Source organism: Roseburia sp. AF20-18LB, from assembly GCF_003461185.1.
Taxonomy (GTDB): domain Bacteria; phylum Bacillota; class Clostridia; order Lachnospirales; family Lachnospiraceae; genus Roseburia_C; species Roseburia_C amylophila.
Genome location: NZ_QTWP01000002.1, coordinates 173,015 through 230,685 on the forward strand (window position 1 = coordinate 173,015; position 57,671 = coordinate 230,685).

Genomic DNA, 57,671 nt, shown 5'->3' on the forward strand with positions numbered 1-57,671 from the left:
GTTTCCATAGATTTCAATAAATTCAGCCCTATGTAATACAATGATATAATAACGAGTATTGCAAAAATCACTGATAACATTCTACCACTAACCACTGATAATCCTGTTATTTTATACACAATTGCTAAGCATAAATTATATAACATAGCCCCATGATATTTTTCCATTGTTGTGTTGTGTACAAAATCCCACAAAGCAAACTGATGTTCATTAATCAAACCATATGCCGTTTTTATCATATAATGTTCATCATTGTAAAATTCTGGGTTTACAGCTATTTTATATGAATAAATCAACCAGGCAGAAACTATAAGTATTGCCACATTCACTAAATGAATATAATTTGATGTATTAAGTCGTACAGTGTCACCTTGTTTTGATGCATGAACAGCAATTACAGTTAATGCCAATACTATAATTGTTACTCCTACAGAAATAATAATGCTCAAAACATTTCTGTAGACCAAATTTCTAAATCTTAAGAAAAGAATCATATATGAACACAATAATAGAAAGCCTTGCAACAAAAACAGCAAACCAGCCGATTGTTCATTCTTTTCAAATACATTTTCTGTTTTACTTCTTTTCCAATATAAATCAAAAATTAATAAAATTAATGTAATAAATCCTATCAATTCCAGTATATGATTGGTTGATATAAATGAAAACACTGATGTCATTTTTTGACCCATTAAGCACTTATCTCCTATGTATCTAATTATCTGTTCCAAGTAATTTTATCTAAATATCTATTCTTTTTCCTTAAATACCTTCTGGCTTAAAAAAATCAGCCCCACCAAATATGGCAACAGACTAAAATCGGTTGCGATTGCAGCTCCAATAGCCCCATAACGAGGAATAAATAACATGTTTAATATAAAATTCAACAATATCATAGCAAAATAAATTGGTACTCTTTGCTTTGCTTTTTCTTGGTAATCCAATAAAGCAGACATAAATATTGTAATAGCATAACCACAATAGTAAGGTATCAGATAAATTATCACAATTCCAGATTTGCTATATTCTACCCCATATAATATTCTAATCACATAAGGGCCAAATAAGAGTACTGCTACGCAAATTAGCAACATAACCGCAACATTTCCAAGCATAATTTTATGAAATGTTTTCCTCATCCTATTTACATTTTCTTTGGTTAAAACAGCAAAGACAGTCATTGTACTTGTACATATTGCCAGATTAACATGTGTGAGTTTTCCCATTAAGCTTTTTGCAATAGAATATGCCCCTATTTCTCCGGTTTCACTCATCACTCCCAACATCAATGAGTCCATTTCTGTCAAAAGAAGTGAGCCAATACTAACAACAAAAATTGGCATAGCATATTTAAAAATACTCCACCTTATAGTTTTCTCATATTCACTATCCGCGTATTGGCATTTCGATTCTCTTAAATATTTTTTTAACAAAATGCTTCCTATTAAAGCAGCATTCCAAATAGCAATTATATATCCGATTCCTAATCCAATGATATTTTTTGATATAACCAGACATCCTACACCGAAGATAAAATAACCACCAAATTCCGCCAATGTCAATATGAAAATATTCTTGAATTTAACAAGACCTATAAAAACAGCCTTAAAATACTCTAACAAAGAATTAGCAAAGCACAAAAGGCTTCCGCATACAAACAGTTCTTTTAAATGCGGATATCTTAAATTTTTACTAGGCCCTACAAAGATAAATACTATGCTTGCAATAGTAAATAATAATAAAAATAATCCACTGATTAGTAAACGTAATTTCATTCCTATACGAATATTGCTATTCTGTCTTTTGATATTTTTTCTTTCTTTGGCGACAAAAACTCTGACTGACTCATTTATTCCAAACCAGACTAACCAATAACACATAGTAATAATCGCATAAAAGAAACTCCATTCATCATAAGATTCAGTCGAAAGAAACCTCGCAATCATTATATCCGTTGCCATAAAGAGAATCATTCCTACCGCTTTTGATCCTAAACTCAATATGGTGTCATTCAATATATTGATTTGTTTTTTCATATATTCCTCCACTACTACAATATATTTATGGTTTGTTGTTTAAACTGTATAATATATTTGAAAATTACGTAATCAGTTTAAGGACATAAATCATCAGTTTAATTCTTTCAAGTTAGCCCTAGCTTTCTATTTACAGACTTTTATCCATCATATTTGACAAATGGTATAAATTCGTTTTCCCGATTTCGATACTGGAATGTCATCAACAATCTTGAAGTCTACTTTTGTTCCTTCTCCCATGGCTTTTTTTATTTCATTTTCTTTTTCAAAATAAAAACCTTTATTATCAACATCTTTATCGAAAAAAACCAATTTTACCAAAATATGATCTATTGCATCCTGAATAACTTGAAACTGTTTTACATTAGTGCAGGGATAAAAAAGGTGTGTAAAATAATCTCCATATACTATACGCCCATCCATAGTTTTAAAAAAGTCAATTATTCTTCCAGTAACACATTTCAGCATAGGCAATCCCCTACCACATGTACAAGTCTTTGAGCTTAATGCTCCTCTGTCTCCTATTGCATAACGAATTATAGGCATTGAATAATCACTCAACAATGATACTATCAGTTGTCCTTCCTCATCTAAATTACATGATTCATAATTACCATCCAGCACCTCTATATAAGAAACAAACGTATTTATATGCAGACCTTCATTCTTATTACAACTACATGCCATGTCTCCCATTTCCCTTGAGCCATAACGATTGAAGACAGGACACTTAAATACTTTTTGAATTTCCTCTAGCATCTGTTCGTCCAATGTTCCAGCAGATGTCATAATTCCTCGAGGTGAATACATTTCAATATGGTTTAAGTTTGCATATTTCACAATTTCCATAATGGACTGTACATACGCTAAAATCATTTTGGGCTTTGTCTCATTTATCACATTTATGTATTTTTTTATTACATCTTCAGACATTACAAAAGTATTTAAAAAGACTTCATTTCTCATCCAACGGTAAATTTTGTTCATCCAGTCTTTTTTCCCTGATACAATATCTCTTTCACTTCCCCATAAGCGAATTTGATAATCACCTATTTTTCGTCCAGACCATTCATCAAACAACAATTTTGCTCCTTGATCGGTTTCAAAAAATTTCCCACTATGCCTAAATTTAACCGGCTCTCCTGTTGTTCCTCCTGAAACATTTTCGAATGTCCAATCCCTTATTGGTATATCAGGATACATTTTTTTTCCTTCGCGTCGAATTATATCTTTTGTCAGTATAGGAAATTTCTTTATATCGTCAAATATTGTCGCCTTCGAAAAATCTTCTTTTTTGAATCCTAGTTCTCTATAATACGGAACATGTTCTATGGAAAATATCACAATATCATATAATTTTCTTTTCTGTATATTGATATTCTCCTCCATTACATTCCATTGCATTTTTTTTAAGTAATTATATGTTTTTAATTGACCCGAATATCTAAGTCCTTTCGCTCCTCTATTTCCTGTAAAATGTAAAACAAACCAACTTAATACCTTATGCAACATTTAATTAATCTCGCTTTCCTTGATAAGTATTATGTTTTAAAAATTATCTTTCCAACCACAAGACAGCATAAAATTCTCTGCCATATGCCCTATTTTTATCTCAAATAAACATTTCCGTCCAGCCTTTAGTCGGAACAAATTTCCATTTCAACTCATTTGATACACTTTTTATATCCTTGTTGTTCAGTTTTTCATCATTTGAAACATATATCAACTCATCATCTTGATAATTACACAATGGAAGACTTTCATTTGCATTTTTGCAATCCTCTGCAAATGGAAAATTTGTTGCATCTGCCCCCATCATAATGCCCACACCCATATCAAAAATATAGGCATTCAATGCAATTATAATTGCTCCAATCTGCTTTGGACTAGGTGCTACAGGGCCTTCCTTCTCGCCACTAATAATCATATCTCCAATATTCAATGTTTTTCTTTGAATCTCATCATGTATATGTCCATTTTTGTCTGCATAAAAGAGTATTTTATTCAAATCAACTATTGTTTTGCTTATAGTTTTGTTTCCATACCAATTTCCCTCTGCCTCGTCATGATGTACCTTGTTTCCGAGAACCTTTAAACCACCCGCAATATACCAGACAACTTTAGCTGCTTTATAACGTTCTTTTCCTTCTAATGTATTCTTTATGTCATATAACTTATCATCTATATTTCGTAATAGACTCTTCTTTTTATATTCATCTCCTCCTTCTGCCACACTTCCAATCGTATGATGTGGTAAATACTCTTTTCTAACATTCATCCCTACCATATTCTTCATCGCCGCCGTATAGCCAGCTTTTCTATGAGTCTTCGGCTTTGGCATATTAATCACAACATCCGCATTCAAAATATAATTGGACACAAAATATTCATGTCTGCCAGGACAATGATGTTCTTTCAAACGGTCTGGAGAATAGTTTGTGATTCGCATCTTTTCTAAATGTTCTTTATCATATTTGGCAAACTGGCTCATGTCTGCTAAATCAATAACTGTTCCATCCTGATTGTCGCTAATTGTCTGTTTGCGAACGCCTATTCTTTTTTTACTATCAATCTGTGTTGTCAAGCCACGAAAATCTACAATCTTTATTTCTACGCCAACGTTTCTATACCACTCCATCATTTCATTATATCCGCTTTCTTCAAGCAGTTTTTCTAAGTTGCATTCCTGCATAGGTGCATCCCCAATTATGATTCCGCCTTTTCCCTTTAAAGCAATTAAAATATAATCAATAATTGGTGCAACAACTTCTGGCTGTGTAAAAAGACACTCTGTTCCTTCATTTGACTGATTATAATCCATAACTAAATTAGGCTTAATAATAACATTATCTCCTGGTTTAATTAATTCGCCTAACGGATTCCATCTATCGGTTCCATAATTGTCATTATCCATCTGATATATATGTAGAGCCTCCCTAACTGCTTCATACACTTGATTGTGTTCTGAGCAAGCATCAAACATCATTTCAGGATATTGTGTATCTGGACGAAACCAATTTTTTTTCTTTCTATCTGTATATTTTTTTTCAGTACTATATGCAATTCCAACATAATTACTATTTAACATTAATCCAATCTCCCATTATCTTTTCAAATTCTTGTGGTGTAAACTTTTCACATCCATCTCCGTGATAAAATGTCATTTCTCCAAAATAAAGTTTATTTCCAATAATATAAAAATCCACCCTGACATGTCTCATTCCATCTGACAATATTCTAGCGCACCTTAACAGTTCATCTAAAATAACAGGCTTTTCTATTTGGTGTGATGGATTTGTTGGATATTTTATCTGAGCTGGAATATACTCCCATTCTGGTGTGTATAAATTTCTCTCATGCTTCTCATATCTTCCAAAGTCTACCTGTATTACTTTGGGTTCTCCATGAAAACAAAAGACCTTATAATCTTTTAATTCTTTCTGAGACTCGTCTACCATATATTTTTCAGCAATAATTCTGGGTTTTACCCCATTATAATGCCACTGTCTTCCGTGCCAGTAGTAATTGCGCTTCATATGCCATTCGAAGAATTTTTTTTCTTTTTCATAATTTAGCATTGCTTTATCTTTGCAGACGAGCACTCCACCAGAATCATGAGTGCATTTTAAAACAAATTGTTCTGGCAACTCATCAAAATTTACATCATCAAACTTATCCCATATACCAAGTGTAGGAAACACATACTCTTCTCCTAATTTTTCGCTTACCCACTCTTTAGCAGCCTGTTTGTCTACCAGCTTAGAATAATCTGGATTTCTATCATAAATTTTCAACCACTGTATTTTTTCATTATATAAAGTAGGATTGTTCCAATGTAATATTTTTCTTGTCCGTAAAAAATAGCTCAGCCAAATAAATATTCTATCAGGAATACAACGAACGATATACGACTGTTCTATATAAACTAACATTTTATACACAATATTCTTCATTTTAATAACCCATCTAAAGTTTCCAAATACTCGTTTACAATATGTTTCCAACTAAAAAAATTTTTAACCCTTTTATTACTGTTTATGGACATTTCTTTTCTCATCTCATTATCTCCAATTAATTTGATGATATAATCAGCAAATTCTTTTCTTTCTGCCTTATATCCATTTTCACAAATCAGTTCAGCGCTCCCCTCACACGGAGTCATAATAATTGGCAATCCACATGCCATAGCCTCCAGCACAACATTTGGCATTCCTTCTTTTGATGATGGCAATATAAATAAATCTGCATTTTGATAAAAAGGCACAATCTCTTCTTTTCCCTTTTGTCCTACGAATTCTACCATATCTGAAACATGGTTTTCCTCCGCAATTCGTTCCAATGTTTCTCGATATGGACCATCTCCAACTACAATTAGTTTTACACTTTTCTTCGTACTATCCTGTATTTTTTTTAACTGTGGAATAATAAATTGTAACCCTTTTCGTTCAATCAACCTTGAAACAAAAAGAATTTTAAATTCATCACTTTCCTCTTTTACGCTCGGATAAAAAACTTCTGTATCAACACCATTCGGTATAACATCAAATGGTTTCTTATTATAAAAATCAAGTGCCATATCCTTTAGTCCCTGGCTATTTGCAATTAATGCGTCTGCATTTTTCCAGATAAGTTTTATTGCTGGGGCAATTATCTTATACACTTTCGTGAAACGTTCCTGAAATCCCGGAACATCCCCTCCACCAAATCGTATCACGTATGGAAGTTTATACTTCTTTTTTAGCATATACCCTATTGGTCCACTTGGTATCCCAAAGAATACCAGGCACACATCAAAATTTTCTCTTTTTTGCAATTTATTCGCAACAGGGTATGCCTTCAGCAGATAACTCAACATTTCTTTGAAGCTGCAATGTTCCTTATGTGCCCTCTTCGAATTCACTCGAATAACACGCACACCATTTACAATTTCACTCTCAGTCATTCCCTGATAATTTGCAGTTACAAGTGTTACCTCATGACCTTTTTCCACAAATCCCTTGGTCAAAAAATAGCACGCGTTGGCGCCTCCGCCTCCAATAGGTGGAAACTCATGGGATATAGCAAGTATTTTCATTTTTATTCTTCCGTTTCCTTATTTTCTATTGTTTCTTTTATACTATATGATTTATCAATTCCAGAACCATAGTATGTCTTACTCATCATGTCGCTCATCAATCCAAAAATAAACATTAGTAATCCAACTATAATAAAGAATACTGTTAATAATGGTGGCATAATATTATTAGACATCTTATAACCAAGTGCAAATAATACGATTGACCATATTGCGCATACTACTCCAAGGAATATAGATACCATACCGCCTGCTCCCAATATATGTAATGGCCTTACAGCATACTTACTCCAGAACCATAATGAAATCATATCTACAAACCCCTTGATAGTTCTCTTCCAATTATATTTTGTCACACCGGCTGTCCGAGGTCTGTGATTTACCACAACTTCTCCAACTTCAAAGCCTTTAATTCTTAAAAGCGCTGGAATAAAACGATGCATTTCCCCATATAAATTTATATGATCAAAGCATTCCTTCTTATAGATTTTTAATGAACATCCACTATCATGAATATTATCTTTGACAATAATTCCTCTTAAGAAATTTGCAACTCTGGATGTAAATTTTTTCATTACTGTATCTTTTCGGTTCTTTCTCCATCCGGATACAATATCAAGGTCATTCTCTTCCAAATAGTTTACAAGCTTTGGAATGTCGGCTGGGTCATTCTGTCTATCACCATCCATTGTCACAATATAGTCATACTGAGCTGCTTTGATTCCTGCATCCATTGCCGCTGTCTGCCCAAAGTTTTTACGCATACGAATATATTTTAAAGGCTTTAATTCTTTACAAATCTCCGGTGTCTTATCCTTTGAGCCATCATCTACAAAGATGATTTCAAAGTTATAATTTTCTTTTTTACATGCTTCAAGTATTTCCTTGTGTAACTCTCTTACGTTTCCTTCTTCATTAAATACTGGTACTACTACCGATATACCTTGCATTCTCATTTGCCTCCTGCTATTTTATAAAATATCTTCTCATTTGCTCATATATTTCAATATCATTCTAACCAAAATAGGTCCTGATACACCTACTAATGCGATGTCAAAAAAGCTGTTTAAGAAAAACTCTTTCCCTACATAAAAGAAACCTACGACAGAACATAACGTACAACATACAAAGCTAAAAATACATTCGCCTGGCTCACTTAACCTTAGCTTCTATATTGCCAAATATATTACACCATATAACAAGGTTGTCCAAAAGAATGGGAACATAAACCATAATGCACCTGCAAATGATTCTGCGTTTAACTTCAAATAATTTACTAGAGCATCCATCCCTGTACATATGTCATACGGCTGATATACATCTTGAAGAATCCCCATTTTATGAAACACATTACGCATCAAACCAAGTAATACCATGTCTCCGTATGTTTCTTCATGCTTTCTTCCTTATTATTCTATTTTTCATTTTTCTTAATTTAGTTATTATTCTCCAACTACGACTATTTTTTATCTGTGTAAGTTCTAATTCTAGTTTTTCATTTTTTTCAAGTTCATTTGCTATTCTAAGCTCTAATTCTATCTTTTCTTCTTCCAGTTGTTTCCTTTCATATATTAAATCTTTTTCCCGTTTTTGAGCACTCATCTCTAGTTTTCCATATGCATTTGTTAAATGCTGCACGGCTTTAACCAGTTCTTCTTTCTCTTCAAATATACGATCCATATCTTCTTTCAGTCCATTTTCAGACCAAAAAATAGATAGATTTTCTACCCTTATTTCTAATTCTTTTATATCAGAAAAGTCACCGCTTAATATATACTGTGGATCTTTTGTTAAGAATAAATCTTCATTTCCAAAATGAATTCCATTCAAATTATTAACTTCAATATGTGTGTCATTAACAGATATTCCAGAACACACACACATAAATTTCTCACATGGATCAAAGCGAATATATTTTATATTTTGAGGAACTTTAATTTTAAAAGAAAGCTCCTCTTTCTTTCCAATTTTTAAAATATATTTTATCTTTTTAACCTTCGATACTTCAAAGCCATCTCCGAAGTCATAATAGATTTCACTCTCAAGCTGCATAATTGGTGGAAAACACTGTAATTTGTTTTCATTAAATGCTTCATATCCATACTGATTATTAATTAGCAAATCCTCTTTCATTATATATGCTGGCAAAAAACCTTTATTTTGCATATATATAGACATCAGATAAAATATTCCCTGTGCATCGAGGTCCCCACACCTTACTGTTTCTATTCCACGAATTGCCTCTGTTTTTATAATTGCAAAGCCATCTTCTGATATTACAGGCGATTTGTCCCTGGATAAAACTATTCGAATGTCATTTTTATCCGCTATTTCCTTTATATCGGAATAATAGTCCTGCCAATTATCATAATGCCCCATATTATGAGCTTTTATATAATCCACATATGGAACAAGCATCCCCTCTATTCTGGAGTTTTCCAACAATTTTAATGACTTTTCAAGTTGTTCCCTACTACCAAGAATATTCTGTAAATAATACAACTGGCGCTGTAACAATACGCTTTTTAATTCTGTAGTACTTTTTTTCAATGGATTTATTATAACAATATAATCAAAGTCATCGTAATTTGCCTTCACATTCATTCCTAAATGCAACAAGGAATTTGACTTTTCATTGCATTGAAATACTTCCAAATCATCTTCAAACTCGTTGCATATTTTCCATATTATTTCTTTATATATTAAATTTTCTATATTAATAAATAATGCAACCTTTTTCCCAAGTATTGCCATGATTGTCCCCTTTCTATATCACATGAAACAATTGGAAACTCTCCACTAAATCTTTTTGATGACATGTTCTAATTAAATTAGAATATATTAAAGCTGTATCATATGAAGTTTCTTTTTCCAAAAAATCTAGAAACTCTTTTGCAACTGGTAGGGTTTGACTATAATCAGTCTTCATAGAAAAAAATGTTCTTCTTTTAAAGAAAGGTGACTTTCTATTTTTTATAACCTCCAATGGTGCTACAATCAAAGGACAACATGTATATATCTCTTCATCCATATCATCATAATTAGTATAACAATCCCATCTATAACCATTATCGCTAAAGTATTTTGTTATATACTGTTCATGACTCCCTCCCGATTCATAATAACTTTTTATCATAGGCATTTCATCCCAATATTTCTGAAAAATAGTGGATGAAACAATACTTCTTCTAAAAGCCATAAAGCTAGACTGAATATGTTCTGGAATATATCCATAAGGGCACTGCCAGATTTGTTGTGCCACTGGAGAATTTTCTTGAAAACACTTTGTAATCCCCCAAAAATCCAGTTCCAAGCGCTTATCCATTATGTCAAACATCTCCTTTAATGGATACACCGGTCCCATAATAGTATAATTCATTAAAATAATTTCATCATACTCTATAAGCTTATTCCAGCCTTCACTGTCTATAGCTGTCTTATATGCCCATACATCAAATCCCTTATTTTCACGGACAATAATATTACCTGTAAACTTTTCAAATGTTTTTCGCCCTCGCTCATTTAACTGTCCATTGCATACTACAATTAATTTATCAACATGTTTTGTCAAATCCTCCAATACATAGTCAACATACTTATCCACTATGCCATCTTTGTCAAAGAAAAAGTATATACCCAGTCTCTTCATTCTTCATCTCCACTTTTGTATCTGATTATTTCTTAATACTAATGTTTTTTTATTTTACTCTTCAATTCAAGAAGTTCTATTTTTCTTTCATCAAGTTCTGACAACACATTTTTATATAATTCCATATAACGTTGTATCTCTGCTTCCGCATGATTCACTCTCTCTTCAGCAAATTGAATCGTTTCATTATGTTCATTATAAAAACTTTTGTATTTTTTCAATTCATTATCAAGATTCGTTGCATGTTTCTGCAGATTTTCTATATAATGACTAGATGAATTTAAATTTTCGCTCAAACTTAATGTCGTTACCTCTTTTTGTTTCAATTCGGTCTGTAATATTTCTATCTGACGTTTTAATTCACTAACAAGTTTTTGATACTCCTCCTCAGAATTCATTGACGTTTCTTTTCTATTTTGTTCAACCAAAACAGACTTTCTATTTTCTGTTGCCACATGTATAACGCTTGCATATGCATACTTGATTACAATCCCCTCTACACGTTCATTATTCTCTTTAAACACAAAAGAAAGCCAATTTTCAAATTTCTCATTTCTATAAACTTCCATCATAACAAAACGCTTTCCTTTTGCATCTAAATTTTTATCATAATCCTGCATTATTTCATCCGGAACAACCACAACATTCTTATTTTCATATTCAAGAAATGTTGCATATTCACTTGTAGTTAATATTGTACAATTCTGTTTGCTTTTTTCCAAAAACTCATCCCTATAAATTGGTATTCCACTATCATCTATTTCAGTAAGCATATATATATATTCCATGATTCAAATTCTCTCCTCTATTTCTCTTTGTTTACAATTTTCCCAAATAACCACATAAATTTATTATTCAAGAAATATAATACTAAAGATGTAACTAAAATAATTCCTACACAAATTCCAAATACACCATAGCTTTCTGCTGTTGATATTTTATAAAAATCAACCATATCTGTCACTTTATAAATAATAAAATGATGAATCAAAAAGATTGCATATGCATACTTTGAAAGGAAACTACAGATAGCTTTCACAACACCACATTCCATATATTTTGCAATAAATGTTAATACCAGAAATGCTGCTATACCAACATAAGTCGTCTGAATGTTACTATTGAAAGCAGGTGACAGAATGGTATTCGCAATCAACACCGCCAAGGCTCCCAAAGCAACTTTCCAGTTTGTCTTTTTAAAATATTTCATATAAAGCATTCCAAAAAATACTTCCGGAAGTCTCACCGTCACCAGTTCTGCTTTGCTCAATCCTGTCTGATAACACACAATTGACAACAGATATACTAAAATAATTGCTGCACTAAATGTTCCCGGGTGCTTATTTGCCCCCCAACGCAGTAACGGAAATAGTATATAAACTAAAATAATACATCCTAAAAACCATTCACCAATTATGAAGAAAGTCGGCTTTACAGCAGCATAATAACTGTCAAATCCAAATATCGTATACAAAATATTTTGTTTTGGTATTCCAGAATAATCCGCATGATATACCAGCTTCTGTATTACAAACGCAATTATATAAGTAATCCAGAACATTGGATAAATTGCAACAAATCTTTTCTTGTAGAATTTTGCCAGATTGCAGCTGTTTTCATATACGTACATCAATGCGGCGCCTGATATAATAAAGAACAATGACACACCAAAATCACCGATATACAAATTGCATATTCTATATGTGATTACTACCTTATCCAGAGGCTGCGGATCCATGTAGAGAAATAATGCATTATAATGTGTAAGCAAAATAAGTATTACTGCCAACGCCCGAATAAAATCCAAATAAAATATTCTTTCTCTTTTCATCGTTTTCACTTTCCAACTTTTTTTATTTTTCTATACACTTTTTTCAGGAATTTAAACGGCTTTTTACCACCAATTTTATCATAAATTTTCTGTGCACATTGTGTAGAAACACTATTCATAAAATCACACTGTACTATTATTTTTTTAATAATCCCTGTAGTCCTTAATCTGAAATACATCTGAGGGTCCGAGGCAATAAATACCAGCTCATCATCAACCATTACACCATTACTTACTGCATCCTTTAATGTGTACTCCTCAATGTGATTATTTTGGAATAACACTTTAATATGAATATCTTTTACTACAATTCCGCCAACTTCACCCGGATCCCAGCGTAATTCTTCAATCACACCAAGTTTGTCCAAATCTGTATACAAAAATTCATGATTATCCAGATGGCTGACTTCATCCACTGAGTTCTCTGCCAGGAATGAATTTTCTTCCGAAAATCCACTTTCATTTTTAAAATACATTCTGGCCCGCACAATATTTCCTTCCAAATAGCCTAAAGCCGAGCGGCACATTCTCCATTCCCCAAATGCACGTTTTGTTGTAATCAGAACATCCTCATAATTTCCCGCACCCGGTCCCATATGAAATACTGCATTATTTAATCCACGCACCATATAGTTTAAGTTAGTCACTTCAATCTGAGCACCTTTTTCCGAAAAAATCCATGCCGGATAGTAGCCTTCCTGCTGTACTACATAGCTATAAATCCGTTCCACAGCATGCAACAGCGTTCCATCAATTTTATTTGGTTCTGCCGGGAAATCCTTATACTCCCAATCCTGGTCAAACAATAATTTCAAGGCCTTCGGTCTGAACCAGAACATTGTTCCCAGTGGAGCAATCGGCTCTTTCTTTTTATCAATCGGAACTGTTATGCCTAATTTTTCTGCAAGTTCTACTGTAACATCATAATTCATGCCCCATTCAAGTCCCAAAGTAATATAATAATCACCATGATTTGGCGGTGGCGGTGTCAACAATCCAGCTCTTGGATTCTCTTCAAATGTCCGAATTACATTCTGAACAAATTCCTTTGTCGGCAATAAATTTTCAAAACATTTGTATGAAAAACCAGCCCCAACTGTTTGTGGCGATAATTGAGTTACCTTTTTATCATGAACAAAGCAAACATAATCATAATCCATGATAAAATCCTTTGTTCCAACTAAAAGAGCGCTAACATCTCTTCCCCGGTTTTCAATCAAAATCACTTTCACATTGTTTTCTAATACCGAGAAAGTCTCTTCAATAATTTTTTTCTTTTTTTCTGAACCAACCGTCACGTAAATATCTGCTTCTTTTGGCATTGACTGTACATAATGAAGACAGTATTCTGCCAAATCCTCAAAATAGAAATGTAGCACAAGTGCTACTCTTTTTTTCTTTAACACTTCTGATATATCTGTACCATGTTTACTGTCCAGTATGTAATTAAGCTGCATATTTTTCTTAATATCTGCCTGATTCTCCAGACGTAAAATATTATCCCAAATCAGATTCACATCATAATCTGTATGCTTATCTATGAAATCATATGCTTCGATAGCTTCCTGTCCTACTGTATCATGAATAATGTTGGAGTAGTCCTGCATAAATGATCTTCTTTTAAAAATAGGGCAGCGTTTTTCTTCCAGCATTTCTCTTGTTGCACACAAAATCGGATGATTATTATAACCATCTCCCATATCTGCATAAACATCCCATTTAAACCCCTTTTCCGAGAAGCGTTTTGTAAACATCGCCTCGTGACATCCTACTGCATCACGATAATCCTTAATTTCCTGCATATTATTCCAATAACTTTGGAATTCAATGCTTTTTAACATAGGTGTTCGTACTGCAATAAAATGAGACTGAATATGGTCTGGAATGTAGCCACATTCAATAGTTCCAAATGGATCACCCTTCTCATATTTATGATACATTGTAATTCCCCAGAAATCTAAATCTCTGGCACTCATGGATTCAAACATTTCACTCAATGGATACACCGGTCCCATTATCGTAAAATTCATCATGATAACTTCATCATATGTAACTAGTTTATCCCATCCATAATAATCGAGAACTGTTTTGTATGCCCATACATCAAGTCCTTTATTCTCTCTCACCATCACTACAGGTGTCACCTGATTTAACTTTTTCCTGCTTTCCGATGTTAATTTTCCATTTACAACAACGGCTATTTCACTGGAATGCTCTTTTAATGCACACAGCATGTAAATGATATAATCATCTACAATTCCCTGTTTATCATAAATAAAATAAGCTATTAAACGCTTTACTTTCTTTTCATCAATTATCATAATTTAACTCCTATAGTCTTGTATACATATCACACACTTCATCCACGTCACCATGTAAGAGCATATTTCCGTGATTTATAAGCACAGCTTTATCGCAGATTCGTCGTACCTGCTCTGTACTATGTGATACTAATAGCAATGTGGTTCCACTCTCTAACATAGAGCCAATTCTTTCCTCACATTTTGCCTGAAACCTAAAATCGCCTACAGACAAAATTTCGTCTACGATTAAAATATCCGGTTTATATATTGTTGCAATAGAGAAACCCAGACGTGTTACCATACCAGAGGAAAAATTCTTCACCGGAACATCTGCAAACTTTTCCAATTCCGCAAACTCTATAATTTCATGCTCCATTTCACGAAGCATCTCCTTAGGATACCCCAAAATAGCTCCGTTCAAATAAATATTTTCTCTTGCAGTCAAATCAAAATCAAAGCCTGCACCAAGTTCAATCATTGGTGCAACTGAGCCTTGTTTTCTCACCTCACCAAATGTAGGTTTTATGACTCCCGCAATTACTTTCAACATTGTACTCTTTCCAGAACCATTTTTTCCGACAAGACCTACTGCCTCACCTTTTTTTACATCAAAGCTGATATCTTTCAGTGCCCAGAAATTTTCATATTCCAATTCTCTTTTTGCTCTTTTTAGCACATACTCTTTTATACTATCAACTTTTTCTTTATATAAACGGAATTGAAGTGAAACATTTTCAACTTCAATCACATTTTCTTCGTGTTTCAAACCAATTCCTCCTATAATTTCAATATGAAGGTATCTTGCTGTTTTTTAAACATCCACAAGCCCAATATCATAGCTACAGCACAATAAATCAATGTTTTTAATACCAATACAAACGGAGCTACCTGATGGTACAATACATTATATCTTAAAATTTCAACAATTAATGTCAACGGATTATTTCTAACTATTACTGCAACTGAATCAGGTAGCATACTAATTGGGTAGAATACTGGTGTCAAGTATAGCCATGCCGTTGTAATAACACTATATAAGTGTTTCATGTCCCGAAATGTCACCACAACCACAGACAATATAAGTCCTATTCCAAGGGAAAACAATGTTGCAAAACAAATTGGAAATACTGACAAAAAAATAGTCCATGTAATTGGTGTTCTTGTAATTAATATAACAATCATTAACGCAACAAATGATGTCAACATATTTACCAAAGATGAACACACCCTTGATAATGGAAATAAATATTTTGGCACATATACTTTTTTAATCAAAGGTGCATTATCCAGCACAGAGGTCATTGCCATATTGCTCGCCTCATTAAAAAAGTTAAATGTTAATTGTCCACACATTAAATAAACCGGGAAATTTGGAATTGCCTGCTGAAACACTGTAGAAAATACAATAGTCAATACAACCATCATTCCCAATGGGTTCAGCACCGACCACATAAATCCCAATGCAGATCTTCTGTATTTAGTTTTAAGGTCTCTGCTGACCAGTTCTGTCAGCAAAGACCGATATCTCATGAATGTATCTATATACTGTCGCATATTAACCTCTATTTCTTAAATGTGCTAATACCGCCCCAAACCTTATCTTTATCCGATAAAATAAGATCTGCCTCAGTCATGCCTTCCGGCATTGGCCATTCAACTCCGATTTCCGGATCTTTCCATAATAATCCGCCCTCATCATTTGGATGATAGAAATCCGTTACTTTATAGCAGAATTCTGCATAATCACTCAAAACAATAAATCCGTGAGCAAAATTTTTCGGAATGAAGAACTGTTTCTTATTTTCTGCGGAAAGTTCTACACCAAACCATTTTCCAAATGTCTCAGAGCCTTCTCTTAAATCTACGGCCACGTCAAATACAGTACCATTTACAACTCGAACCAGCTTGTCCTGTGGATAATTTATCTGAAAATGGAGTCCTCTTAAAACACCCTTCTTAGATGCTGACTGATTATCCTGCACAAATTCACAATCAATTCCAACCTCTTTGAAATCGTTATAATTATATGTCTCCATAAAATAACCTCTGGCATCTCCATATACTGCAGGCTCAATTACTTTTAATCCTTTGATACCGTTGCAATCATCTGTTACTTTAATTTTTCCCATTTTGTTTTCCTCTTTTCTATTTATAATCCTTCTGCAATTTCCATCAAATACTTACCATAATCTGTTTTCAACAAAGGCTGCGCCAGTTTTACAAGCTGTTCCTTATCTATAAAGCCTCTCTTATAAGCAATTTCTTCAATACATGAAATATACAATCCCTGACGTTTCTGGAATGCTGATACAAAATCAGCTGCTGCCAGGAGCATATCATGATTTCCTGTATCAAGCCATGCAAAGCCTCGTCCTAAAGTCTCTACACTTAAAGTTTCCCTGTTCAAATATTCATTATTAACACTTGTAATTTCAATTTCTCCTCTGGCTGATGGTTTCACAGTTTTGGCAATTTCAACTACATTATTGTCATAGAAATACAAACCCGGAACCGCATAATTAGACTTTGGTTCTGCTGGTTTTTCTTCAATAGATAAAGCTTTTCCATTTTCATCAAATTCTACTACGCCGTATTCTCTTGGATCTCTTACATAATAACCAAAGATTGTAGCTCCGCCTTCATTTTCTGTACGCTCTGCAGCACTTCTTAATACCTTGGAAAAACTCTGTCCATAGAAGATATTATCTCCTAATACCAATGCAACAGCATCTTTACCAATAAATTTTTCTCCAATAATAAATGCATCTGCAAGTCCTCTTGGGCTTTCCTGAATTGCATATTCGATGTGCATACCCAATTGACTTCCATCCTCTAACAATTCCTCAAATACCGGAAGGTCTCTCGGAGTAGAAATAATAAGTACTTCTCGAATTCCAGCAAGCATAAGTGTTGATAACGGATAATAAATCATTGGCTTATCATATACTGGCATAATCTGTTTTGAAATAGCCTTTGTTAATGGATAAAGCCTTGTGCCGGAACCTCCAGCAAGTATAATTCCTTTCATCAAACATACCTCCAACATTTTCGTCATAATATAATCGATTTATTTTAACACTTTTGTAAAGAAAAAGCAAATTACGGGTCTTTTGTATTTCACAATATACATTCTTTGCAATGACTTGATTTTGTTGCAAAAAGGGCTGTCCGATTTAAAATCGGGCAGCCCTTCCATTTCTTATTTATTTCTTATTTTTATTTATTACTATACATATCTTCGTAATATTTCTGATAATCTCCACTTGTCACATTCTTCATCCAGTCTTCATGTTCAAGGTACCACGCAATTGTCTTCCTAATTCCCTCTTTAAACATGGTCTCTGGCTCCCAGCCAATTTCAGCCTTAATTTTGTCCGGTGCAATTGCATAACGTCTGTCATGTCCCTTACGATCTTCTACATAAGTAATCAGATCTTTGCTTACATTTGCTTTTCTTGGGTCACCATCTGGAAGAATCTCCTGTAATGTTTCAATAATAATATTAATAATTTCAATATTACGTTTTTCATTATGTCCACCGATATTATATGTCTCTCCAAGACGACCAGTTTCTTGAACCATATCGATTCCCTTTGCATGATCATCTACATATAACCAGTCACGGATATTCATTCCGTCTCCATATACCGGTAATTTTTTACCATGTAATGCATTGTTAATAATCAATGGAATCAGTTTCTCTGGGAACTGATAAGGTCCATAATTATTAGAACAGTTTGTGATATTAGCCGGGAAATGATAAGTATCAATATAAGCTTTTACCAAAAAGTCTGAAGAAGCCTTACTTGCTGAATATGGACTATGAGGAGAATATGGTGTTGTCTCATAGAAATAGCTTGTTCCATCATCTTCCAATGATCCATATACTTCATCTGTAGATACATGTAAGAATTTCTTTCCTTCTTTAAACGTACCATCTGGCAATTCCCATGCAGCCTTTGCACAGTTCAGCATAACAGCAGTTCCAAGTACATTTGTCTTAACAAATACTTCTGGATGTTTAATACTTCTGTCAACGTGACTCTCTGCTGCGAAATGAACCACACGGTCAATATCATTCTCAGCAAAGATTTTGCTGATTGCTTCACTATCTGTAATATCAGCTTTCACAAAAGTATAGTTATCTCTATTTTCGATATCTTTCAAATTCTCCAGGTTACCTGCATATGTCAGAGCATCTACATTAATAATTCTGATTTCATTATCATATTTCCGAAACATGTAATGAATATAATTGGATCCTATGAATCCTGCTCCACCTGTTACCAAATAAGTTCTCATTTTGAGTATCCTCCTAATTTACATTGTTGTGTTATTATATCATCTATTCTTTTACTTTTCAACTTTGCTCATTATCTGCTGAATTTTCTTTGCATCTCCCCATACTCCCGGTGAATCATATGCACGATCCGGATATGCTCCATATTCCAGACGGATTTTAAAATTATGTTCTTTAATAAATGATTCTACCTGTTCTGCAAGTGATACCGGTTTTCCTGTACAACAGTTAATAATACCATTCACTTCTGTCTGTAAGCTTACACATGCAATTTCCTTTGCAAGTTCTTCCAAAGAGATAAAATCATACAAATTTTTTCCTGTAGTAAATGGGAATTTTTTATTACCTGCCTGCTCAGCCTGTACAATTTTGGAGAAGATTGAATTACTCTTAATGTCATCTCCTATAATATAGTAACCTCTAGTCCACTGAAAGCAAACTTCGCTTTTCTTGGCAAGAAGCTCCACCATTTGTCTTAATGCATTTTTAGCAATTCCATAAAGCGATAATGGGTTGGTTGGAGTATTTTCGTCAATTGCCCCCTCCCAATATCCTACTTCGTGCATTGTTCCCATTACAACAACATGTTTCAATCCGCCTTCTATCATATTCTTTAAGAAAGTATAATGGTTCGGAAGATCTTCAATATGAGAATCTGCATTATGAACAAATCCGTTTCTCCATGCAAGATGAATGCATACATCCGGTTTTCCCATCTGTTCATAAATATCTTCTAAGCCGCTAAAAATCGGTGTTTCCACTCTCTGTGCTCTCTCATCAACTCCATCAAAACTGAAATCCGCTGCAAGAACATCAGCCCCCATATTAAGTAATTGTTCTACAACATGTCTGCCAATATAACCATTCGCACCTGTAACCAATACCTTTGTTTTGCTCATTTACTTTTCCTCTCTTTTCTTTATCTTATCATCAACTGTTTTATTCATTAAAGCTTCTTCCTGTGTCAGTTTTTTTACCTTCTCCGACAAATTGGAAATGGCAACTGTCTGCATGAACAATATTGCCAGTGCCAAACACACACCCAGGAAAAACAACATATTTATAGGAAGTTCAAATCCTAAAATAGTTGCAAGCTTTCCTAACAGTTGTGGAAATATATCAAACACAAGCATAATGCAGCCCACTATAATCCAGGACAATGCATATCTTAAATCTACCTTTTTTTTGCGAATCATATTTCCAAGACTTAATAATGCAATAATAATTATTACCAGTATTATTATTTGTATTTTTATATCCATTGTCCACCTCTACTTTCGTATCGCAGCAATCAAAACTGCTATGCTTACTTTTACCATATAATATATAGATTTAGACGGAGATATTGATGAAACGCCTTCTTCCCTTGCATTCATCTTTACCGGTATTTCTTCTACCTTAGCGCCTTCTTTCAAAATTGTCACAACGCTTTCCGGCTCCGGATAATCTTTTGGATATTCTTCTGAAAACTGTTTCATTATTTTCCGGTTTATCATTCTCATGCCAGAAGTAGGATCTGTAATTTTCTTTCCTGTCAACAGCTTTATCAGTCCAGTAAAATACCGGATACCAAGCCGACGCATTCCAGAGGATTGAAATCCTTCTTTTTCGATATATCTTGAACCAATTACCATATCCAATTGTTCTTTGACAAGTTTTTCTGACATTTCCGTCAGATAGCTGGCATTGTGTTGCCCATCACCGTCAAACTGCACTGCAATATCATAACCATTCCGGTACGCATACATATATCCCGTCTGGACGCCTCCCCCTATTCCCATATTAACCGGAAGATTTACCACATTAAAATTATGTTCTCTGCATATTTTCAACGTATTATCTTTAGAACAGTCATTAATTACCACATAGTCAAAGTCTTTTGCATTTTCTACTACATCTGTAACCGTCTTTACAATTCCGCCTTCCTCATTGTACGCCGGAATGATTACTAGTTTCTTCATCTGATTACTCCTACTTCGAGAATAATTTCAAGTATATTCCAATCAATACATTTCTCACTTTACGGAACCATATACTGAATTTCACATCAAATCCAGATATATGTAATTCCTTATTCAAAGCATGTTTTTCAACCAGTCGTCTATGCTCGTCCACATATACGTCGCGATTCTCTCCAATTAAATTTCCTGTGTTTGAATCATTCCGTATTCTGAAGCTGTTAAGCTGCTGGTGAATAATATATACATCTCCACTGCAGGCCAGCCGGATCCACATATCAAAATCTAATATATATGTAAAAGATTCATCAAAGTATCCTACTGTTTCCAGTGCTGATTTACGAATCATGTTATTAACCGGAGCACCAAAAAAGTTCTGTATTAATAACGATTTTTTTGCAACTTTTTTACCATCTACCAATCCCAATTTACGATATCTGTGAAATACACCAGTCTTTTTTCCATTTATATCAACCAGACGTGTATCGCTCTCTACCAGATTAGCCGTCGGATTCTGCTGCATCGCTTTTGCTTCTATCTCTATCGCATTGTTGTCTATCATATCGTCTGCGCATATAAGCTTAATATATTCACCATTTGCAAGGCTCAGGCACTTATTCCAGTTTCCCACCATGCCCAGGTTTTCTTCATTGTGATAGACTTTTATCCGCGGATCCTTAATGCTTTGTATAACTTTTAAGGTTTCATCTTTCGAATTGTCATCTACAATCACAAGTTCAATATTCTGATAGGTCTGATTTAAAATCGAATCGATTGTCTCTTTGATATACCCGGCATTATTATAAGCCGGAATACATACACTTACTAATGGTTCCATCTTTCCACCTATTATCCCAGCAGTTCTTTCATATATACAGTCAATGCATCCTGCCAGTCTGCCATTCTGTAATCGCTGGTCAGCTTTATCATATAATTTTCCAGAATCGAATATGCAGGTCTGTTTGCAGATGCCGGATTCATCTCTTTATACTGTTTGCTGGTCACATGATTTATTCTGGTCTTCTTTCCTGCCTGTTTCATAATCTCATCTGCAAATTCTGCCCAGTTTGTGTCACCTTCGCAGGTAGCATGAAAAATGCCATAATTATCTGTTCCTTCCAGGAAATGAATCATCTTTGCAAGTTCTACTGCACTTGTCGGTGATCCAAGCTGGTCGCAGACAACATTTAACTCATCATGCTTTTCTGACAAAGAAAGCATCGTCTTCACAAAATTTCTGCCATCACCATAAAGCCATGCTGTCCGAAGCATAAAGAAACGACTAGCAAACTGTTTTACAAAATTTTCGCCTTCTAATTTTGTTCTTCCATATGCGCTGATCGGATTTGGCTTGTCAAATTCTATATACGGTCTCGTTCCATTTCCTTCAAAGACATAATCAGTTGATATATGGATCATTTTTGCATCCACTTCTGTTGCTGCAATGCTTAAGTTTCTCGGTCCGATCGCATTAATTTTATATGCCAGGTCTTCCTGCTCTTCACATTTATCTACATTTGTATGTGCAGCACAGTTAATAATTACATCCGGTTTTGCATCTTTCACCATGTTCATTACAACATCAATATTGGTGATATCCAGTGATACAATTCCATCGCCTGCAACAACATCTGTATTTATGAATTCAATATTCTGTTCTGCATATTCCTTACGAATAGCTCTTCCTAACTGTCCATTGCATCCAGTTACCAATATCTTCTTCATCTTTTATTCTCCTAATCCACTTTCTACGGCTTCTACCATTGCCTTTAATGCTTCGTCCTCATCATCACCTTCGCAGACGAATTCGATTTCATCTCCAAATTTGATGCACGCACCCAGTACGCTTAAAACACTTTTGGCATTAGCAGTATTTCCGCGATAATGAAATGTTACTAACGATTTATACTGCATTGCTTCCTTGCAGAGTATTCCTGCCGGACGCAAATGTAATCCTGTTGGATTCTTTATTTTAACTTTCTGACTTACCATTTCTATTCCCCTCCTGATTACAGCATTGTGTTGGTAATTAATTCAGCCAGCTTCTGTGCTTCTTCTTCAATCTCGCTCTGGTTCTTTCCCTCAATCATAACTCTTACCAGCGGCTCGGTTCCGGATGGACGAATCAGTACCCTTCCTTCCCCATTGAATTTCTCTTCCAATGCCTTGATTGCCTCTGCAATCTCAGTATATTCCATGAATTTTTCTTTCTTGTGATTCGGCACTTTGGCATTCACAAGTGCCTGCGGCAATACTTCCATCACCTCTGCCAGCTCAGATAATTTCCTGCCGGTTTCCTTCATTACCTGTAATAAATGAAGTCCGGAAAGAAGTCCGTCACCGGTTGTATTATCATCTAAAAATATAATATGTCCGGACTGCTCACCCCCGATATTATAGCCATTCTCCAGCATATTTTCAAGGACATATCTGTCTCCGACCTTGGTTTTCTCTACATGGATGCCTTCCCGCTCTCCCATCAGACTGAAGCCAAGATTGGTCATAACGGTTACTACAATGGTATTTTTCTTCAAAGTTCCTTTCTTCTTCATATGGCATCCACAGATTGCCATAAGCTGGTCGCCATCCACCAGGTTACCTTTTTCATCTACCGCAAGCATACGGTCAGCATCGCCATCAAATGCAAGACCAACGTCTGCTTTTTCATAAACAACCCTTGCCTGAAGTTCTTCCATATGGGTGGAACCGCAGTTGGCATTGATATTGGTTCCATCCGGCTTCGTATGGATAGCAACCAAATCTGCACCCAGGTCTTTTAATGTCTTAACCGATGTATAGTAGGATGCACCCTCTGCACAGTCTATCACAATCTTCATACCGGTCAAATCAACCGGCACACATTTCTTCATAAATTTCACATATTCATCACGCAAATCAAAACGATAGTCAATTCTTCCCACACCGGATCCAATCGGCAGTACAACATCTTTCATATTATTGCGGATCAGCTCTTCGATTTCATCCTCCAACGCATCAGACAGCTTATATCCGTCTCCATTAAAGAATTTGATTCCGTTAAATTCCATCGGATTATGGGATGCGGAAATCACAACGCCTGCATCTACTTTATGTTTTCTGGTCAGATAGGCAATCGCCGGTGTCGGCATTACCCCTACATAGATTGCATTGGCTCCTACAGAACAGATTCCTGCCATCAGTGCATTGGCAAGCATTCCACCTGAAATTCTTGTATCACATCCTACAATTAATGTCGGCTGATGTTCCTGCTCTTTCGTCAGCACATAGGCACCTGCCTGCCCAAGCTTTGTTGCCAGTTCAATGGTCAGCTCCGCTCCTGCAACACCTCTTACACCATCTGTTCCAAACATTCTGCTCATTTTCTAATCTTCCTCCGAATTTCCATTATTCGTATTATTTCCATTGGTACTGCCCGTTCCCGTTTCTGTACCACCATTCGAACCCGTATGGGTTCCATTGTCATTTCCAGTATTTGTAGTATCTGATGTGTCTTCTGATTTCTTTGTTATGGTTATCACTGCAGTCTGTGTTCCATTTACCGAATATAAGCTGTCATCCAGCTCCAGGGTAACTGTTACGGTATGATTGCCTTCTGCCAGTCCTGCTGCATTTACATTTCCCTTAATACTGTCTGCCATAAGTTTATCCAGATCATTACGCAGTCCCTTTAAAGTTATCGTAACTGTACTCTCTGCAAAGGCTGCTTCATAACCCTCTTTCAGATTCTGAATTGCAATGTTTTCAACCGGTACGCTATAAGATTCTGACACAATCTGCTCCACCACTGCGGTTACTTCAACATTCAGATTGTCAGCATCGACCACCTCTACATCATCCGGCAGATAAGAAGAAATATTAATTGTCTTCACTACATTGCCAGTTGCATCGCTGATATCCAGCTGGTCTGACGGAATCACAATACTTCCGGCTGCGTTCAGTGCTTCCGGTGTTCCCTTTATCGCTATCTTATTCGGATTAATCGTCACTCCGGTGCATACAAATCCATCTGCAACCGTTCCACTCGGTTCAATTTCTACTGAAAGGTTACGGATATTAAGTATCGTAGCCGAAATTGTCACTTTATCAATATTAAAATTCAGCTTTGAGGTGTCTACTGCCTCACTGTTTGCATTATATACAACCGGAACTACACTATCCGTCAAGTCTGCGGATGCACCTGTTACATCAATGGTTGCTTCTACATGATCAATCTGATTCACCACCGATTCCGGTCCGGTTACTTTTAAGATGTTCGGAGATACCCGCACATCTCCCACCGCATAATTCTCAGCTGCATCTCCTACTGTTTTTGCCTTAATAGAAAACTGTGACAGCATCAGATCTTCTACATTTACTTCCATATACTGTGTTTTGCCCTGGAAGTTCACCGCAGACGCATATCGTGTTGCAGTTATCTCAATCGGTACCCGGTATACACCGTCTACCTGCTCAACATTCTCCATATCTGCTACTGCCCGGAAGTCAGTATTACTCAAGTTCTTCATAACAGAACGCACAGTAGAAACCTTAAAGGTTACCTGCAGATTACTGTCCTTTGCTTCAAAGTATTTGCCCTGCTGTGTCATATAATCCGAATTGGTTATCGTAATAGACGTGGTAAAGTTCTTCGCCTGTGTCGGATCATCAATGTTGACAACAACGAGCCACAGCACAACAGAGAAGAATAATGCTGCAACCTTCAGTCCAAAATTATTCGTCACCAGTTTTGTCAGCTTTTTTAACATTGCGTAACCTCCTCTTCAGTAATTGGAAGCGCTTTGGTTCGATATTGCTGCTCTGGAGAAATTTCAGTTTGCTGCGCAGAAACTCCGCATCCACATTACGGTACAGCTGTCCACCCATCGCAATAGAAACCTTTCCGGTTTCCTCTGATACCACAATTGTAAGAGAATCACTCACTTCACTAATTCCAACTGCCGCACGATGTCTGGTTCCCAGATCCTTGCTCAGTTCCAGGCTGTCAGACAGTGGCAGATAACAGGTTGCAGAGACAACCCTGTCCCCACGTACAATAATAGCTCCGTCATGTAACGGAGTGTTCTTTTCAAATATATTAATCAGAAGCTGGCTTGATACCAGGGAATCCAGTGCAATACCGGTTCTTTCGTATTCTGTCAGCATAATTTCATTTTCCACTACAATCAGGGCTCCGGTCTTCACCTTACCCATCTCATAGCTTGCCTTTACCAGTTCTCCAATCGTATGGTCATTGAAACGTTCCACTCCGTTTTTTCCAAAATCAAAAGAAAAGAGTGATGAAATAAATTTCTTTCGTCCCAATTCTTCCAGTGCTTTCCGGAGCTCCGGCTGGAAGATAACAACGATTGCAATAATCGCTACATTAATCGTCTTCTCTGCTATCCAGAGAATTGTATTCATCTGGAAGATTGCTGCCACAAGTACAAACGCTAAAATCACAAGAATTCCTTTTAACAGCATCCATGCCCGTGTATCCTTAATCCATTTCAGGACGTGATAAAACAGGAACGCAATAATAAGCATTTCTACAATATCAGTCTTTGATACCGTAATGTTCAAAACGCTTACCCACGCCAGATAATTTTCTTTAAAATTTTCCAACACTGTCAAAAATGACTGCACCTGTTCCACTTCCTCTCTGTCTTATTTCAGCAAATCTTCGTCTATATCCATTTCCTCTGCCAATGCTTTGCGGGAAATACGTTCTTTTTCCTCATCCTTGGCTGCGATACGTTTTACCTTTTTCTCCTTGGTTGTAACATAAATCTTCGGTACCGCTTTTACATAATAGTAATATTCATCATCCTCAAACTGTACCCGTTCTGTCCTGCTATAATCCAGGTTAAAGAACAGGAACTGCTGTATCAATGCAATCACCGTAGAAATTACGCTTCCTACAATAATCCAGACGATTCGTCCCTTGATGCCCAGCATTACAAAACCGCTGATCAGCACAGTAAGTCCAATCAGAATACCAGCCAGTGACGCCACTGTCCATGCATGATCTATGGACAGGCGGCGCACTACATAAACCACCAGTAAAATCACAATAAAAGTTGCCAGTACCAGATACATTTCCTTATTGCCCAGCAGCTGGTTGATTGCTACCACCATTTTTGAAGCCGCATTGCTGTCCTCTTCCACCGCACTTAATACTGCCTCATTTTCCTTTATTCCCTTCAGGAAATAAAACATCACAGTTCCGCTCACAATAGATGCAGCAGATGCCGGTGTCCGTAACAGTCCTGCTGAAATCGGCATGATATACGGGATATGTAATGTAAATGTTATCGGTGTCAGCACTGCATAATAACCATCTTTTGGTGAAAACCGTAAATACAGCAGTGCGATAACCAGCATAAGAATCAGTCCTACCACGCATACATCCATAGACAGTGCAAATAAATGTGCAGCAATCAGAATGAACGCAAACAACAGGATAGCGTTGACCGGAAGAACCGCACATAACAGTGCCAGTACCAGTGTTACCGGAAGTCCAGCCAGTCTGGTCATATAGCCAATATTTTGATTGATCAGTAGAAATACCACTGTTGCCAGAATAAACTTAAGTACCGGCACCACATATATTTCATTTTTTCCAAAAAAGCGGATTAACCGCTCCTTCAGTTCGAGTAAACCCGTCATTCTAAACCTCCCAGTCATCCGTATTAGATATATTTTCTTCCTCACGATACAGACTGCTCACCCTCTTCAGTCTGTTATAATACTCCTTCACCTGTTTTCTCCCCTTTGTATATCTACGATTATAGATAATATAAGTAATAAGCAGATAAGCAGCCAGAAATACCAGATACACCATTACAATCTGGATGCCAAATCCAATCATATCCATATCATTAATTTTCTTTACCAGATTCTCCATGTCGTAAAAAAGCCACAGCACAAAAAGAAGTCCAAACGCAATGGTTCCGGCAAAAAAGCTTTTTATCAACTCCATGGCAACATAATCTCTTCTAAAATACTGTGTTGCTTTCTGGCAGGCTTTACTTTCTTCATTTTCGAATTCTGACAGCTTTGTCATATGTCTGACGCGTTCTTTACTAATCATACTCTGCTCCTAAACAAACTCTCTTTAGTATAACATAGATATTATCTTCTGAAAAGAAAAAACTGCCACCAGTCACTGCGGCAGTTCTTATCTACAGTTACAGATATCTCATCTTATCTCTTTCCTTCGGTCTCTTATCCAACTGAGGCTCCACCGGTTTTTTCTTTATTACACTCTGGAAGTCCGTTTCCATTTTACGTTTGCATTTTTCACAGAAACGTCCTGTTTTGATAATTGTTCCACAGCCTTCACATTCCAGACCAAGTGGTGAATCTTCTGAAAAGACAAGTCTTTCTTCACGCACCCACTGTTTAATCTGTTTTACAGAAACATCATTATCTTCCGATACAACCTGTATCGGAGTATTCGGGTTCTGCCGCAAATATTCTTTTACCTCCTGGAACTTCTCTTCCAGCTTATCTTTGCAGGCTTTACATAACGGTACGCCCCCATAATAATTAAATAATCTTCCGCATCCTTTGCAGTTTCTTACGTCCATTCTTTCTCCTCCTAATGTCCCCTGCCAATGCTAATGCAAAGCACATAAACCTCTTGTATTCCTGATACCTTCAAACATTCTGCTGCTGCATCCACGGTACTTCCAGTTGTGTAAATGTCATCTACAAGCAGAACTTTTCTTAATTGTACTATATTTTGTGCGATTGTAAAAGCCTTTTTCAGATTTTTCTTGCGTTCCTGGTCATTAAGTTCCTTCTGGGGTCTGGTATTTATACACCGATATAGCAATTTCGTTTCTACCGGAATTCCGGTACGTTTTCCTATTTCCTTTGCAAAGAGTTCTGCCTGATTATACCCTCTCTCCCTCCTGCGTTTCCGATGCAGCGGAACCGGTATGATTGCATCTATCCCCAGTCTTGAAATCCACCGGGCATACTGTATACATGCCATTTTTCCATAAAAAGCTGCATATTCACGCCGATTGGCATATTTAAAACGATACAGCGAGTGTTGCACTGCCCCCTGATAAACAAATACTGCCTTTCCCGAATCAAAAAAATGTTTTTTCCGGTCACAGTCACCACAATATTCCTTTCTGGCATTCCCAATGGGTTTTCCGCACCGTTTACAGACCGGTTCCTGCACCAGTTCTGCCTTTCCGATGCACTCCGGGCAGATTTCCCCATCCGGCGGTATTACCTCATCACACAGCGGGCATCTTCTTGGGAATATAATATCCAGTATATTCATTATTTCCTTTCCAAAACTCTCTTTGCACATATTAGCACAGTCCCTTTTGCAAAAACATTAACATTCTCTTAATTTTTCCTGATAAAAATAGGATTTAATTTATTGACTTATTTTTCTCTACTTATTATAATTAGTCTATTCGGATTAACGCTTTAATGCATAAACGCGCAGACGCACGAACGCGTTAAATCAAAAAAAACATTACATATTTCAGGAGGAAATTATTATGAAAAAAATGAAGAAATTTCTCTCTCTTTCAGTTGCAGCAGTTCTTGCACTCAGCATGACCGCCTGTGGCTCCAAAGCAGGAGATACCCAAAACGCTGACGCTACAGAGAAAAGTTCATCCAACGCAAAGTACACCGTTGGCATCTGTCAGCTCGTACAGCATGAGGCATTAGATGCTGCAACAAAAGGATTCAAAGACTATCTTACCGAGAAATTAGGTGATGACGTTGTTTTTGACGAGCAGAACGCCCAGGGTGATTCTGCCACATGCGCAACTATCGTCAACTCCTTCGTTTCCAAAAATGAAGACCTGATTCTTGCAAATGCAACTGCTCCTCTTCAGTCTGCAGCTGCTGCAACTACAGATATTCCTATTCTTGGAACTTCCGTAACAGATTATGCAACCGCTCTTGACATTTCTGGCTGGTCAGGCACAACAGGACGTAACATTTCAGGAACTTCTGACTTAGCTCCTCTGTCCGAGCAGGCAGCTATGTTAAACGAATTATTCCCGGATGCTAAAAATGTCGGACTGCTTTACTGCTCCGCAGAAGCAAACTCACAGTATCAGATTGATGTTATCAAAGAAGAATTAGAAAAATTAAATTACACCTGTACTGCATATTCTTTCGTTGATTCCAACGATATTGCAAGTGTTGTCCAGAGTGCTGTAAATGATAACGATGTTCTTTACGTTCCTACCGACAACACTGCAGCTTCCAATACAGAAGTCATCAATAACATTGCAGGGGAAGCCGGTGTTCCAATTATTGCAGGGGAAGCCGGTATCTGTAAAGGATGTGGTGTTGCTACCTTATCCATCAGCTACTATGACCTTGGATATCAGACAGGTAAAATGGCATACGAAATCTTAGTAAATGGTGCAGACCCATCCACTATGGAAGTTGAATTTGCTCCAGCAGTTACCAAACAGTACAACCCTGACATCTGCGAGAAGCTTGGCATCACTGTTCCAGACGATTACGAAGCTTTAGACATGTCTGAGTAATTTTTACTTTTGAATTATTTATTTAGAAACCGGAGGAACTTATTGTGGAATTGCAAATTGCTGATTTATTAAACGCTATGCCCGGTGCTGTAGCCCAGGGATTAATCTGGGGTATTATGGCAATCGGTGTATACATCACTTTTAAAATACAGGATGTGGCAGACTTAACCGTGGATGGAACCATGAGTCTTGGCGGTGCTGTCTGTGTTACTCTGATTGCTTCTGGACAGAATATCTGGGTAGCAATCCTTGCCGCTACCATATCCGGTATGCTGGCAGGATTAATTACCGGAATCTTCCATACAAAAATGGGAATCCCGGTAATCCTTGCAGGTATTTTAACCCAGCTTGGATTATACTCCATTAACTTAAAGATTCTTGGCGGCAAATCCAACCAGGCAATCAGCGCTGACAAATACGATTTAATTGTATCTTTACGATATGTAAAAAATGTGGCTTTTTATAAAAACACCATATTTATCGTTGCTATCTTCGTCATCGCCATTATAGCTATCCTGTACTGGTTCTTCGGAACTGCAAGAGGCTGTTCTATCCGTGCTACCGGATGCAACCCGAATATGAGCCGTGCCCAGGGTATCAACACAAATTTCAATACCGTAATCGGTTTAATGATTTCCAACGGTCTTGTTGGTCTTGCCAGCGCTCTTTACTCACAGTATCAGGGATTTGCTGATGTCAATGCAGGACGTGGTGCTATCGTAATCGGTCTTGCTGCCGTTATTATCGGTACTGTATTGTTCGAAAAGATTTTCCACAACTTTGCGTTGAAGCTTTTATCTGTCGCTATCGGTGCTGTTATTTACTACGCTGTACTTCAGATTGTTATCTGGCTTGGTCTTGATACCAACTACTTAAAGCTGTTATCTGCACTTGTGGTTGCTTTCTTCCTTGCAGTTCCTTACTGGAAGAAGAAATATTTTACAAAACCAGTAAAGAAAGGAGCCAAAACCAATGCTTAAAGTTGATCATATTTACAAAACATTTAATCCGGGAACCATTAACGAGAAAACCGCTCTTAACGGCACTACCCTTACTTTAAACGAAGGTGATTTCGTTACTGTCATCGGTGGAAATGGTGCCGGAAAATCCACTTTATTAAATGCTATTGCAGGAGTCTTTCTTGTAGATGAAGGTTCCATTTCTATTGATGACGTAGATGTTACAAGAATGTCCGAGCACAGACGTGCCAGTTTCTTAGGACGCGTATTCCAGGACCCTATGATGGGAACCGCTGCTACCATGGGAATCGATGAGAATCTTGCCCTCGCTGCCCGTCGTGGCAAAAGCAGAGGTCTTGGAAGCGGTATTACCAAGGCAGAAAGAGCACATTACAAAGAATTGTTAAAAGAGCTGGATTTAGGACTTGAGAACCGTCTTACCTCTAAAGTCGGACTGCTTTCCGGTGGTCAGCGTCAGGCACTGACTCTTCTTATGGCTACTTTAAACCGTCCAAAGCTGCTTCTCTTAGATGAGCACACCGCTGCTTTGGATCCAAAGACTGCTGCAAAGGTTCTTACTCTTTCGGATAAAATAGTTGCAGAGCAGAACCTTACCACTCTGATGGTAACACACAACATGCGTGATGCAATTGTTCATGGCAACCGTCTGATTATGATGAATGAAGGTCAGGTTATCTTAGATATTTCCGGAGAAGAGAAAAAGAATCTTACCGTAGAAGATTTATTAGAGAAATTTGAAGAAATCAGTGGCGAAGAATTTGCCAATGACAAAGCTTTATTATCCAAGTAATTGGTATCTGCCGGTTTTTAAACGAAAATTGCCAAATGACTTGCTTTGCAAGTTGTCAGACACGCAAAAACCAGCCGGAATTCTGCAAAATACAGAATTTCGGCTGGTTTTTCTTTCTTTCCAGACACCCGTAAGAAGCGGTCGGTGGAAGGTTCCGCATGCCTGCACAGTCAACCACCTCTACACATTTTCTTCCAGTCTTGCCCGCAGACCGCTGTATCTGGTCTGCTCTGTAATATTCTGTTCCATCTCATAGAAGCACATTTCATTTCCCACAAGTGTTACACACTTTCTTGCCCGGGTTACCGCTGTATACAAAAGGTTCCTGTTCATCAGCATTCTCGGGCCCCCAAGAAGCGGAATTACAACTGCCGGATATTCACTACCCTGGGATTTATGTATTGTAATGGCATATGCCAGTTCCAGTTCCTCTAATATTTTAAAGGAATACTCCACCACCTTGTCTTCATCATAGACCACGGTCATTGTCTCTTTATAATCATTGATTTCACGGATAATTCCCGTATCCCCATTAAACACACCGGTTCCACGGTCAATAGCAAATCCATATTTACTCAAGACCTCCCACTCCAGCTGATAATTATTTTTTATCTGCATGACCTTGTCCCCTTCGCGGAACACTTTATCGCCATACTCTTTTTCTTTCCTATCCGGAGCAGGAGGATTTAAATATTGCTGCAAGATACTGTTCAGTCGTTCTACGCCCAGATTTCCTTTTTTCATCGGAGTCAGCACCTGTATATCATAAGGCTGTGCATTTACAAATTTAGGCAGTTTCTGCATAATCAGCTGCAGTACCACATTGATAATCACATCTGCATCATATCGTTTCAGGAAAAAGAAATCCATGCTCTTGTTATCTAACACTACTTCTTCTCCCCGGTTGATTTTATGGGCATTGACAATGATATCACTCTGGGATGCCTGTCGGAAAATCTTGGTAAGCTGTACCACATGGAACTGTCCGCTGTCGATAATATCCTTTAATACGCTTCCCGGTCCTACGCTTGGAAGCTGGTTTACGTCTCCTACCAGAATCAGTCTTGTTCCGGCTACCATTGCCTTCAGAAGGGACTGCATCAGGCTGATATCCACCATAGACATCTCATCGATAATTACAACATCCGTTTCCAGTGGATTACTTTCATTTCGTTCGAATCCTACCGCTCCTTCCATTCCACCGTTTAATTCCAGCATCCGGTGTATGGTTTTAGCTTCATATCCGGTCATTTCGCTCATTCGCTTTGCAGCTCTTCCGGTAGGTGCTGCCAGGAAAATGTCCAGGCCTTCCAGTTCAAAATATTTGATAATACTGTTAATTGTCGTCGTCTTACCAGTTCCTGGTCCACCGGTGATTACCAGAAGTCCGTTTCTTACTGCCTCCGAAACAGCCTCTTTCTGGTGTTCATCCAGTTCCATGCCGGTCTGCTTCTCAATCTTATGGATTCGCTGGGTAATCTCTGCATCTGACACATCATAGGCAATATCCAGATTCTTAAGCATCATGGCTGTATTTACTTCCGTATAATAGAGTGGTGCACCATAAATCTGAACCTGTTCGCCCTCCTGTTTCATAATGATTTTCCGCTCTATCGACAAATCCATATACTGCTTTTCGATTGCTTCTTCTGTTACACCAAGAAGTTCTCCTGCACGCTTTGTCAGTTCTTCTTCCGGCAGAAAGGTATGTCCCTCTCCGGATGCCTGCAAAAGTGTATACAATATACCGCTTCGGATTCGAAAATCAGAATCTGTATGAATACCGACTTTCTTAGCAATTTCATCTGCAATCCGAAATCCCACACCACTGATATCATCCGCCAGACGATATGGATTCTCCTGAATGATGCCGTATACTTCCTGTCCGTATTCTTTATAGATTTTCACCGCAAGATTCAGTGTAATGCCATACTGTTGCAAAAATATCATTGCCTGACGCAGATCTCGTTTTTCAGAGACCTGGTCTGATATTTCCATTGCTTTCCGTTCACTGATTCCTTTCACTTCCGCTAACCGCTCCGGTTCTTCTTCGATAATCCGGAAGGTATCGCCTTTAAATCTTCTTACAATTCTTGCTGCAAGTGCCGCACCAATCCCTTTAATTGCTCCGGATCCAAGATAACGCTCAATGGACAGTTCATCGGTTGGTTCTTTCTCCACATAACTTTCAGCTTTAAACTGCTTTCCATAGGTCGGATGTGCCGTATATTCACCGGTCACTTCGATATTCTCTCCCTCACTGATTCCCGAAAAGATTCCCACGCAGGTAATCTCTTCTTCTTCGCAAACCAGCACCAGTACCGTATAGCCATTGTCAGCATTTCGATATATGATATGATCTACATAACCGGTTATCGTCTCCATCGTCTTTCCTTTCCAACAGAATAAAGAATGTGCCTTGGCACAGTCTTGCGCCTGCGGCGGTCGCTTGCGACATCTGCCTTATACGCCGCAGTGTGCATCCTTGCGGAGCATTTTTTACTTTACAGGAAAGCAATTTCCTGTAAAGTAAGAGAAGGCTGTCATCATATGACAGCCCCTTTTATCGTCTTTTCTAAATTCTATTCCATATTATAATTACGCTTCATCTGCTCATACAGCTGCTGTGCCAGACTGTTACTTCCGCCACTCTGTTCTACTGACTGGCTTGCCAGCTTCTGTATCATCTCGTCTTCAAAATAATCCGTCATCTGACTCATACTGGCATCCTGGTCTTCGTTCTCCGGAATGGTTTTCTTCATTTCCTTATAAACCTGTTCTAAGAAATATGCCTCAAATTCCTTGCAGACATCCATCAGTTCGTCATCCGTTGCACCTGATAAATCTGAATTCAATGTCTTCTCCAGTCCATTGGAACTGTTACTTGCCTGTGATGAAGTTGTATTCAGCAATGTCGAAATATTATCCATCGATATACTCATACTTTACCCTGCCTTTAGAACTATCTTCTTAATGAATTTGCCTGTCCAAGCATCTCATCTGCTGCCTGAATCGCCTTAGAGTTTAATTCATATGCACGCTGTGCAATAATCATATTAACCATCTCGTCTGCCACCTGGACATTGGATGCTTCCAGATAATTCTGGCATACCTTGCTTCTGGTCAGTCCCGGAGTAGTCAGCTCATTCATCGGATTACCGGATGCTGCTGTTGCAACCAAAAGGCTTCCGGAATCCTTTTCCAGTCCAGCCGGATTGGTAAACTGATATACGCCAATCTGTCTGTTCATATCTATGGTATTGCCTGCCGCATCTTTATAATAGAACTTTCCATCATTTGATACTTCGATAGATGATGCAGTCACGCCATCCGGCAGAACAATTTCATTTCCATTACTATCTAATACCGGAAGTCCGGCTTCATTGCAAAGTGTCGTTCCATTAGTTCCGATTGCCCAGCCAAATTTACCATTTCTGGTATAGTATGTCTGTCCATCTTCTCCACGCACTGTGAAAAATCCTTTTCCTTCCAACGCAAATGCCGTATTGCTGGAATTGGCAATTAATGCTCCATTGGTAAAATCAGATGTAATAGAGGCTACTCTGGTTCCCAGTCCTACCTGAACCGGAACCGGCTTTTCATCACCATTTGCAGAAGTTGTCTTAGACTGCAGTGTCTGATACAGCAGCGATTTAAATTCTGCCTGTTCGGATTTGTAACCTGTTGTATTTACATTCGATAAGTTATTAGAAATCGAATCAATATTTGTCTGCTGTGCAATCATTCCTGATGCAGCAGTCCACAATGCTCTCATCATAAGCCCTGCGCTCCTTATCTCTCTTGCGCCATCCGTGGCCAGCCTTTTATGAAACGTACCTATTTCCTACTTATTTATATCGGCTTCTTTTGCTCTTTTCTTTAGTTCTTTTTATACTTTACCTACATTATTTACGGCTTTGTCCAGTGTTGAATCCATCGTCTGGATAATCTTCTGTCCAGCCTCGTAAGCTCTGGTGATTGTAATCATATCTACCATTTCGGATACTACATTAATGTTGGAAGCTTCCAATGCACCCTGCTCTACTCTCGCATTCGATGCCACAAGCTGTCCGCCATTTACTACATCATAGAGATTCTCACCATATTTGCTGATATAGTCATAATTATCTACATCTACCACACCAAGTCTTGCAACCACCTGATTATTCTGCATAATACTTCCATCGGAAAGCACTTCAAAATCCAGATTCGGATTAATCCGGATATAATTCTCTGCACCAGGATTGCCAGTGGAAGCTCCATTCTGGTTCAGCACATAATCACCGTCTTTGGTCACCAGATAGCCTTCTCTGGTCAGTGTAAATGCTCCATCCCGGGTAAGCTTCATAGATGTTTCACCATTCTTATTGGTAAATGATACCGTAAAAAAACCATTTCCATCCAATGCCATATCGGTACTTCTGTCTGTCACTTTAAAGCTGCCCTGGCTGAAATCGGTATATACTTCGCCAATATGCACACCCATACTAATATTTCCCAGTACCCGCGGCTGCCCATAATCAGAAGTATCCTTAATCTTAATTGCCAGTGTATCAGCAAATGTATGGTTTGTGGTACCTTCCTTCTTATATCCGGTTGTGTCGGCATTTGCCAGATTATTTGTCAGAATATCCAGACGGTTCTGTTCGTCTAGCATTCCGGTCCATGCGGTATATAATCCTTTTACCATCTACAGTCCTCCCGAAATCTTAATCGTCGTCTCTCTTACCAGCTAAGAATTCTACGAATTTACCTGTACCAATTGCTACACAAGTCATTGGTTCTTCTGCTGTCATTGTATTAATTCCTGTCTTATCTTCAATCAGCTCTTCCAGTCCTCTAAGTAATGAACCGCCACCTGTCAGCACAATTCCTCTGTCTGCAACATCTGCTGCCAGCTCTGGTGGTGTTTTTTCCAGAACACTGTGTACCGCTTCTACAATCTGTAAAGTCGGTTCTCTTAATGCTTCCTCAGTCTCTTCTGAAGAAACAGTTACTGTCTTAGGAAGTCCTGTTACCAGATTACGTCCACGGACATCCATAGTTTCCGGCTGTGCCAGCGGGAAACAGGTTCCAATCTTAATCTTAATATCTTCTGCAGTTCTTTCTCCGATCAGAAGATTATGTTTCTTTCTCATATAACGGACAATTGCCTCATCAAAATCATCTCCGGCAATTTTAATTGATGTACTTACTACCGAACCGCCCAGTGAAATTACTGCAATATCTGCGGTTCCTCCTCCGATATCTACAATCATATTTCCACAAGGTCTTGCAATATCGATGCCTGCTCCAATTGCTGCTGCAATTGGTTCTTCAATAATTGCAACTTCTCTTGCTCCTGCCTGATAAGTTGCATCCTCTACCGCCTTCTTCTCAACCTCTGTTACACCACTTGGTACACAGACACTGATTCTTGGCTTACGGAATGTTTTCTTTCCCAGTGCCTTCTGAATAAAGTACTTAATCATCTTCTCTGTTACGGTATAATCAGAAATAACACCCTGACGGAGTGGTCTTACTGCTACAATGTTGCCCGGTGTTCTACCAAGCATCAGTCTTGCTTCTTCACCAATCGCCTTAATCTTGTTTGTATCTCTGTCAAACGCTACTACGGACGGCTCTTTTAAAACTACGCCTTTTCCTTTAATATAAACCAATATGCTGGCTGTTCCTAAATCAATTCCAATATCTGTTGAAACCATGTCAATGTTTCCCCTTTCATCTGTTTCATTATATGTGGAGTAATCTATCTCAAAAAAAGACAGACTACGCATTCAATCATATTCTTACATATATAATCACATTATATACAATAAATGGCATTTTTCAAAGGTTTTTTTCTGTTTTTACTTATTTTTAATGAAATCGCAACATCTTCTTAACTTTCTTTTGCTTTCTAATTGTCTTAACTTTTTGTTCACATAATAGTCACACGTCTTCTATAGTATCATATATGTACTAGCTATTAAGCTAATATAATTTTTCATAACTCAGCCCTTCGGATGTCCCTCGGGATGTCCGGAGGGTACTCCCCAAGATAGTAACTGCTGAATGTTTCAGCAGTTTTTTTGTGCACATAACAGGAACAAAGAATGTGCCTATAGAAAATAGCACCTGCCGAACCCGCCACTGGCAGTTTCTAGCAGATGCCATTTTTCATTGTCTTATGCTTATCCGGTATTACTATTCCAGATATTTCTTTACATATTGTCCGGTATAGGATTCCGGTACTTTGGCAATCTCTTCCGGCGTTCCCTGGGCAACCACAGTTCCGCCACCGTCTCCGCCTTCCGGCCCCATATCAATAATATAATCTGCCGTCTTGATTACATCCAGATTATGTTCAATTACAACTACTGTATTGCCACCATCAGACAATCTCCTCAGAATTTCAATTAATTTATGGACATCTGCAAAATGAAGTCCTGTTGTCGGCTCATCCAGAATATAAATAGTCTTTCCTGTACTGCGTTTGCTCAATTCTGTTGCAAGCTTAATTCTCTGTGCTTCTCCACCAGACAGTTCAGTAGATGGCTGGCCCAGACGGATATAAGATAAGCCCACATCATAAAGGGTCTGTATCTTTCTTGCAATAGAAGGCACATTCTGAAAGAATTCCAGTGCCTCTTCCACTGTCATATTCAGCACATCATAGATACTCTTGCCCTTATATTTTACTTCCAGTGTTTCACGGTTATATCGTTTGCCCTGACACACTTCACACGGAACATATACATCCGGCAGGAAATGCATTTCTATCTTAAGAATACCATCACCGGAGCAGGCTTCACACCGGCCACCCCTCACATTAAAGCTGAATCTTCCCTTCTGGTATCCTCTTGCCTTGGCATCCGGAGTGGATGCAAACAAATCTCTTATCATATCAAACACACCGGTATAAGTAGCCGGATTGGAACGGGGTGTTCTTCCGATTGGAGACTGGTCAATATCAATTACCTTATCTAACTGTTCCAGACCTTCAATATCATCATGGGCACCCGGAATACACCTTGCCCGGTTTAAATCCCTTGCCAGACGTTTATAGAGGATTTCATTGGTCAGGGAACTCTTTCCGGAGCCGGACACTCCGGTAATGCAGGTCATAATACCCAGTGGAATCTTCACATCAATATTCTTCAGGTTATTCTCTCTTGCACCCTTTACAGTAATGAATCCGGTTGGTTTCCGTCTTTCTTTCGGTACCGGAATCTTGATTCTTCCGCTTAAATAAGCACCGGTGATAGAGTTCTTATTTTTCATAATCTCCTCTGCTGTTCCGGTAGCAATGACTTCTCCGCCATGTTCACCGGCTCCCGGTCCGATATCCACAATATAATCTGCCGCACGCATGGTATCTTCATCATGTTCTACTACAATCAGTGTATTTCCAAGGTCTTTTAATCCCTTTAAGGAATTCAAAAGTTTATCATTATCCCTCTGGTGCAGACCAATACTCGGCTCGTCCAAAATATAAGCCACACCTACAAGTCCGGAGCCAATCTGGGTTGCCAGTCTGATTCGCTGTGTTTCACCACCCGATAAGCTTCCGGTTGCGCGGGAAAGGGACAGATAATCCAGTCCCACATCCATCAGAAAGCCTACCCGCGCCCGGATTTCTTTTAAAACCTGATCACCAATCAGATGCTGCTGTTCCGTCAGTTCCATTTCTTTTAAATAGGCATCCAGATTACGGATGGACATCGCTGTTATTTCATATATATTTTTACCGGAAACCGTTACTGCCAGCGACTCTTTCTTCAACCTCTGCCCGCCACAGCTTTTACACGGTGTAATCCGCATAAACTCCTCATACTGCTGCTTCATGGTATCAGAGCCGGTCTCACGATAGCGGCGTTCCACATTCTTAATCAGTCCTTCAAAGGCAATGTCGTATACGCCTTCTCCACGCTGACCTTTATAATATACCTTTACAGACCTTCCATTGGTTCCATGAATCAGCATATTCCGGACTTCTGCCGGCAATTCCTTATATGGTGTATCAAGACTGAAGCCATATTCCTCAGAAAGTGCCTTAAGGATTGCATAAGTAAAGCTCTTCTTATCAGTAGAGGATTGCCAGCCCATCACCTGAATTGCGCCCTCTGCAAGGCTTAATCTCTTATCCGGTATCATCAGTTCTTCATCAAATTCCATCTTGTAACCCAGTCCAAAACATTCCGGGCAGGCTCCAAACGGATTGTTAAAGGAAAAGCTTCTCGGTTCGATTTCATCAATACTGATTCCACAATCCGGACAGGAAAAGCTCTGGGAAAACTGCATGGTCTCTCCATCAATGATATCCACCATCAGAAGTCCGTTTGAAAGTTCTAACACATTTTCAATAGAATCCGTCAGACGCTTTTCAATACCTTCCTTTACCACCAGACGATCCACTACGATTTCGATATTATGTTTCTTGTTCTTATCCAGCTTTATCACTTCTGTCAGTTCATAGGTATTTCCATCCACCTGTACTCTCACATAGCCGCTTCGCTTTGCCCGTTCAAAAAGCTTCTGGTGTTCACCCTTTCTTCCACGGACTACCGGTGCTAAAAGCTGTATCCTGGTACGCTCCGGCAGCTTCATAATCTGGTCTACCATCTGGTCTACTGTCTGTTTCTTAATCTCCTTGCCGCAGTTCGGACAGTGCGGAATTCCAATCCGCGCATAGAGCAGACGGAAATAATCATAAATCTCCGTTACCGTTCCTACAGTAGATCTCGGGTTACGGTTTGTGGATTTCTGGTCAATGGAAATTGCCGGAGACAGTCCCTCGATTTTCTCTACATTCGGCTTCTCCATCTGTCCTAAAAACTGTCTTGCATAAGAAGACAGGCTCTCCATATAACGCCGCTGCCCCTCTGCATAAATCGTATCAAATGCCAGTGAGGATTTACCGGAGCCGCTGAGTCCTGTCAGTACCACAAATTCATCTCTTGGTATATCCACATCAATATGTTTCAAATTATGTTCGCTTGCACCACGAATCCTGATATATTTTCTCTCTTTCTTTGCCACTTTTTCTTCCTCTTTCTCTACCTTACAAATCGCGAAGCATCTTCTTTAACTCAATTACCTTATCACGATATTCTGCCGCAGCCTCAAAGTTCAACTCTGCAGCAGCATGGTTCATCTTCTTCTGAATATCTGCAATCAGCTTCTCCAATTCCTTCTTATCCATGGATTCCGGATCTTTCTTGAATTCCATTTCATTCTTGGCTACCTTCTTGGAAATACTGATTAACTCACGGACAGATTTCTGAATGGTAGTCGGCGTAATGCCATGCTCTTCATTGTATTTCTGCTGAATCTCACGGCGGCGCTTTGTCTCATCAATCGCAACCCGCATGGAGTCTGTAATCTTATCTGCATACATGATAACATGACCTTCACTGTTTCTTGCCGCTCGTCCGATAGTCTGAATCAGCGAAGTCTCGGAGCGCAAGAAACCTTCCTTGTCCGCATCAATAATTGCCACTAATGTAATTTCCGGTATATCAAGTCCTTCCCGCAAAAGGTTAATTCCCACCAGCACATCAAATACATCCAGCCGCAAATCCCGGATAATCTCTGCCCTTTCCAAAGTATCAATATCCGAATGCAGGTATTTCACACGAATACCCACTTCACGCATATATTCTGTCAAATCCTCTGCCATTTTCTTGGTCAGTGTCGTTACCAGCACCTTATGTCCTGCCGCAGTCTCTTTATTGACCTCTCCAATCAAATCGTCAATCTGACCTTCTACCGGGCGCACTTCCACGTCAGGGTCTAAAAGTCCTGTCGGTCTGATAATCTGCTCTACCCGCAAAAGTTCATGTTCTTCTTCATAATCATTTGGCGTTGCAGATACAAACAGCATCTGGTCTATCTGGCTTTCAAACTCTTCAAAATTCATTGGACGGTTGTCTTTTGCCGAAGGCAGACGGAAGCCATAATCCACAAGCGTTGTCTTTCTGGACTGGTCTCCCGCATACATTCCACGAATCTGCGGAATTGTAATATGGGACTCATCTACCATAATCAGGAAGTCATCCGGGAAATAATCAATCAGTGTTAACGGTCTCGAACCTGCCGGCTGTCCGGATAAATGTCTGGAATAGTTTTCAATTCCACTACAGAAGCCTGTCTCTTTTAACATTTCAATATCAAAATTCGTCCGCTCGGCAATCCGCTGTGCCTCTAAGAGCTTATCTTCCCCCTTAAAGTATTTCACACGCTCTTCCAGCTCTGCTTCAATGGTATCGCATGCACGCAGGATTTTCTCTCTTGGCACTACATAATGGGATGCTGGAAAAATACTGATATGATTAAGACTATTCTTAATCTCGCCGGTCAATACATCAATCTCTGTAATCCGGTCTATTTCATCGCCAAAGAATTCTACCCGGATAGCAGTCTCTCCACGGTCTGCCGGAAAGATTTCCAAAACGTCTCCCCGTACCCGGAAGGTGCCTCGCTGGAAATCCATATCATTTCTTGTATATTGTATATCAATCAACTGCCGGATAACATCATCACGATCCCGTTCCATGCCCGGCCGCAGAGATACCATCATCTTCTGGAAGTTCTCCGGTTCACCCAGTCCATAGATACAGGATACACTGGAAACGACAATAACATCCCGCCGTTCCGTCAATGCTGCTGTAGCAGACAGACGCAGTTTATCAATCTCATCATTCACAGAAGAATCCTTTGCGATATAAGTATCCGTGGATGGCACATATGCCTCCGGCTGGTAGTAATCGTAATAGGAGACAAAGTACTCTACTGCATTTTCGGGGAAAAATTCCTTGAATTCTCCATAGAGCTGCGCCGCCAGCGTCTTATTATGCGAAATAATCAATGTCGGTTTATTCATCCGGGCAATGACATTTGCCATGGTAAATGTCTTACCGGATCCAGTTACACCCAGTAGTGTTTCAAACTGATTGCCCTCTTTAAATCCCTTCACCAGCTTCTCAATTGCCTGCGGCTGGTCTCCAGTGGGTTGATATTTGGAAACTAATTTAAAATGATCCACTCAATTTCTCCTCTGTTCATTTACTCTTCCTTTAGTATTACCACGTTTCTCCGCTCATTATAGCATCCCTCAACAAAAAAGTACAGAACAAAATCGAATGTTTGTTCTGTACTCGTTTTACTCTGACCTTTTTTATTTCTATTTCATTTGCTCTTCTGATGAATGCCAGTGCTTTAGAAATCTTTCTTAATCTCTGCCACCAGCTCATCCAGCTGTTCCAGTTGTTCGTTCTTTAATGAAGATTTAATACTTACCTTTGGTTCAATAATCTTCATGTCTTTCATTTCCGCAATCTTATCTGCCATCTGTTTTCCAGCTGTTGCTGCCCAGGTACCATTATCCAGAATTACAACGGTACGTTTCTGTACGGCAAGTGCTTTCATGTCATTTAAGAAATTCTCCATAACCGGATATACATTTCCATTATAGGTTGGCGCTGCCAGTACAATATGGCTGCAGCGGAATGCTTCTGAAATCAAAGTGGAAACATGTGTATTGGATACATCATATACTGCAATATTATGGATATCTGCTTCTGCCAGCTTTGCTGCGAGTACATTTGCAAGGTTTTCTGTATTTCCATACATGGACGCATAAGCAATCATAACCGCTTTCTCTTCCGGCTCATAGCTGCTCCAGGTATTGTATTTATCCAGAATGTAACCAAGATTGGAACGCCAGATTGGTCCATGCAGCGGACAGATAATAGAAATATCCAGTCCTGCCGCTTTCTTCAAGGTTGTCTGAACCGGTCCGCCGTATTTTCCAACAATATTGGTATAATAACGTCTTGCGTCATCCAGCCAGTCACGGTCAAAATCAATTTCATCATTAAAAATATTTCCGTTCAATGCGCCAAAAGTTCCGAATGCATCTGCTGAAAATAATACTTTGTCCGTTTCATCATATGTTACCATTACTTCCGGCCAGTGTACCATCGGTGCCATTACAAAGTGAAGGGTATGTTTTCCGGTATTTAATGTCTCTCCTTCTTTCACGGTAACGGAACGGTCTGTAATATCAAAGGTATAAAACTGCTGTATCATGCCAAAGGTCTTGGCATTTCCCACAACCTTTACTTCCGGATATCTTCTTACAATTTCTTCAATTAATGCACAGTGATCCGGTTCCATATGATTCACAATCATGTAATCCAGTTTTCTTCCATCCAGTGCAAATGCCAGATTTTCTAAAAACTGTCCTGCAATGGAACGGTCTACGGTATCTAATAATACTGTTTTTTCATCTTTTAAAAGATAGGAATTATAGGATACGCCTCTTGGAATCGGGAATATGTTTTCAAATAAAGCAAGTCTCCTGTCACTTCCACCAATCCAGATTATATCTTCTGTTACTTTTCTTGTGCAATGCATCTATTTTCCTCCTTTTGTCATATTTACTGTTATAACGTAATTTAATTATTATAAGTTGATTTAATTTTTAGTATTTTTATTCTTAAGCTTTTCTTCCGCAGCACTGTTTGTATTTCTTGCCACTTCCGCATGGGCACGGGTCATTCGGGTAAACCTTTGCTGCCGCACGTTTCTTCGGCACGCCCTGTGCTGTTTCATCCTTATTGGTTCCGGTTACTTTTGCAACCTGCTCTCTTTCTACCTTCTGCTCTACTCTGACATGGAATAACAGACGGACGGTATCTTCCTGAATACTGTTAATCATCTCTTCGAACATATCATAACCGCTCATCTTATACTCTACCAGCGGGTCTCTCTGTCCATAAGCCTGTAAACCGATTCCCTGACGTAACTGATCCATATCATCAATATGATCCATCCACTTACGGTCAATGACTTTCAGTAAGATGACGCGCTCTAATTCACGGACAGCTTCCGGCTCCGGGAACTCTGCTTCCTTCTCCTCGTAGAGTTTTACAGCCTGTTCTTTTAAAGCATGTTTTAACTTCTTCTGATCCTTGTATTCTTTTGCCTGCTCCGGTGTTACCTGCTGAAGTGGAATAATTGGAATCAGTAACTGGTTCAGTTCATTAATGTCCCATTCTTCCGGTGGTAAATCCGGCGAAATACAGGTATCTACTGTATTTTCCACTCTGTCGGTAATCATCTTATAGATAACATCACGCATGCTCTCGCCATTCAATACGCGGAGACGTTCTGCATAAATAATCTCTCTCTGGTCATTCATAACCTGATCATATTCCAACAGATTCTTACGGATTCCAAAGTTATTTCCCTCAATCTTCTTCTGTGCCTTTTCAATTGCACTGGTCAGCATCTTATGCTGAATCTGCTCGCCTTCCGGCACACCCAAAGTATTAAACATGCTAAGCAGTTTCTCAGAACCAAACAGACGCATCAAATCATCTTCCAGCGAAATGAAGAACTGGGATTCTCCCGGGTCTCCCTGACGGCCGGAACGTCCTCGCAGCTGGTTATCAATACGTCTGGATTCATGACGCTCAGTACCGATGATTTTCAGACCGCCGGCTTCCTTTGCTTCATCATCCAGCTTAATATCAGTACCACGACCAGCCATGTTGGTTGCGATGGTAACCGCACCATGTACACCGGCCTGTGCTACAATTTCAGCCTCTAACTCATGGAATTTTGCATTCAAAACTTTGTGTGGTATACCACGCTTATTCAACATGGAGCTTACCAGCTCAGAAGTATCGATATTGATGGTACCAACCAGAACCGGCTGTCCTTTCTTGTATGCTTCTTCTACTTCATCCACAACAGCATGGAATTTTTCTTTCTTGGTCTTATAAACAGCATCCTCTTTATCCACACGGATAACCGGTCTGTTGGTAGGAATCTCGATAACGTCCATTCCATAGATGTCACGGAACTCTTTTTCCTCTGTCAAAGCGGTACCGGTCATACCTGCTTTCTTATCATACTTATTGAAGAAGTTCTGGAACGTAATATTGGCAAGGGTCTTGCTCTCACGTTTTACTTTTACATGCTCTTTTGCTTCAATTGCCTGATGTAATCCATCAGAATAACGCCGGCCCGGCATAATACGTCCGGTAAATTCATCTACGATTAATACCTGATCGTCTTTTACCACATAATCCTGATCACGGAACATCAGATTGTGTGCACGCAGTGCTAAAATGATATTGTGCTGAATCTCAAGATTATCCGGATCTGCAAGGTTATCAATGTGGAAGAACTGTTCTACCTTCTTTACACCTTCTAATGTCAGATTGACTACTTTATCCTTCTCATTTACCACGAAGTCTCCATCTTCTTCGATTTCCACTCCCATAATAGCATCCATTTTGGTGTATTCCTTCTGGTCTTCACCACGTTTCATCTGTCTTGCCAGAATATCGCATGCCTCATAAATGCTGGTGGATTTGCCACTCTGTCCGGAAATGATAAGCGGTGTTCTTGCCTCGTCAATCAACACAGAGTCGACCTCATCGATAATCGCAAAATGTAGTCCACGCTGTACTAACTGTTCCTTGTAAATTACCATGTTATCGCGCAGGTAATCGAATCCCAATTCATTATTGGTAATATAAGTAATGTCACAGTTATATGCATCCTGACGTTCCTTAGTGTCCATGCCGTTAAACACAACGCCAACAGTCAGTCCTAAGAATTCATGAACCTGTCCCATCCACTCAGCATCACGTTTTGCCAGATATTCGTTGACAGTTACAACATGTACGCCTTTTCCTTCCAATGCATTTAAGTATGCCGGCAGGGTAGATACCAATGTTTTTCCTTCACCGGTCTTCATCTCAGCGATACGTCCCTGATGCAGGATAATACCACCAATCAGCTGAACACGGTAATGTTCCATTCCAAGCACTCTCTTTGCTGCCTCACGAACGGTTGCATATGCTTCCGGAAGCAGATCGTCCAATGTCTCACCATCAGCAAGTCTCTTTTTGAATTCTTTTGTCTTATCCTTTAACTGCTCATCAGTCAGTTCCTGCATGGCAGGCCGATAAGACTCTATCTTATCTATAAGCGGATAAATTCTTTTTAATTCTCTTTCGCTATGTGTTCCAAAGATTTTTTCTATTGCTTTCATATAATGCTCCTATCCATAATTTTGCTTACGCAACTATGAAATATTGTACCACTATCTGCCTTTCTTCACAATATCTAATCCAATGAACGTTTTATAAACTTTTTGTTAAATCAGTAGACTTTTTACAAACAGATGCTATAATAGGCAAAGATTGAACAGGCGATTGCAAAATGGAAAAACAGAATAAGATATTTTTATAGGTGAAAGACTTCACTTCTTTTTAATGGATATGAAATATCTCGTAACTCTTAGCACTTTATTTTTCTTGATTGCAGACTGTCTTTCCGGTTGCTTTGACATAGGATTCCAGAACTGTCCGCCGGTTGCGGATACAACGCCAAACCCGCAAGGGGCACTAGGAATTTCGATGAAATCATGATTATGTCCGGCAACCGGTGTATATTCACATCCGTGTTCAGATACACCTCACTGGCACATCCCTGTGCCAGTGTTGCCGGTTGCCAGTGAAATTCCAAGTGCCCCTAGCAGCTTTGCCAAGGTATCCGCACTCCGGCGGACAATTCTGGAATCATTGTCAAACATTGAAAAGACAGTCGATATAACAAAAAGGAAAATAAAGCGCTTAGAGTTACAATATTTCATATCGGAAAAGAAGAGGAGCCTTTCACCTCATAAAAAATATGTCATACACTATTTTTCATTTTGCAATCGCCTGACAACAAGTCCAGGTATAGAAAGGAGTTTCTTATGCATTACACATACAAAACCAAAGGAACCTGTTCCACCCAGATTGATTTGGATTTAGAGGGAAATGTTTTAAAACATGTTACCTTTACCAACGGATGTAACGGCAACTTAAAGGCTATCTCTTCTTTGGTAGAAGGATTAACGGTAGAAGAAGTAGAAGAAAAATTAAAGGGCATCACCTGTGGATTCAAATCCACTTCCTGTGGCGACCAACTTGCCCAGGCATGCTTAGCAGCCCTTGAAGCGCAGAAAAAAGAAGCATAACAGAACAAAGATGTGCCTTGGCACATTCCCGCGCCTGCGGCGGTCGCTTGCGACATCTACCTTATACGCTGCAGTGCGCATCCTCGCGGAGCGTTTTTTACTTTACAGGAAAGCAATTCCCTGTAATGTGAAAAAGGGCATCATCTAAATTCTCTTAAGATGATGCCCTTTCATACTATTTCGTCCATTGGACTTTTACCTCATTTCGTATATTTCGTCTTCAATCCCTGAACCCTTCCTCCTGAATCCGTTCGCTTCTGAGTCCTGTTGGACTGGAACCATATCTTTACGTTTCCGTTCTGATTCTCCATCCACTTTTCTTTTGTATTTACCTCAGGTTTTCCTTCCGATTCTGAATCCATGAACTGAATCTGATTTTATTATTTATTATGTCAGGTTTCATAATATCTATCAGCTCTGCATTGGACCGTACCTTCCTTTCTTACTATTGCGTTTCTCTTCGTCTAAACGCTTGTCCGATTCTGATTTAATATCCTGGTGGTATCGACCTCCTCTTACATTATTATGAGTTTGTTCCTTCTCTTTCTGGTGGAATCTCCTCCTTACTTTGTTTCCGTTCATTTGTTTCTTTTGATGATTTGATTATATCTAACTATAGTTCATTTGTCAATACTATTTTTAGAATTTTCTTAATTATTTTTCGTATTTACTTTATTATATTACATATATTGTGTAAATTATCTGAATTTTCAGTTTTATTCAAATTGTTAAAACAAATATTAGGAAACGAGTATATTTGCAGTCTGCCGATAATGCCATTTCCTATTCGCTGACTTTCCACTCTACCTGGGCACTTTCTTCCTTCTGAAGAGAAAGCAGAAGAGTAAATAACTGATGAATGGTCTCCATCAATTTCTGGCTTGGAAGAATTGCATACTGGGCCAGCCGTTCCAAATCAAAATAGCGGACATTCGGATCCGGCAGGAATACCATGTTGGTGCTCCGCACTTCTTCTCCGCAGGTCTCAATATTTTCATAGGTAATCATCACAAATTCATTTCCATGCTCTTCGCAGGAATAGGCCGTATAACACTCATCTACTACCCACTGCTTTCCGTCGGCTTCTACAACCGGCTTTTCGGATTCCTCTTTATATTCGCTGGTCTTCATTTCAACATTCCAGTGCTGCTTTCCCTCTTTGGTTCTTTCATATAAATGCTCTAATGTACTGTTTAAAAATTCTGGTGTCATTTTTTGCTGTCTCCTTCTATTTTCTTCTATTTTCTATTCTTTTTGTACTGGTACTTTTATGTTGTGGCTGTCCGCAGTTGCATTCGGACAGCCCCGGTTATTTTTGTCCTGTTTTTCTATTATAACACAGCCGCTTCTGCTGTGAAACCATAAGAAATAATACTTTTTAATGCCTTTTCTTTAACGAAGCCCGGATTCCTTTGCCTCTGTTTCCAGTCCGCTGGCAAGATAATCTGCCATGGCAATAATCTGCCGCTGGATATTCCAGAATGTCTGTAAATCTTTTTCATAATTACCGGCAAGCCGCTCACTGATTTCCTGTCCAATCAGTTCTACATGCATACGGAACATTTCTTTTAATGCACTTTCTTCATATTCCGGTGTTGCAGATGCTAAAAGTTCTGCGATGCGGTCTGCATTTTCGTTTAACCGGCGTACCTGCTCCGCCGTATCCTTCGTTCTCCCTTCTTTTTTCTGGGTAATCAGTCCACCGGTAAGTTCTACATGGCGCACCAGTAAATCTCTGAGGCTGTGCACCGTATTTTCCGGATAATATCTGCCGAAAAGGTCTGCTATTTCCTCTGCATTATCAATTAATGCAGTAACCAGCTCCTGCTGATCCGGCAAATCCGCCGCCATGCTGACCAAAAGCATCCGGAGCAGGTAAGTATGATTCAGCCATGCCATCCGCATCAGTTCTTTTAAATTTCCTTTTCCGTTGTTATTGGAAATCCCGGAATTTCCTGTATTTCCCGACATTTCCGGTCTTGTGTATTCTCTGCCCGGACATATTTCTATCTTCATTCCAATCTGTAAATTGTAAGGATTTATCCTTGGATTGCTTAAAATAATAGAGGATACCGTTGTCTTATACTGCCGGGAAAGTTTGTATAATGTATCCCCGGCTTCCACGGTATGTTCGATTGAATTGCTGCAGTTCACGCTGACCTCTTTCCATTCTTTCTTACTTTCGTATTAGTTTATGTCAAAAATGTTGATTGGTTCCCCGATTTGCTCTTGCCAGGGAATGTGATTGCGTATACAGTAAGGGAAAAGCATGTTTTTGCGAGGTGTATTATGTCCATTAAAATATTCGTTATGACCCACAAACAATTTAAAGCTCCCACTGATTCCATGTATGTTCCCCTGCAGGTCGGACATGCAATTTCTCCGGGATTGGGCTGTCTTGCGGATGATACCGGAGACAATATTTCCCGGAAAAACAAAAGTTTCTGCGAGCTGACCGGCATTTACTGGCTCTGGAAAAATTACCATGCCTGCGATTATATCGGCATCTGTCATTACCGCCGTTATCTCATAAATAAGCAGGGGCTTATTTTCACGGAAAATGAGCTGATGCGGCTGCTTCAGAATCATGACATGATTACACCAAAGCTTCTGACTTTAAATACTTCCTATTTTAATGGTTTCAGTCAGAACCATCACCAGAAGGATCTGCTGATTACTGAGCAGGTCATTTCTGAAAAATACCCTGACTATTTGCCTGTTTTTCACCATATGGTTCATGATGTGCATACTTATTTTGGAAATATTTTCATTGCTTCAAAGGAACGCTTTGATGCCTACTGCGAATGGCTGTTTGACATTCTCTTTGAAGTGGAACGCCGGGTCGATATCAGCAGCTATGATAATTACTGCAAGCGGTTGTTTGGATTCCTGTCGGAATTTCTGTTAACAGTTTACATTGCGAAGCAGAATCTCTCCACTTATGAATGTATGGTGGGGATGTCCGGCGAAAAACATGAAACAAGAGTGCTCCGGGAATCTCTGGCAAAATGTTTCGCAGATGGTGACTACCAGAAAGCCCAGTCCATTTTCATGGAAAACTATGTGAAACGTCCGGACATTCTGATGGAAGCTTCTGATATTACCGGCGAACTGCGTCTTTGCATGCAGGTGATTTCTACCTGTTCCTTCGAACAGGAACTTTACGGGCATAACCTTTTAGATATGATTCATGATTATCATTCCCTGATGGAATTCTGTCACCGGTTAAATGAAATTGTAAATCATTTTCTTACAGGGACAGAGTCTGCCGCTGATATTTCATGGCTCAAAAAATCCACTGCTCTCTCTCCGAAAGCAGTGGATATAGCGATTCAAATGTTCTGTTCTGATGAGGACTTAAAAGAGAACGTATTTTCAAAAATCTGTTCCCATCTCAAAGATTTTTGAATTCCGGCTTCTTCCTTCTAATCTGCCCATCTTTCCGGTTTCACCTGTTTCTACTGGCAGGCTGCCACAGAAACGGTCCGGCATCCCGGTGAAATAATTTCGCAATGGTCAGAGAATGTTACGGTCATTCCCTCTTTTTCAAAAAATGCTTCAATTGCCGCTTTGAGCATACCCTCTTTACCATCACATGCACAAAATCCTAACGGTTCTACAACGGCTGTCTCCGCATCATGAAAGCTAATACGGTATGGCAGGCGTTGTTCATGTAACGCTGCATTCAGGTGTGCAATCTGGTTATAAGTAAATTCCTGTCTCATAAGCACCCCTCCTCTACGGTCGTATGACAACTCTCTCGTATTACTTCTAGATATATATATTATAACTCAATTTTCTGAAAATATAAAGTAAAATGTATTTACTTTCTGTTATATTTCTATTACCATATTAGTATATTACATTAGGTCATTGTCAACGAGATAAGTTGATACCGGAAAACTTTGGTATCGAAGAACCTTTTGTTTTTATAATATGAAATACCTGCATTTCTTATGTGTGTGTTTCGCTTGATGGTAAACTGTCTTTCCGTTGCTTTGACGGAATCGCTGCACTGTCCGTCGATTGTAGATGCCACCTAACGGCTGCAAGGGGCACCGGAAATTTCGGACAATATATCACTTTATCCGGCAACCGGTGCAAATTCACATCCGTGCTCATATGCACCTCTCTGGCACATCCCTGTGCCAGTGTTGCCGGTTTTCAGGCGAAATTCCAAGTGCCCCTAGCAGTCGTTATAAGGCATCTGCATTTCGACGAACCGTACAGTGATTTTGTCAAACATTGGAAAGATAGTTTTTATAACCAAAAGTGAAACACACACATTAGAAATTCGGTATTTTTATATCTAAAACAAAGGTCTTCGATACCAGAAGTTTTCCGGGGACAACGTATCCTTGTGCGGTCAATACCTGAGTATATTAAATCAAAAGAGGAGAATGTTATGTATGAATGTCCCAATTGTGGAGGAAATCTGAGGTTTGATATTCCAACACAATCACTTTTCTGTGACTACTGTCACACACAGCTGAATCCTTACAGCTATCAGAAGGATCACGATGCTGTGGAGACATCTACTTATGATGTCAACATTTTCACCTGTCCGCAATGCGGCGGTGAAATCTTAAGTACCGAGAATGCTGCAACCGGATTCTGTAGTTTCTGTGGTGCTTCTACGATTCTTGACAGCCGGATTGCCAGGGAAAAACGTCCGGACTACATTGTTCCTTTCCAGATTACCAAGGAGGACTGCAAGAAGGCTTATGGCAAAATGATGCGCCATGCCATTTTTGCCCCTAAGGAACTGAAAGACCCACGCAATGTAGACAATTTCCGTGGGATTTATATGCCTTACTGGGTATATAACATTACCCACGAAGGTACAGTACAGCTGCCGGCTGAAAAAAGCCACCGGGAAGGTAACTATATTGTAACCGACCACTATAATCTGCTCTGCCAGACGGATGCCTATTATAAAGGTCTCTCTTATGATGCGTCTTCTTCTTTTTCGGATGTTATCAGCGAGAATATTGCTCCCTTTGATGTGCGCGGCATGAAAAGTTTTACTCCGTCCATTCTGTGTGGTTTCTATGCTGATACTGCCGATGTGGACAGCGATATTTATCTGGAGGACGCAAAAGCCATTGCCAATGAACAGACTTATTCCAAAGTCAAAAAAATACCTGCCTTCCAGGAATTTAATTTTATTTATCCGGAAACAAACCATTATATGAGTTATGCATTAAATACGGAATGCAAGGAAGCTGCCAGCGCCATGCTTCCGGTATGGTTCTTATCCTACCGTAACAAAGACCGCGTTGCCTACGCTACGGTCAATGGACAGACCGGAAAGGTTGCTGCTGATATCCCGGTAGATAGACGTAAATTTTTACTCGGTTCCTTTCTACTGGCTATCCCGGTTTTTCTGCTTTTAAATCTTTTCTTTACCATACGGCCTGCTTCAACCCTGATACTTTCTGCGGCACTGGCACTTTTTGCCTCCATTATTTATTTTGTGGAGCTGAGCGAAATCCATAGTCAGGAAACCTATGAGAATGACAGGGGATATCAGTCCAAACAGGGAAATGTCAAGAAAGAAGCCAAAGTAAAAGTAAACTTAAAGCCCCATAAAAGCATGAAATCTAAATTCGAAAAAATAATTCCTTATCTGTTTTTAGGTGTATTTGCAATTCAGGTTCTAATGGGAATCTTTAGTTCCGGCGGTTTTTCATTTTCTAAAATTGTCATGCTTATTGTTATCGGCGGTGGGGTTCTGACTTCGCTGTTTGGATTTTCCCAGTTCAGCGAAACAACCACCCGTGGAAAAATTCCGGGATTCCTAGGAGCTTTAATTTCCATTGCTGCAGCTGGAATGATTACTTTCCTGCATCCGGTTTCCGACCTTTATTACTATGGTGGTGCAATTGTATCTTTTGCCGGTATTATTTTTACGCTTCTTAGCATTTTAAAGGAATACAATATGCTTACCATGCGGAAACTGCCGCAGTTTAACCGACAGGGAGGTGATGACCGTGCCTGATACATATAAGAAGAAATACAGCTCTTTTTCTGCAAAAATAATTCTTGGCTGCCTGCTTGCATGTTTCTTCCTCTTACTTAACGGAAGTATTACCTGCAAAGCCGAAACCAAGACCTATACCAATAAAAGCACCGGTTATCAGGTTATCGTTGAGGACGATGCCAACCTTTTAACAGACGAGGAAGAAACCACCCTTGGAAAAGAGATGGCTCCGATTACCACTTACGGAAGTGTTGCTTTTAAATCCATCGATTACAATCCTTACTATTCTACTGAGGATTATATCCGAAGCTATTACCGCGACACCTTCGGTTCCACCAGTGCAACCGTATTTCTCATTGATATGGACAATCGGAACATCTGGATTCACAGCAACGGAACCATTTATGAAACCATTACGAAAAGTTATGCCAACACTATCACCGATAATGTATACAAATATGCCTCTGATGGTGATTATTACACCTGTGCATTTACCGCTTTTGGTCAGATTAATACATTGCTCGAAGGGCGAAAAATTGCGCAGCCGATGAAATATATCAGTAATGCCTTTTTAGCAGTTATCATTGCTTTGTTGTTAAATTATTTTCTGGTACGTTCCTTCTCCCGTGCGAAGAGACCATCGAAAACAGATCTTTTAGGAAAGGTATTTACACAGTGCAATATTGCCAATCCAAATGTCCGCTTTATCCGGCAATCCCGTGTCTACAGTCCGCCTTCCAGCAGCGGCAGCGGTGGCAGCAGCGGCGGCGGTGGCAGCAGCAGTGGCGGCGGTGGCAGTAGCAGTGGCGGCGGTGGCGGCGGCCACAGCTTCTAATCCCAAAGACCTGCCTTTTGCCGTTTTATACCGCTATTTCATAACCTGTAGGACCTGCCACCGGCAAATTCCTGCAGATGTCCGGAAATAGCAAAAATCCCATGGAGAATATTTCTGTTTTCCATGGGATTCTTTTTAACGTTTTTTATATTGATATTTTTTATACTGCTTTCTTTTCTAAATTTTTCATGATATTTAATTCACGCAGTGCATAGAAAATGGCAACGACAGCTGCAGCGGCATCTGCGATTGGTCCTGCATACATTACTCCGTCGATTCCCATAAACAAAGGGAAAATAAGAATCAGCGGCAGTAAAAACAGCACCTGCCTGGTCAGTGATACAACAATACCAAGTCTGGCTTTTCCAATGGATGTAAAGAAACTAGAAGACATTGGCTGGATTCCATTGATAAATGTCATAAACATAAAAATTCTGAAATACCGCTCTGCGAACTGGAAATATTCTGTACTTCCATCACCAAATACCGTCACCAGCTGATGTGGAAATATCTGAAATACAATAAAAAATGCAACCCCCACCAGCACGGATATCTCAAAGGCAAGCCAGAATGTTTTTCTTACTCTCCCAAAACTTCCCGCTCCATAATTAAAGCCCCAGATTGGCTGACAGCCCTGGGAAATTCCAATACAGATTGCCATAAATACCATATTTACTTTTGAGATAATTCCAACGCAGGCAAGGGGGATATCTGTTCCATATACAGACATTTCTCCGTAATGACGCAGCGTATTATTCATGGTAATCTGCACGATTGCCATGGCTATCTGGTTGATGCAGGAAGCCATTCCCAATGCTGCAATCGCTTTCATATATTTTACCCTCGGACGAAGCATGGAAAGCCGAAGTTCCATTTTACGGAATTTTACAAAATATATAATAACAAGCAGACCTGATACAAACTGTCCGATTACAGTCGCCCATGCGGCTCCTTTGATTCCCCAGTTAAATGTAAAAATAAATAACGGGTCTAAGATCGTGTTGATAATTGCACCCACAAGCATACAGGTCATGGAATAGGTCGGGCTTCTGTCCGCACGGATCAGATGCGTTCCGCCGGTTGTGGATACCAGAAACGGGATTCCAAAGGCTGTAATAAATGTATAATCCTGTGCATATGGCAGCACATCCGGTGTTACACCAAATAAATACAGCAGCGGATTTAAAAACAGCAATACGATTACTGCAATTATCACTCCACAGATAAACAACAGACCCAGTCCTGTTCCTGCAATCTTGTTTGCTTCTTCTACATTTCCTTTTCCGGTTTCCAGATTATAATTGGATGCACTTCCGATTCCAAGTAACAATGCCGTTGCCGTGCAGATAATGGATACCGGAAATGCAATATTTGTTGCAGCATTTCCAAGCATGCCAACGCCCTGTCCGATAAATATCTGATCTACTATATTATAAAGGGAACTTACCAGCATGCTGATGATTGCCGGTATTGCAAAGCGGGCAATCAGTTTCCCGATTTTTTCTTCCGCCAGCGGATTCTTCGTAGTTTCTACTGTGTGTTCCATCACGGTCTCCTTTCTTTCTCCGGCGAGGGGGAAAGCTTATAACTTAATATATATAATCAATTGGTTATTCAGCAATTAACTGTTTTTTAACGGAAAATGCCAACAGTTCTTAGGTGCATGTTTTTCTTGATTGTAAACTGTCTTTTGCCTGCTTTGACTGGAATACTGTACTGTCCGCTGGATACGGATGCCACATAAGTCCTGCAAAGGGCACTAGGGAATTTCGATTTGCAATCTGCCCGGTCTGGCAACCGGCACAAATTCACATCCATGTTCATCTGTGCCTCGCTGGTACATCCCTGTACCAGCGTTGCCTGTTGCCAGACGAAATTCCAAGTGCCCCTAACAGTCCTTAAAATGCATCCGTATTTCAGCGAACGGTGCAGTATTACTGTCAAACATGGAAAAGACTGTTTTCATAGCAAAAAGAAAAACATGTACTTTAGAACTGTGGGATTTTCCAGTCCCAAACAGGCAATTGCTGAATAACCAATGATTTTGTATTATCTTATAAGCTTTCCCCATCGCCTGCATAAAGCATTTCATACCGAACGATTGTAACACCCATTTTCTCCGAAGTCAAACCAGCGGTGGATGAGATTTCATAGAACATAGAATGTGCCTTGGCACATTCTCGCGCCTGCGGCGGTCGCTTGCGACATCTACCTTATACGCCGCAGTGCGCATCCTCGCGGAGCGTTTCTTACTTTACAGGAAAGCAATTTCCTGTAAAGTGAAAAATATGTCTTTTGCAACCATACCCAAAGAATGGTATACTTAGCATAGATATGGAGGTCGTATGATACAGACAGATAAATTGGTACAATTCTATTGTGCCCAGTATAAA

52 protein-coding genes (2 of these 52 running past the window's edge) are annotated in these 57,671 nt (G+C 38.9%); 8 read left to right on the forward strand and 44 right to left on the reverse strand.

What is annotated here, in order from left to right; translation table 11 throughout:
• The 30 genes from DWX65_RS05520 to DWX65_RS05670 form a co-directional block, all read right to left on the reverse strand.
• Positions 1 to 692 carry the beginning of an ArnT family glycosyltransferase gene (locus DWX65_RS05520; RefSeq protein ID WP_118173016.1) on the reverse strand. The gene continues 1,489 nt to the left of window position 1, outside the view, so only the first 692 of its 2,181 coding nucleotides appear in the window; it begins with the start codon at positions 690 to 692; its stop codon lies beyond the left edge, outside the window.
• 57 nt (positions 693 to 749) lie between these two features.
• Positions 750 to 2,036 carry an oligosaccharide flippase family protein gene (locus DWX65_RS05525; RefSeq protein ID WP_118173017.1) on the reverse strand — a complete coding sequence of 429 codons (1,287 nt, stop codon included), beginning with the start codon at positions 2,034 to 2,036 and terminating at the stop codon, positions 750 to 752.
• A 147-nt stretch (positions 2,037 to 2,183) separates the two neighbouring features.
• Complete coding sequence (locus DWX65_RS05530; protein WP_117699302.1) at positions 2,184 to 3,548, reverse strand: phenylacetate--CoA ligase family protein; 1,365 nt, start codon at positions 3,546 to 3,548, stop codon at positions 2,184 to 2,186.
• A 100-nt stretch (positions 3,549 to 3,648) separates the two neighbouring features.
• Positions 3,649 to 5,124 carry a DUF362 domain-containing protein gene (locus tag DWX65_RS05535; protein WP_117699301.1) on the reverse strand — a complete coding sequence of 492 codons (1,476 nt, stop codon included), beginning with the start codon at positions 5,122 to 5,124 and terminating at the stop codon, positions 3,649 to 3,651.
• Positions 5,114 to 5,989 (reverse strand): ATP-grasp fold amidoligase family protein, encoded by an 876-nt coding sequence (locus DWX65_RS05540; RefSeq protein ID WP_199535034.1) that lies wholly within the window; start codon positions 5,987 to 5,989, stop codon positions 5,114 to 5,116. The genes DWX65_RS05535 and DWX65_RS05540 overlap by 11 nt, the downstream gene beginning before the upstream one ends.
• A complete protein-coding gene (locus DWX65_RS05545; RefSeq protein ID WP_117946386.1) occupies positions 5,986 to 7,110 on the reverse strand; it encodes a glycosyltransferase family 4 protein in 1,125 nt (374 codons plus the stop codon). The genes DWX65_RS05540 and DWX65_RS05545 overlap by 4 nt, the downstream gene beginning before the upstream one ends.
• 2 nt (positions 7,111 to 7,112) lie before the next feature.
• Positions 7,113 to 8,060, reverse strand: coding sequence for a glycosyltransferase family 2 protein (locus DWX65_RS05550; RefSeq protein WP_117946384.1), 948 nt, complete (start codon positions 8,058 to 8,060; stop codon positions 7,113 to 7,115).
• A 442-nt stretch (positions 8,061 to 8,502) separates the two neighbouring features.
• Positions 8,503 to 9,864, reverse strand: coding sequence for a rhamnan synthesis F family protein (locus DWX65_RS15480; RefSeq protein WP_117946380.1), 1,362 nt, complete (start codon positions 9,862 to 9,864; stop codon positions 8,503 to 8,505).
• A 13-nt stretch (positions 9,865 to 9,877) separates the two neighbouring features.
• Positions 9,878 to 10,759: a rhamnan synthesis F family protein gene (locus tag DWX65_RS15485; protein ID WP_117946378.1), complete on the reverse strand. Its 882-nt coding sequence runs from the start codon at positions 10,757 to 10,759 to the stop codon at positions 9,878 to 9,880.
• A gap of 38 nt (positions 10,760 to 10,797) precedes the next feature.
• Positions 10,798 to 11,547, reverse strand: a complete 750-nt coding sequence (locus tag DWX65_RS05570) for a hypothetical protein (protein WP_117946376.1) — start codon at positions 11,545 to 11,547, stop codon at positions 10,798 to 10,800.
• 17 nt (positions 11,548 to 11,564) lie between these two features.
• Positions 11,565 to 12,590 (reverse strand): acyltransferase family protein, encoded by a 1,026-nt coding sequence (locus tag DWX65_RS05575; RefSeq protein ID WP_118173018.1) that lies wholly within the window; start codon positions 12,588 to 12,590, stop codon positions 11,565 to 11,567.
• A 5-nt stretch (positions 12,591 to 12,595) separates the two neighbouring features.
• Positions 12,596 to 14,911 (reverse strand): rhamnan synthesis F family protein, encoded by a 2,316-nt coding sequence (locus DWX65_RS05580; protein WP_118173019.1) that lies wholly within the window; start codon positions 14,909 to 14,911, stop codon positions 12,596 to 12,598.
• Positions 14,912 to 14,921: 10 nt separating this feature from the next.
• A complete protein-coding gene (locus DWX65_RS05585) occupies positions 14,922 to 15,659 on the reverse strand; it encodes an ABC transporter ATP-binding protein (RefSeq protein ID WP_117698425.1) in 738 nt (245 codons plus the stop codon).
• Positions 15,660 to 15,670: 11 nt separating this feature from the next.
• Positions 15,671 to 16,408, reverse strand: a complete 738-nt coding sequence (locus DWX65_RS05590; protein WP_330408336.1) for an ABC transporter permease — start codon at positions 16,406 to 16,408, stop codon at positions 15,671 to 15,673.
• Positions 16,409 to 16,455: 47 nt separating this feature from the next.
• Positions 16,456 to 17,022 carry a dTDP-4-dehydrorhamnose 3,5-epimerase gene (gene rfbC / locus DWX65_RS05595; RefSeq protein WP_117698427.1) on the reverse strand — a complete coding sequence of 189 codons (567 nt, stop codon included), beginning with the start codon at positions 17,020 to 17,022 and terminating at the stop codon, positions 16,456 to 16,458.
• Positions 17,023 to 17,042: 20 nt separating this feature from the next.
• The gene (rfbA, locus tag DWX65_RS05600) at positions 17,043 to 17,921 is read right to left on the reverse strand and encodes a glucose-1-phosphate thymidylyltransferase RfbA (protein WP_117698428.1); all 879 of its coding nucleotides are present in this window, start codon (positions 17,919 to 17,921) and stop codon (positions 17,043 to 17,045) included.
• Between the two features lie 188 nt (positions 17,922 to 18,109).
• On the reverse strand, positions 18,110 to 19,195 hold the full coding sequence (gene rfbB, locus DWX65_RS05605) for a dTDP-glucose 4,6-dehydratase (protein WP_118173020.1): 1,086 nt from the start codon (positions 19,193 to 19,195) through the stop codon (positions 18,110 to 18,112).
• A 51-nt stretch (positions 19,196 to 19,246) separates the two neighbouring features.
• Positions 19,247 to 20,092 (reverse strand): NAD-dependent epimerase/dehydratase family protein, encoded by an 846-nt coding sequence (locus DWX65_RS05610; RefSeq protein ID WP_117698430.1) that lies wholly within the window; start codon positions 20,090 to 20,092, stop codon positions 19,247 to 19,249.
• Positions 20,093 to 20,455, reverse strand: a complete 363-nt coding sequence (locus DWX65_RS05615; protein WP_117698431.1) for a DUF2304 domain-containing protein — start codon at positions 20,453 to 20,455, stop codon at positions 20,093 to 20,095.
• A 9-nt stretch (positions 20,456 to 20,464) separates the two neighbouring features.
• Entirely contained in the window at positions 20,465 to 21,154 is a 690-nt protein-coding gene (locus DWX65_RS05620) for a glycosyltransferase family 2 protein (RefSeq protein ID WP_117698432.1), read from the reverse strand.
• Between the two features lie 10 nt (positions 21,155 to 21,164).
• Positions 21,165 to 21,989 (reverse strand): glycosyltransferase family 2 protein, encoded by an 825-nt coding sequence (locus DWX65_RS05625; protein ID WP_117698433.1) that lies wholly within the window; start codon positions 21,987 to 21,989, stop codon positions 21,165 to 21,167.
• Positions 21,990 to 22,000: 11 nt separating this feature from the next.
• Entirely contained in the window at positions 22,001 to 22,876 is an 876-nt protein-coding gene (gene rfbD / locus DWX65_RS05630) for a dTDP-4-dehydrorhamnose reductase (RefSeq protein WP_117698434.1), read from the reverse strand.
• A 3-nt stretch (positions 22,877 to 22,879) separates the two neighbouring features.
• Entirely contained in the window at positions 22,880 to 23,143 is a 264-nt protein-coding gene (locus tag DWX65_RS05635) for an HPr family phosphocarrier protein (RefSeq protein ID WP_022244507.1), read from the reverse strand.
• Positions 23,144 to 23,160: 17 nt separating this feature from the next.
• Positions 23,161 to 24,510, reverse strand: coding sequence for a phosphoglucosamine mutase (gene glmM / locus DWX65_RS05640; protein WP_022244508.1), 1,350 nt, complete (start codon positions 24,508 to 24,510; stop codon positions 23,161 to 23,163).
• 3 nt (positions 24,511 to 24,513) lie between these two features.
• Positions 24,514 to 25,896 (reverse strand): CdaR family protein, encoded by a 1,383-nt coding sequence (locus DWX65_RS05645; protein ID WP_117698435.1) that lies wholly within the window; start codon positions 25,894 to 25,896, stop codon positions 24,514 to 24,516.
• Positions 25,862 to 26,773 (reverse strand): diadenylate cyclase CdaA, encoded by a 912-nt coding sequence (cdaA, locus tag DWX65_RS05650; RefSeq protein ID WP_330414758.1) that lies wholly within the window; start codon positions 26,771 to 26,773, stop codon positions 25,862 to 25,864. Before cdaA ends, DWX65_RS05645 begins: the two co-directional genes overlap by 35 nt.
• Positions 26,774 to 26,794: 21 nt before the next feature.
• Positions 26,795 to 27,796 carry a hypothetical protein gene (locus tag DWX65_RS05655; protein ID WP_117698437.1) on the reverse strand — a complete coding sequence of 334 codons (1,002 nt, stop codon included), beginning with the start codon at positions 27,794 to 27,796 and terminating at the stop codon, positions 26,795 to 26,797.
• A gap of 1 nt (position 27,797) precedes the next feature.
• Entirely contained in the window at positions 27,798 to 28,220 is a 423-nt protein-coding gene (locus DWX65_RS05660) for a hypothetical protein (RefSeq protein WP_118173021.1), read from the reverse strand.
• Between the two features lie 97 nt (positions 28,221 to 28,317).
• The gene (locus tag DWX65_RS05665) at positions 28,318 to 28,719 is read right to left on the reverse strand and encodes a flagellar protein (RefSeq protein ID WP_117698439.1); all 402 of its coding nucleotides are present in this window, start codon (positions 28,717 to 28,719) and stop codon (positions 28,318 to 28,320) included.
• An 11-nt stretch (positions 28,720 to 28,730) separates the two neighbouring features.
• On the reverse strand, positions 28,731 to 29,429 hold the full coding sequence (locus tag DWX65_RS05670; protein ID WP_242986176.1) for a ComF family protein: 699 nt from the start codon (positions 29,427 to 29,429) through the stop codon (positions 28,731 to 28,733).
• Between the two features lie 226 nt (positions 29,430 to 29,655).
• Here DWX65_RS05670 and DWX65_RS05675 point away from each other — a divergent pair, with 226 nt between their 5' ends.
• The 3 genes from DWX65_RS05675 to DWX65_RS05685 are packed head-to-tail and all read left to right on the forward strand — an operon-like array spanning position 29,656 to position 32,436.
• Complete coding sequence (locus DWX65_RS05675; protein WP_330414759.1) at positions 29,656 to 30,666, forward strand: ABC transporter substrate-binding protein; 1,011 nt, start codon at positions 29,656 to 29,658, stop codon at positions 30,664 to 30,666.
• 50 nt (positions 30,667 to 30,716) lie between these two features.
• Positions 30,717 to 31,646, forward strand: coding sequence for an ABC transporter permease (locus DWX65_RS05680; protein ID WP_117698468.1), 930 nt, complete (start codon positions 30,717 to 30,719; stop codon positions 31,644 to 31,646).
• On the forward strand, positions 31,639 to 32,436 hold the full coding sequence (locus tag DWX65_RS05685; protein ID WP_022244517.1) for an ABC transporter ATP-binding protein: 798 nt from the start codon (positions 31,639 to 31,641) through the stop codon (positions 32,434 to 32,436). Before DWX65_RS05680 ends, DWX65_RS05685 begins: the two co-directional genes overlap by 8 nt.
• A 180-nt stretch (positions 32,437 to 32,616) precedes the next feature.
• Here the strand turns inward: DWX65_RS05685 and recD2 are convergent, their stop codons facing one another.
• The 9 genes from recD2 to secA form a co-directional block, all read right to left on the reverse strand.
• Entirely contained in the window at positions 32,617 to 34,821 is a 2,205-nt protein-coding gene (recD2, locus tag DWX65_RS05690) for an SF1B family DNA helicase RecD2 (protein ID WP_118173022.1), read from the reverse strand.
• Between the two features lie 197 nt (positions 34,822 to 35,018).
• Positions 35,019 to 35,378 (reverse strand): rod-binding protein, encoded by a 360-nt coding sequence (locus tag DWX65_RS05695; RefSeq protein ID WP_117698442.1) that lies wholly within the window; start codon positions 35,376 to 35,378, stop codon positions 35,019 to 35,021.
• A 20-nt stretch (positions 35,379 to 35,398) separates the two neighbouring features.
• Positions 35,399 to 36,214, reverse strand: coding sequence for a flagellar hook-basal body protein (locus DWX65_RS05700; RefSeq protein WP_022244520.1), 816 nt, complete (start codon positions 36,212 to 36,214; stop codon positions 35,399 to 35,401).
• Positions 36,215 to 36,325: 111 nt separating this feature from the next.
• A complete protein-coding gene (locus DWX65_RS05705; RefSeq protein WP_117698444.1) occupies positions 36,326 to 37,126 on the reverse strand; it encodes a flagellar hook-basal body protein in 801 nt (266 codons plus the stop codon).
• A gap of 19 nt (positions 37,127 to 37,145) precedes the next feature.
• Positions 37,146 to 38,141: a rod shape-determining protein gene (locus DWX65_RS05710; protein ID WP_022244522.1), complete on the reverse strand. Its 996-nt coding sequence runs from the start codon at positions 38,139 to 38,141 to the stop codon at positions 37,146 to 37,148.
• A 481-nt stretch (positions 38,142 to 38,622) separates the two neighbouring features.
• Positions 38,623 to 41,457: an excinuclease ABC subunit UvrA gene (gene uvrA / locus DWX65_RS05715; RefSeq protein ID WP_118088183.1), complete on the reverse strand. Its 2,835-nt coding sequence runs from the start codon at positions 41,455 to 41,457 to the stop codon at positions 38,623 to 38,625.
• A gap of 22 nt (positions 41,458 to 41,479) precedes the next feature.
• Positions 41,480 to 43,462, reverse strand: coding sequence for an excinuclease ABC subunit UvrB (gene uvrB, locus DWX65_RS05720; RefSeq protein WP_118088182.1), 1,983 nt, complete (start codon positions 43,460 to 43,462; stop codon positions 41,480 to 41,482).
• Between the two features lie 173 nt (positions 43,463 to 43,635).
• The gene (locus DWX65_RS05725; protein WP_118056520.1) at positions 43,636 to 44,835 is read right to left on the reverse strand and encodes an FprA family A-type flavoprotein; all 1,200 of its coding nucleotides are present in this window, start codon (positions 44,833 to 44,835) and stop codon (positions 43,636 to 43,638) included.
• 82 nt (positions 44,836 to 44,917) lie between these two features.
• Positions 44,918 to 47,488: a preprotein translocase subunit SecA gene (gene secA, locus DWX65_RS05730; RefSeq protein WP_117946347.1), complete on the reverse strand. Its 2,571-nt coding sequence runs from the start codon at positions 47,486 to 47,488 to the stop codon at positions 44,918 to 44,920.
• Positions 47,489 to 48,196: 708 nt separating this feature from the next.
• Here secA and DWX65_RS05735 point away from each other — a divergent pair.
• A complete protein-coding gene (locus tag DWX65_RS05735) occupies positions 48,197 to 48,460 on the forward strand; it encodes a TIGR03905 family TSCPD domain-containing protein (RefSeq protein WP_022244527.1) in 264 nt (87 codons plus the stop codon).
• Positions 48,461 to 49,243: 783 nt separating this feature from the next.
• Here DWX65_RS05735 and DWX65_RS05740 read toward each other — a convergent pair.
• Positions 49,244 to 49,672 carry a hypothetical protein gene (locus tag DWX65_RS05740; RefSeq protein ID WP_118173023.1) on the reverse strand — a complete coding sequence of 143 codons (429 nt, stop codon included), beginning with the start codon at positions 49,670 to 49,672 and terminating at the stop codon, positions 49,244 to 49,246.
• A gap of 180 nt (positions 49,673 to 49,852) precedes the next feature.
• The gene (locus DWX65_RS05745) at positions 49,853 to 50,614 is read right to left on the reverse strand and encodes a LysM peptidoglycan-binding domain-containing protein (RefSeq protein ID WP_118173024.1); all 762 of its coding nucleotides are present in this window, start codon (positions 50,612 to 50,614) and stop codon (positions 49,853 to 49,855) included.
• A 135-nt stretch (positions 50,615 to 50,749) separates the two neighbouring features.
• On the opposite strand from DWX65_RS05745, the gene DWX65_RS05750 reads away from it, so the two are divergent.
• Positions 50,750 to 51,868 carry a DUF4422 domain-containing protein gene (locus tag DWX65_RS05750; protein WP_118173025.1) on the forward strand — a complete coding sequence of 373 codons (1,119 nt, stop codon included), beginning with the start codon at positions 50,750 to 50,752 and terminating at the stop codon, positions 51,866 to 51,868.
• A gap of 50 nt (positions 51,869 to 51,918) precedes the next feature.
• Here DWX65_RS05750 and DWX65_RS05755 read toward each other — a convergent pair whose 3' ends face one another.
• Positions 51,919 to 52,185 (reverse strand): RDAC family protein, encoded by a 267-nt coding sequence (locus DWX65_RS05755; RefSeq protein ID WP_117698453.1) that lies wholly within the window; start codon positions 52,183 to 52,185, stop codon positions 51,919 to 51,921.
• A gap of 680 nt (positions 52,186 to 52,865) precedes the next feature.
• Between DWX65_RS05755 and DWX65_RS05760 the strand changes: the two genes are divergently transcribed.
• The gene (locus tag DWX65_RS05760) at positions 52,866 to 54,461 is read left to right on the forward strand and encodes a zinc ribbon domain-containing protein (RefSeq protein ID WP_117842139.1); all 1,596 of its coding nucleotides are present in this window, start codon (positions 52,866 to 52,868) and stop codon (positions 54,459 to 54,461) included.
• Positions 54,454 to 55,278 (forward strand): TPM domain-containing protein, encoded by an 825-nt coding sequence (locus DWX65_RS14950; RefSeq protein ID WP_158564705.1) that lies wholly within the window; start codon positions 54,454 to 54,456, stop codon positions 55,276 to 55,278. Before DWX65_RS05760 ends, DWX65_RS14950 begins: the two co-directional genes overlap by 8 nt.
• 160 nt (positions 55,279 to 55,438) lie before the next feature.
• On the opposite strand, the gene DWX65_RS05770 is transcribed toward DWX65_RS14950, so the two are convergent.
• Both DWX65_RS05770 and DWX65_RS14820 read right to left on the reverse strand, forming a co-directional pair.
• A complete protein-coding gene (locus DWX65_RS05770) occupies positions 55,439 to 56,824 on the reverse strand; it encodes an MATE family efflux transporter (protein ID WP_118173026.1) in 1,386 nt (461 codons plus the stop codon).
• Positions 56,825 to 56,910: 86 nt separating this feature from the next.
• Positions 56,911 to 57,222, reverse strand: coding sequence for a hypothetical protein (locus DWX65_RS14820; protein ID WP_147339141.1), 312 nt, complete (start codon positions 57,220 to 57,222; stop codon positions 56,911 to 56,913).
• A gap of 401 nt (positions 57,223 to 57,623) precedes the next feature.
• Between DWX65_RS14820 and DWX65_RS05780 the strand changes: the two genes are divergently transcribed.
• On the forward strand, positions 57,624 to 57,671 hold the 5' end (the start) of the coding sequence (locus tag DWX65_RS05780) for a helicase-related protein (RefSeq protein WP_118173028.1). The gene runs 1,905 nt beyond the window's last position; the window shows 48 of its 1,953 coding nt (coding positions 1–48); it begins with the start codon at positions 57,624 to 57,626; its stop codon lies beyond the right edge, outside the window.

Coding starts and splice junctions, on each gene's coding strand:
- DWX65_RS05525 (WP_118173017.1), bottom strand. CDS start 2,036: ATGAAAAAACAAATCAATATATTGAATGACACCATATTGAGTTTAGGA.
- DWX65_RS05530 (WP_117699302.1), bottom strand. CDS start 3,548: ATGTTGCATAAGGTATTAAGTTGGTTTGTTTTACATTTTACAGGAAAT.
- DWX65_RS05535 (WP_117699301.1), bottom strand. CDS start 5,124: ATGTTAAATAGTAATTATGTTGGAATTGCATATAGTACTGAAAAAAAA.
- DWX65_RS05540 (WP_199535034.1), bottom strand. CDS start 5,989: ATGAAGAATATTGTGTATAAAATGTTAGTTTATATAGAACAGTCGTAT.
- DWX65_RS05545 (WP_117946386.1), bottom strand. CDS start 7,110: ATGAAAATACTTGCTATATCCCATGAGTTTCCACCTATTGGAGGCGGA.
- DWX65_RS05550 (WP_117946384.1), bottom strand. CDS start 8,060: ATGCAAGGTATATCGGTAGTAGTACCAGTATTTAATGAAGAAGGAAAC.
- DWX65_RS15480 (WP_117946380.1), bottom strand. CDS start 9,864: ATGGCAATACTTGGGAAAAAGGTTGCATTATTTATTAATATAGAAAAT.
- DWX65_RS15485 (WP_117946378.1), bottom strand. CDS start 10,759: ATGAAGAGACTGGGTATATACTTTTTCTTTGACAAAGATGGCATAGTG.
- DWX65_RS05570 (WP_117946376.1), bottom strand. CDS start 11,547: ATGGAATATATATATATGCTTACTGAAATAGATGATAGTGGAATACCA.
- DWX65_RS05575 (WP_118173018.1), bottom strand. CDS start 12,590: ATGAAAAGAGAAAGAATATTTTATTTGGATTTTATTCGGGCGTTGGCA.
- DWX65_RS05580 (WP_118173019.1), bottom strand. CDS start 14,911: ATGATAATTGATGAAAAGAAAGTAAAGCGTTTAATAGCTTATTTTATT.
- rfbC (WP_117698427.1), bottom strand. CDS start 17,022: ATGGGAAAAATTAAAGTAACAGATGATTGCAACGGTATCAAAGGATTA.
- rfbA (WP_117698428.1), bottom strand. CDS start 17,921: ATGAAAGGAATTATACTTGCTGGAGGTTCCGGCACAAGGCTTTATCCA.
- rfbB (WP_118173020.1), bottom strand. CDS start 19,195: ATGAGAACTTATTTGGTAACAGGTGGAGCAGGATTCATAGGATCCAAT.
- DWX65_RS05610 (WP_117698430.1), bottom strand. CDS start 20,092: ATGAGCAAAACAAAGGTATTGGTTACAGGTGCGAATGGTTATATTGGC.
- DWX65_RS05615 (WP_117698431.1), bottom strand. CDS start 20,455: ATGGATATAAAAATACAAATAATAATACTGGTAATAATTATTATTGCA.
- DWX65_RS05620 (WP_117698432.1), bottom strand. CDS start 21,154: ATGAAGAAACTAGTAATCATTCCGGCGTACAATGAGGAAGGCGGAATT.
- DWX65_RS05625 (WP_117698433.1), bottom strand. CDS start 21,989: ATGGAACCATTAGTAAGTGTATGTATTCCGGCTTATAATAATGCCGGG.
- rfbD (WP_117698434.1), bottom strand. CDS start 22,876: ATGAAGAAGATATTGGTAACTGGATGCAATGGACAGTTAGGAAGAGCT.
- DWX65_RS05635 (WP_022244507.1), bottom strand. CDS start 23,143: ATGGTAAGTCAGAAAGTTAAAATAAAGAATCCAACAGGATTACATTTG.
- glmM (WP_022244508.1), bottom strand. CDS start 24,510: ATGAGCAGAATGTTTGGAACAGATGGTGTAAGAGGTGTTGCAGGAGCG.
- DWX65_RS05645 (WP_117698435.1), bottom strand. CDS start 25,896: ATGTTAAAAAAGCTGACAAAACTGGTGACGAATAATTTTGGACTGAAG.
- DWX65_RS05655 (WP_117698437.1), bottom strand. CDS start 27,796: ATGACGGGTTTACTCGAACTGAAGGAGCGGTTAATCCGCTTTTTTGGA.
- DWX65_RS05660 (WP_118173021.1), bottom strand. CDS start 28,220: ATGATTAGTAAAGAACGCGTCAGACATATGACAAAGCTGTCAGAATTC.
- DWX65_RS05665 (WP_117698439.1), bottom strand. CDS start 28,719: ATGGACGTAAGAAACTGCAAAGGATGCGGAAGATTATTTAATTATTAT.
- DWX65_RS05670 (WP_242986176.1), bottom strand. CDS start 29,429: ATGAATATACTGGATATTATATTCCCAAGAAGATGCCCGCTGTGTGAT.
- DWX65_RS05675 (WP_330414759.1), top strand. CDS start 29,656: ATGAAAAAAATGAAGAAATTTCTCTCTCTTTCAGTTGCAGCAGTTCTT.
- DWX65_RS05685 (WP_022244517.1), top strand. CDS start 31,639: ATGCTTAAAGTTGATCATATTTACAAAACATTTAATCCGGGAACCATT.
- recD2 (WP_118173022.1), bottom strand. CDS start 34,821: ATGGAGACGATAACCGGTTATGTAGATCATATCATATATCGAAATGCT.
- DWX65_RS05695 (WP_117698442.1), bottom strand. CDS start 35,378: ATGAGTATATCGATGGATAATATTTCGACATTGCTGAATACAACTTCA.
- DWX65_RS05700 (WP_022244520.1), bottom strand. CDS start 36,214: ATGATGAGAGCATTGTGGACTGCTGCATCAGGAATGATTGCACAGCAG.
- DWX65_RS05705 (WP_117698444.1), bottom strand. CDS start 37,126: ATGGTAAAAGGATTATATACCGCATGGACCGGAATGCTAGACGAACAG.
- DWX65_RS05710 (WP_022244522.1), bottom strand. CDS start 38,141: ATGGTTTCAACAGATATTGGAATTGATTTAGGAACAGCCAGCATATTG.
- DWX65_RS05725 (WP_118056520.1), bottom strand. CDS start 44,835: ATGCATTGCACAAGAAAAGTAACAGAAGATATAATCTGGATTGGTGGA.
- secA (WP_117946347.1), bottom strand. CDS start 47,488: ATGAAAGCAATAGAAAAAATCTTTGGAACACATAGCGAAAGAGAATTA.
- DWX65_RS05735 (WP_022244527.1), top strand. CDS start 48,197: ATGCATTACACATACAAAACCAAAGGAACCTGTTCCACCCAGATTGAT.
- DWX65_RS05740 (WP_118173023.1), bottom strand. CDS start 49,672: ATGACACCAGAATTTTTAAACAGTACATTAGAGCATTTATATGAAAGA.
- DWX65_RS05750 (WP_118173025.1), top strand. CDS start 50,750: ATGTCCATTAAAATATTCGTTATGACCCACAAACAATTTAAAGCTCCC.
- DWX65_RS05755 (WP_117698453.1), bottom strand. CDS start 52,185: ATGAGACAGGAATTTACTTATAACCAGATTGCACACCTGAATGCAGCG.
- DWX65_RS05760 (WP_117842139.1), top strand. CDS start 52,866: ATGTATGAATGTCCCAATTGTGGAGGAAATCTGAGGTTTGATATTCCA.
- DWX65_RS05770 (WP_118173026.1), bottom strand. CDS start 56,824: ATGGAACACACAGTAGAAACTACGAAGAATCCGCTGGCGGAAGAAAAA.